At 59.6% G+C, this 40,371-nt stretch carries 36 protein-coding genes and 1 tRNA gene (1 of these 37 running past the window's edge); 10 read left to right on the top strand and 27 right to left on the bottom strand.

The features are described 5' to 3' along the window. Positions 1 to 449: the start of a LysR family transcriptional regulator gene (locus ACTJLA_RS20680; RefSeq protein WP_313041812.1), read on the bottom strand. The gene continues 451 nt to the left of window position 1, outside the view; only the first 449 of its 900 coding nucleotides appear in the window; the start codon lies at positions 447 to 449; the stop codon falls past the left edge of the window. A 209-nt stretch (positions 450 to 658) separates the two neighbouring features. On the opposite strand from ACTJLA_RS20680, the gene ACTJLA_RS20685 reads away from it, so the two are divergent. The 4 genes from ACTJLA_RS20685 to ACTJLA_RS20700 all read left to right on the top strand — a co-directional run bounded on the left by ACTJLA_RS20685 (position 659) and on the right by ACTJLA_RS20700 (position 3,065). Continuing rightward, entirely contained in the window at positions 659 to 1,921 is a 1,263-nt protein-coding gene (locus tag ACTJLA_RS20685; RefSeq protein ID WP_054896784.1) for an aspartate aminotransferase family protein, read from the top strand. 225 nt (positions 1,922 to 2,146) lie between these two features. Further along, positions 2,147 to 2,512 (top strand): type II toxin-antitoxin system RelE/ParE family toxin, encoded by a 366-nt coding sequence (locus ACTJLA_RS20690; RefSeq protein WP_014720198.1) that lies wholly within the window; start codon positions 2,147 to 2,149, stop codon positions 2,510 to 2,512. Further along, the gene (locus ACTJLA_RS20695; RefSeq protein WP_014720197.1) at positions 2,496 to 2,813 is read left to right on the top strand and encodes a helix-turn-helix domain-containing protein; all 318 of its coding nucleotides are present in this window, start codon (positions 2,496 to 2,498) and stop codon (positions 2,811 to 2,813) included. The genes ACTJLA_RS20690 and ACTJLA_RS20695 overlap by 17 nt, the downstream gene beginning before the upstream one ends. A 93-nt stretch (positions 2,814 to 2,906) precedes the next feature. Then, positions 2,907 to 3,065, top strand: coding sequence for a YqaE/Pmp3 family membrane protein (locus ACTJLA_RS20700; protein WP_003194776.1), 159 nt, complete (start codon positions 2,907 to 2,909; stop codon positions 3,063 to 3,065). Positions 3,066 to 3,070: 5 nt separating this feature from the next. Here ACTJLA_RS20700 and pqqE read toward each other — a convergent pair whose 3' ends face one another. The 14 genes from pqqE to rpsU form a co-directional block, all read right to left on the bottom strand. Beyond that, positions 3,071 to 4,201, bottom strand: a complete 1,131-nt coding sequence (gene pqqE / locus ACTJLA_RS20705) for a pyrroloquinoline quinone biosynthesis protein PqqE (protein ID WP_052200001.1) — start codon at positions 4,199 to 4,201, stop codon at positions 3,071 to 3,073. Continuing rightward, positions 4,194 to 4,469 (bottom strand): pyrroloquinoline quinone biosynthesis peptide chaperone PqqD, encoded by a 276-nt coding sequence (pqqD, locus tag ACTJLA_RS20710; RefSeq protein WP_034128838.1) that lies wholly within the window; start codon positions 4,467 to 4,469, stop codon positions 4,194 to 4,196. The genes pqqE and pqqD overlap by 8 nt, the downstream gene beginning before the upstream one ends. Next, positions 4,466 to 5,218, bottom strand: coding sequence for a pyrroloquinoline-quinone synthase PqqC (gene pqqC, locus ACTJLA_RS20715; protein ID WP_003194770.1), 753 nt, complete (start codon positions 5,216 to 5,218; stop codon positions 4,466 to 4,468). The genes pqqD and pqqC overlap by 4 nt, the downstream gene beginning before the upstream one ends. A gap of 11 nt (positions 5,219 to 5,229) precedes the next feature. Then, on the bottom strand, positions 5,230 to 6,141 hold the full coding sequence (pqqB, locus tag ACTJLA_RS20720) for a pyrroloquinoline quinone biosynthesis protein PqqB (RefSeq protein ID WP_034128837.1): 912 nt from the start codon (positions 6,139 to 6,141) through the stop codon (positions 5,230 to 5,232). A gap of 71 nt (positions 6,142 to 6,212) precedes the next feature. After that, positions 6,213 to 6,287: a pyrroloquinoline quinone precursor peptide PqqA gene (pqqA, locus tag ACTJLA_RS20725; RefSeq protein WP_003194766.1), complete on the bottom strand. Its 75-nt coding sequence runs from the start codon at positions 6,285 to 6,287 to the stop codon at positions 6,213 to 6,215. Between the two features lie 158 nt (positions 6,288 to 6,445). Then, positions 6,446 to 8,821: a pyrroloquinoline quinone biosynthesis protein PqqF gene (pqqF, locus tag ACTJLA_RS20730; protein ID WP_440842032.1), complete on the bottom strand. Its 2,376-nt coding sequence runs from the start codon at positions 8,819 to 8,821 to the stop codon at positions 6,446 to 6,448. A gap of 48 nt (positions 8,822 to 8,869) precedes the next feature. Beyond that, on the bottom strand, positions 8,870 to 9,664 hold the full coding sequence (locus ACTJLA_RS20735) for a carbon-nitrogen hydrolase family protein (protein ID WP_034128836.1): 795 nt from the start codon (positions 9,662 to 9,664) through the stop codon (positions 8,870 to 8,872). 10 nt (positions 9,665 to 9,674) lie between these two features. Then, entirely contained in the window at positions 9,675 to 11,378 is a 1,704-nt protein-coding gene (locus ACTJLA_RS20740; RefSeq protein ID WP_057976576.1) for a flavin monoamine oxidase family protein, read from the bottom strand. Positions 11,379 to 11,525: 147 nt separating this feature from the next. After that, positions 11,526 to 11,972 carry an Lrp/AsnC family transcriptional regulator gene (locus ACTJLA_RS20745; protein WP_440842035.1) on the bottom strand — a complete coding sequence of 149 codons (447 nt, stop codon included), beginning with the start codon at positions 11,970 to 11,972 and terminating at the stop codon, positions 11,526 to 11,528. A 110-nt stretch (positions 11,973 to 12,082) separates the two neighbouring features. After that, positions 12,083 to 12,159: transfer RNA gene (locus ACTJLA_RS20750), tRNA-Ile, on the bottom strand. A gap of 15 nt (positions 12,160 to 12,174) precedes the next feature. Beyond that, a complete protein-coding gene (locus tag ACTJLA_RS20755; protein WP_314550615.1) occupies positions 12,175 to 15,918 on the bottom strand; it encodes an EAL domain-containing protein in 3,744 nt (1,247 codons plus the stop codon). 134 nt (positions 15,919 to 16,052) lie between these two features. Then, complete coding sequence (gene rpoD, locus ACTJLA_RS20760) at positions 16,053 to 17,900, bottom strand: RNA polymerase sigma factor RpoD (protein ID WP_034128833.1); 1,848 nt, start codon at positions 17,898 to 17,900, stop codon at positions 16,053 to 16,055. A gap of 67 nt (positions 17,901 to 17,967) precedes the next feature. Next, on the bottom strand, positions 17,968 to 19,938 hold the full coding sequence (gene dnaG, locus ACTJLA_RS20765; protein ID WP_314550619.1) for a DNA primase: 1,971 nt from the start codon (positions 19,936 to 19,938) through the stop codon (positions 17,968 to 17,970). A 442-nt stretch (positions 19,939 to 20,380) separates the two neighbouring features. Continuing rightward, positions 20,381 to 20,596 carry a 30S ribosomal protein S21 gene (gene rpsU, locus ACTJLA_RS20770; protein WP_002551877.1) on the bottom strand — a complete coding sequence of 72 codons (216 nt, stop codon included), beginning with the start codon at positions 20,594 to 20,596 and terminating at the stop codon, positions 20,381 to 20,383. A 203-nt stretch (positions 20,597 to 20,799) separates the two neighbouring features. Here rpsU and tsaD point away from each other — a divergent pair, with 203 nt between their 5' ends. Continuing rightward, on the top strand, positions 20,800 to 21,825 hold the full coding sequence (gene tsaD / locus ACTJLA_RS20775) for a tRNA (adenosine(37)-N6)-threonylcarbamoyltransferase complex transferase subunit TsaD (RefSeq protein WP_003194748.1): 1,026 nt from the start codon (positions 20,800 to 20,802) through the stop codon (positions 21,823 to 21,825). Positions 21,826 to 21,856: 31 nt separating this feature from the next. Here tsaD and plsY read toward each other — a convergent pair whose 3' ends face one another. Continuing rightward, on the bottom strand, positions 21,857 to 22,426 hold the full coding sequence (gene plsY, locus ACTJLA_RS20780) for a glycerol-3-phosphate 1-O-acyltransferase PlsY (protein WP_089041432.1): 570 nt from the start codon (positions 22,424 to 22,426) through the stop codon (positions 21,857 to 21,859). Between the two features lie 74 nt (positions 22,427 to 22,500). On the opposite strand from plsY, the gene folB reads away from it, so the two are divergent. Together folB and folK are read left to right on the top strand one after the other, a co-directional pair. Further along, positions 22,501 to 22,854 (top strand): dihydroneopterin aldolase, encoded by a 354-nt coding sequence (gene folB / locus ACTJLA_RS20785; protein ID WP_054896792.1) that lies wholly within the window; start codon positions 22,501 to 22,503, stop codon positions 22,852 to 22,854. Continuing rightward, complete coding sequence (gene folK / locus ACTJLA_RS20790) at positions 22,845 to 23,363, top strand: 2-amino-4-hydroxy-6-hydroxymethyldihydropteridine diphosphokinase (protein ID WP_054896793.1); 519 nt, start codon at positions 22,845 to 22,847, stop codon at positions 23,361 to 23,363. Before folB ends, folK begins: the two co-directional genes overlap by 10 nt. Positions 23,364 to 23,491: 128 nt before the next feature. On the opposite strand, the gene ACTJLA_RS20795 is transcribed toward folK, so the two are convergent. The 11 genes from ACTJLA_RS20795 to ACTJLA_RS20845 all read right to left on the bottom strand — a co-directional run bounded on the left by ACTJLA_RS20795 (position 23,492) and on the right by ACTJLA_RS20845 (position 37,691). Further along, positions 23,492 to 24,721, bottom strand: a complete 1,230-nt coding sequence (locus tag ACTJLA_RS20795; RefSeq protein ID WP_060763999.1) for a multifunctional CCA addition/repair protein — start codon at positions 24,719 to 24,721, stop codon at positions 23,492 to 23,494. Positions 24,722 to 24,784: 63 nt separating this feature from the next. Further along, positions 24,785 to 26,350 (bottom strand): SpoVR family protein, encoded by a 1,566-nt coding sequence (locus ACTJLA_RS20800; RefSeq protein WP_440842038.1) that lies wholly within the window; start codon positions 26,348 to 26,350, stop codon positions 24,785 to 24,787. Beyond that, positions 26,347 to 27,618, bottom strand: a complete 1,272-nt coding sequence (locus ACTJLA_RS20805; protein ID WP_034116083.1) for a YeaH/YhbH family protein — start codon at positions 27,616 to 27,618, stop codon at positions 26,347 to 26,349. The genes ACTJLA_RS20800 and ACTJLA_RS20805 overlap by 4 nt, the downstream gene beginning before the upstream one ends. Positions 27,619 to 27,731: 113 nt before the next feature. Then, positions 27,732 to 29,654, bottom strand: a complete 1,923-nt coding sequence (locus tag ACTJLA_RS20810) for a PrkA family serine protein kinase (protein WP_003194732.1) — start codon at positions 29,652 to 29,654, stop codon at positions 27,732 to 27,734. A gap of 285 nt (positions 29,655 to 29,939) precedes the next feature. Continuing rightward, positions 29,940 to 30,269, bottom strand: a complete 330-nt coding sequence (gene glpE / locus ACTJLA_RS20815; protein WP_034128825.1) for a thiosulfate sulfurtransferase GlpE — start codon at positions 30,267 to 30,269, stop codon at positions 29,940 to 29,942. Positions 30,270 to 30,278: 9 nt separating this feature from the next. Further along, positions 30,279 to 31,130, bottom strand: coding sequence for a symmetrical bis(5'-nucleosyl)-tetraphosphatase (locus ACTJLA_RS20820; protein WP_034128824.1), 852 nt, complete (start codon positions 31,128 to 31,130; stop codon positions 30,279 to 30,281). Continuing rightward, entirely contained in the window at positions 31,130 to 31,510 is a 381-nt protein-coding gene (apaG, locus tag ACTJLA_RS20825) for a Co2+/Mg2+ efflux protein ApaG (protein WP_003194726.1), read from the bottom strand. Before apaG ends, ACTJLA_RS20820 begins: the two co-directional genes overlap by 1 nt. 230 nt (positions 31,511 to 31,740) lie before the next feature. Then, complete coding sequence (rsmA, locus tag ACTJLA_RS20830) at positions 31,741 to 32,553, bottom strand: 16S rRNA (adenine(1518)-N(6)/adenine(1519)-N(6))-dimethyltransferase RsmA (RefSeq protein ID WP_072445547.1); 813 nt, start codon at positions 32,551 to 32,553, stop codon at positions 31,741 to 31,743. Next, positions 32,550 to 33,539 (bottom strand): 4-hydroxythreonine-4-phosphate dehydrogenase PdxA, encoded by a 990-nt coding sequence (gene pdxA / locus ACTJLA_RS20835; protein WP_054896797.1) that lies wholly within the window; start codon positions 33,537 to 33,539, stop codon positions 32,550 to 32,552. The genes rsmA and pdxA overlap by 4 nt, the downstream gene beginning before the upstream one ends. Next, positions 33,536 to 34,870, bottom strand: a complete 1,335-nt coding sequence (locus ACTJLA_RS20840; protein WP_140915329.1) for a peptidylprolyl isomerase — start codon at positions 34,868 to 34,870, stop codon at positions 33,536 to 33,538. The genes pdxA and ACTJLA_RS20840 overlap by 4 nt, the downstream gene beginning before the upstream one ends. Next, positions 34,851 to 37,691 carry an LPS-assembly protein LptD gene (locus ACTJLA_RS20845; protein ID WP_060772767.1) on the bottom strand — a complete coding sequence of 947 codons (2,841 nt, stop codon included), beginning with the start codon at positions 37,689 to 37,691 and terminating at the stop codon, positions 34,851 to 34,853. The genes ACTJLA_RS20840 and ACTJLA_RS20845 overlap by 20 nt, the downstream gene beginning before the upstream one ends. A 130-nt stretch (positions 37,692 to 37,821) precedes the next feature. Here ACTJLA_RS20845 and ACTJLA_RS20850 point away from each other — a divergent pair, with 130 nt between their 5' ends. The 3 genes from ACTJLA_RS20850 to ACTJLA_RS20860 are packed head-to-tail and all read left to right on the top strand — an operon-like array spanning position 37,822 to position 40,287. Then, positions 37,822 to 38,847 carry an aminoglycoside phosphotransferase family protein gene (locus ACTJLA_RS20850; RefSeq protein WP_054920693.1) on the top strand — a complete coding sequence of 342 codons (1,026 nt, stop codon included), beginning with the start codon at positions 37,822 to 37,824 and terminating at the stop codon, positions 38,845 to 38,847. Continuing rightward, complete coding sequence (gene murU, locus ACTJLA_RS20855) at positions 38,844 to 39,518, top strand: N-acetylmuramate alpha-1-phosphate uridylyltransferase MurU (RefSeq protein ID WP_054920691.1); 675 nt, start codon at positions 38,844 to 38,846, stop codon at positions 39,516 to 39,518. Before ACTJLA_RS20850 ends, murU begins: the two co-directional genes overlap by 4 nt. Position 39,519: 1 nt before the next feature. After that, positions 39,520 to 40,287, top strand: a complete 768-nt coding sequence (locus tag ACTJLA_RS20860; protein ID WP_054920689.1) for a TerB family tellurite resistance protein — start codon at positions 39,520 to 39,522, stop codon at positions 40,285 to 40,287. The last annotated feature ends 84 nt before the right edge of the window (positions 40,288 to 40,371 follow it).

Consider the following 40,371-nt stretch of genomic DNA (forward strand, 5'->3'; position numbering starts at 1 on the left):
GGTGGCAGGTAGCTGATGCCAATATCGAGTGAGCCATTGAGCAACCGCCGTTCAATCTCAAGCCCCGTCAGCTCGTAAATCTGCACCACCAAATGGGGCTGGGCCTTGCGCACGCGCTCAAGCATCTGCGGCACCAGGCTGGTGTGCACGGTTTGTAGCACGCCGATGGCCAGGGTGCGCATGGCCTGGCCCTTGAAATTGCGCAGTGCCTCGGCGGCTTGCTGCATACCATCAATGAGCGGCAACGCGTGGTTGTATAAAGTGTGCGCCGCCAGCGTTGGCAGCAGACGCTTGCTGCTGCGTTCGAACAGACTCACATCAAGGTTCTGTTCCAGTTGGCGAATCTGTTGCGAAAGCGCTGGCTGGGAGATCGACAGACGCTCCGCGGCGCGGCCTACGTGGCCTTCCTCATACACCGCGACGAAATAACGCAGTTGCTTGAAATCCATAAGGTTTGCTTATCGAAAAAGCTGGAAAATCGAAATGGCCGCTGGCCCCCGAGGCGCCTAGTCTAGCGCCTATTCGCAGGGCTTACAGGGCCGGATCGGACAATGAACAGCGTTTTTGTTGATAGCGTTTACATAGGCAAGGCAAAAAATCTGAAGGCCTCATTGGCAGGTGGCATCGACCAAGGTCAGGTTGCCAGCGGGGGTGAAGTGTGAACTTGTTCCGTCGCTGCGCGCCGAGTCTGGATGACCTGGTTGTGCATGCCCCGCGTGCAGATGTTTCCAGCCAGTGCCTGATGCCCACTGTGGCGCGCCCGCCCCAGGTGTTTGTACAGGGGCAGGGTTCCTGGCTGTCGGACGCTGACGACCGCGCTTATCTGGATTTCAGTCAAGGCGGCGGGGCCAACAGCCTGGGTCACAGTCCCCAGGCCGTACGCGACGCCATTGCCCAACAGATGCACACCGTGATCAACCCTGGCCTGGGTTTGCACAACCGCGCGCAACTGGATCTTGTCGATCGTCTGTGCCACCACACCTGCAGCGACCAGGCCTATTTGCTCAATAGCGGTGCCGAAGCCTGTGAAGCGGCCATCAAGTTGGCACGCAAGTGGGGCCAACTGCATCGCGGTGGCGCTTACCACATCATCACCGTAAACAATGGCTGTCATGGGCGGAGCCTGGGGGCGATGTCGGCGTCGGCTGTGGCCTGCGAAAACCGATTCGAACCGCAGTTGCCAGGTTTCAGCCAAGTGCCGTTTAACGATCTGCCGGCCCTGCATGCAGCGGTCGATGCGCAGACCGTCGCCATCATGCTGGAGCCGATACAAAGCGGCGGCGGTGTCCTCCCTGCGACAGAACATTACCTCAAGGGCGTCGAACGCCTGTGTCGTGAGCTGGGGATCCTGCTGATCTTCGACGAAGTGCAAACCGGTATCGGCCGCTGCGGCAGCTTGCTCGCCGAACAGCAATACGGCGTGCGCGCCGACATCATTGCCCTGGGCAAAGGCCTGGGCGGCGGCGTGCCCCTGGCGGCGCTGCTGGCGCGTGGCACTGCCTGTTGCTTCGAACCGGGCGAGCTGGACGGTACACATCATGGCAATGCACTGATGGCATCTGCGGGTATCGCAGTACTCGACGCTCTATTGGAGAACGGCTTTCTCGAGCACCTACGTGAATCTGGCTTGTACTTGGCAGAAGGCCTTGCCCGCCTGGCCTACCGTTACGGCCATGGCCCCTTGCGCGGCAACGGGCTGCTTTGGGGCCTGACACTGTCGGACGATTGCGCCGCTGCAGTGGTCAAGGCCGCGCTGCACGAAGGCTTGATTCTCACTGCCGCGCAACCTGACTGCCTGCGCTTTACCCCTGCGCTGAACATCAGCAAAACCCATATCGACGAAATGCTTCTTCGGCTTGCCCGCGCTTTTTCTCGGGTGCGTACCGCTCAAGTGCAATGCCGCAAGGGCATCGCCGTTTGACCCCAGTTTCCTGAACCGTCTCGCGGCATACGCGGCGCCTCCAGCCTGATTTTTTTGGCTGGGGGCGTTTTTTTGTCTGGGTAATTTCTGGTGTGAAAACGTTGATTGAGCCTCCCTGGGAACAGTGGTTTCTTAGCGGACGTCGGCAAGGACCGCCGATGGGGCACAGCGTGCTCGACTTTTAATCTATACCACTGGGTGGTATGTTTTTGTGAAGGGACCTCCATGAAGCTCAGGTTGTTTAAAACACGGCGATTTGCCGAAGCGGCCAACAAAGCCTGGATCTGCGATTCGGAGTTGAGGGAGGCGTTTGGCGAAATGCTGAGGGGGCAGGCAGATAATCTGGGCGGTGGTGTCTGGAAAAAACGCCTCAACCAAAATCGACATCGTTCAATCATATTGGCCAAGGGTAGGCACTATTGGGTTTATCAGTTGCTGTTCGCGAAGAAGGATCAAGGCAACATTACGCAGAGCGAACTTGTTTGGTTTCGATCACTGGCCAAAACTTATGAAAGGTTAAACGAAGCACAGATTCAGCAAATGCTGGATCTCAAGGAGTTTGTGGAGATACATCATGACCAAGAAGTATAAAAGCGAGGCGTTTGAGTCCATTCACCAGTCAGCCAAGGCACTTCATGCTGTCGGCGCCATCAGCAAAACCACTCTGCGAGAATATGATGAGGCGTGCTTATCCATGCCAGATCAAATCCCTGCCGAACAGATCAAGCAACTACGTGAAAGCAGCCATGTCAGCCAACCTGTGTTCGCCCGCTACCTGAACACCAGCGCGTCCACGGTCAAAAAATGGGAGTCGGGAGAGAAGCGGCCCAGTGGCATGGCGCTCAAGTTATTGAGTATCGTGCAAAAACATGGCCTGCAGATTCTGGCCTGAGATGGCCCAATGCCAGAATCCACTGAACCCTCACGAACCGCCAAGGTCGATTAGCTACACGGCTCACACGAGCCGATTTTCTGGAGCTGACCCATGGACATCATTCGTATCATCATCGCCATTCTGCTGCCGCCATTGGGTGTGTTCCTGCAAGTAGGTTTCGGCGGTGCATTCTGGCTGAATATCCTGCTGACCCTGTGCGGTTACTTCCCTGGCATCATCCACGCGGTGTACATCATCGCCAAGCGTTGAGGCCCTCAGCCTTTTGCAATGAGCCTTGAGTTGCGCTCATTGCGAAAGGCAAGTTGCTCGATGGTCTGGGTGGCATGTTCGGCCTCTTCCCGCGCTTGCAGGATGATGCCGTGCTGCTCGGATTTGCTGCATACAGGGTCGGCATTGCTGGCGTCACCAGTGAGCATGAATGCCTGGCAACGGCAGCCGCCGAAGTCCTTTTCTTTTTCGTCGCATGAACGGCATGGCTCAGGCATCCAGTCGTAGCCACGAAAGCGATTGAAGCCAAACGAGTCGTACCAGATGTGCTGCATGCTGTGGTCGCGCACATTGGGAAACTGCACGGGCATTTGCCTCGCGCCATGACAGGGCAGGGCGGTGCCGTCGGGTGTGACTGTCAGGAAGATGCTGCCCCAGCCATTCATGCAGGCTTTGGGTCGCTCCTCGTAATAATCCGGTGTCACGAAGATCAGCTTGCAAGGGTGGCCTTCGGCTTCCAGCTTGGCACGGTATTCATTGGTGATGCGTTCGGCGCGCACCAACTGCTCGCGGGTGGGCAGCAAGCCCACGCGGTTGAGCTGTGCCCAGCCGTAGAACTGGCAGGTGGCGAGTTCGACGAAATCCGCTTCCAGCGCAATGCACAGCTCGATGATGCGGTCGATCTTGTCGATATTGTGGCGATGGGTGACGAAGTTCAGCACCATCGGGTAGCCGTGGGCTTTCACCGCTCGGGCCATTTCCAGTTTTTGCGCGAAGGCTTTTTTGGAGCCGGCCAGCAGGTTGTTCACCTGTTCGTCACTGGCCTGGAAGCTGATCTGGATATGGTCCAGGCCGGCTTTCTTGAAGTCGCTGATTTTTTGTTCGGTGAGGCCGATGCCAGAGGTGATCAGGTTGGTGTAGAAACCCAGCTTGCGAGCCTCGCCGATCAGCTCGGCCAAGTCCTGGCGCACCAGCGGCTCGCCGCCGGAAAAACCCAACTGCGCAGCACCCATTTCACGGGCTTCGCGAAATACCTTGATCCATTGTTCGGTGCTCAGCTCTTTGCCCTGCTCGGCGAAATCCAGCGGGTTGGAGCAATACGGGCACTGCAGCGGGCAGCGATAGGTCAGCTCGGCCAGCAGCCACAGAGGCAGGCCTATGGCTGGCTTTTCAGGCAAGGGTGATCCAGTGCTCAGCACGGGCGACCTCCATGAATTGCTCGATGTCGTCACTCAGCTCTGGCACACCGGGGAACTGCTTATCCAGCTCGGCAATGATTGCCGCAACGTCGCGCTCGCCGTCGATCAGGCCACCGATCAATGCGGCGCTATCGTTGAGCTTGATCATGCCTTCGGGGTAGAGCAACACGTGGCCTTTCTGAGCAGGCTCGTACTGGTAGCGATAGCCTTGGCGCCAGGTCGGTTTTTTGCTGCGATCAAAGCTCATAGGGTGATCCCTTTATGCCATACCCGCTGTTCGGTCACGCTGTGATACGGCGGGCGTTTGAGTTCGTAGGCCATGCTCATGGCGTCCAGCATGCTCCAGAGGATGTCCAGTTTGAACTGGAGAATTTCCAGCATGCGCTCCTGCCCCTCGCGGGTGGTGTAGTGCTGCAGGGTGATCGCCAAGCCGTGTTCCACATCGCGACGGGCTTGGCCCAGGCGTGTGCGGAAGTATTCGTAACCGGCCGGGTCGATCCACGGGTAATGCTGGGGCCAACTGTCGAGGCGCGACTGGTGGATTTGCGGCGCGAACAGCTCGGTGAGCGAGCTGCTGGCGGCTTCCTGCCAGCTGGCGCGGCGGGCGAAGTTGACATAGGCGTCCACGGCGAAGCGTACGCCGGGCAGCACCAACTCCTGGGAGCGCAGTTGATCGGGGTCCAGGCCCACGGCCTGGCCCAGGCGCAGCCAGGCTTCGATACCGCCGTCTTCACCGGGCGCGCCGTCATGGTCGAGCAGGCGCTGGATCCATTCGCGACGGATTTCACGGTCTGGGCAGTTGGCCAGGATCGCCGCGTCTTTCAGCGGGATATTCACTTGATAGTAGAAGCGATTGGCGACCCAGCCCTGGATCTGCTCACGGCTGGCGCGGCCTTCGTACATCGCCACATGGTAGGGGTGATGGATATGGTAGAAGGCGCCCTTGGCGCGCAGGGCGGCTTCGAACTCAGCCTTGCTCAACGGTGTGTCGGTCATTTCGATCGCTCCTACAATTCAATGCTCATGCCGTCGTAAGCCACTTCGACATTGCGCCGCACCAGCTCCGCTCGCTCGGGGGAGTCTTCATCGAGGATCGGGTTGGTGTTGTTGATGTGGATAAGCACTTTGCGCTGTTTGGGCAGTTGCTCGAGCACTTCAAGCATGCCGCCGGGGCCGTTCTGTGCCAGGTGGCCCATCTCACGCCCGGTGCGGGTGCCGACGCCACGGCGCTGCATTTCATCGTCGTCCCACATCGTGCCGTCCACCAGCAGGCAGTCACTGCCGGCCATGATGTCCAGCAGCGGTGCGTCGACCTTGCCCAGGCCCGGGGCGTAGAACAATTTGCCGCCGGTGCGCAGGTCTTCGACGATCAGGCCAATGTTGTCACCGGGGTGCGGGTCGAAACGGTGCGGCGAATAGGGCGGTGCGGCGCTGCGCAACGGCAGCGGGGTGAAGCGCAGGTTGGGGCAGGCCGGGATGGTGAAGCTGGCGTCCAACTCGATGCGGTTCCAGGCCAGGCCACCGTTCCAGTGGGTCAGCATGGTGAACAACGGGAAACCGGTGCTCAGGTCTTCGTGGACCATGTCGGTGCACCACACCTGGTGCGGGCAGCCTTCGCGCAGGCTCAGCAGGCCAGTGGTATGGTCGATCTGGCTGTCCATCAGGATGATTGCGCTGATGCCGGTATCGCGCAGGGCGCGGCCCGGTTGCATGGGCGCAAAGCCCTGGAGTTGTGCGCGGATATCCGGCGAGGCATTGCAGAGCACCCAATTCACGCCATTGTCGGAGATCGCGATGGATGACTGGGTACGCGCCTGGGCCCGCAGGCTGCCATCGCGAAAACCTGCGCAGTTCACGCAGTTGCAGTTCCACTGCGGGAAGCCACCGCCGGCGGCGGAACCTAGAATCTGGACAAACATGATCGCTCCATCAAGCACAGCTCAAAACAAAAACGCCCCGGGCGAACCGAGGCGTTGTGTCACTCAGCCAATTAACGGCTGGCGAAGTACATGGTGACTTCGAAACCAATACGCAGATCAGTGTAAGCAGGTTTGGACCAGGTCATATTCTTACTCCTATCAAGGGATGGGACGTTCACTACCAAGTAATACATATAGTCCACCTCCCATTGGAGATGTTCAGATATTGCTGCGCAATGTTACGCAATTTTATTCAAGTTAGCGCTGTCTCGGTGGAGAAAGCCTGTTGCAGGGTTGGCAATGATCACGGCGCTGCTTGCCAGTCGTCGCTGATGCGCGGCCCGTTGGCCACGCATTGCCAGCCGCCTGCGGCGTCATTGAGTCGTTGCGCGGCGCGCTGCACATCCTCGCGCGTGCACGCTTGGATCAACTGTTGAAGCTGATCCAGATAACCCGACGAATGGCCTGCCAGGTGCGCATGCCAGAGCAAGTCGGCAGCTTCGTTGATAGGCAGCGTCTGGGCCGCGAACTGCTGTGCGAGGGCCTGGTTACCCAAGTCGGGACTGCGCTCGATCAACGACGGCAGTTGCCCCAGGAAGGCCTGCAACTGTTGGACGATGCCGTCTAGGGAGAGGGTGGGCGACTGCACCCCAAACAACAGGCCGGTTTGGCCGTTGATCTGTCGAATGCCGCTGAACACGGCATAGCCGATTTGCAGTTCGACTCTCAAGCGCAGGTAGAACGGCCCCTGGAGCACGTGCCCGAGCAACCGCCAGTTGGCTTCATCGGCGAGGGATTGAGTTGGCGTTGGGCAGAATAACAGTAGCGCTGCTTCGCTGGATTCGGTGCTGACTGCGTGCCAGCGCTTTTGTCCGTCAAGGACGTGAGGTGTATAAGGCACGCTTGCCGGTTGCCCAGGCAGCCGGGCCGCTGCGGCTTTGATCGCGGCTTCACAGGCGGTGGGCAGGCCAGCGCCCAGCGCCTGCCAGTGCGCGGTAGCCCATGATGCTGTTGTCTCCTGAGGCTGGGGCTGAACACCCGCGCAGCAAGCGGGCAACGCCTTGAGCAGTTCCCGGATGGCGATCATCGGCACGGGAGCGGTCGGTGGCAAAGGCTCATCCGAGTCACTCAGACACCGCGCCAACGCTTCAAGCACCGCCGGCATGGGCTCGTGAAGGCCGTGCATCTTCACTTGCCAGTCAGTGGCGATCGTTTCGCAAGACAACTCGACGCCCGCCTGGCGTGCCTGTTCGCGCAACGGCCGCAACAGGCTTTCCAGCCCGGTGGGTACCGCCGAGTCAAACCGCCAGTGCAGGTATAGCGCGCCTTCCCCAGTGTCATCCGCCAACGCCTGGCTGAAGGTCAACGCTGACAGCTCCCGTCGGCCCCGTGAGCGATCCTGGGCAAAGGTACGCAAGCCACGGTGGGCGCTGGTTTGGCCGCGAATCAGGCCAGCGCGTTCTTCCTTTGCGGGCGCACGAAGCAAGGGGTTATTGGGCGGCAGTTGCCAAGGGTGCCGGGAGGCAGGCAGGTGCAGCGAGTCGAGCATGGCCTTGAGGACTGCGGCGCCTTGTTCCGACAGGTCTTGGGCATCGTTGCGCGCCAACGCCAGGGCGCCTTGGACCTGTTGCTGGCGAGCATTGAGCAAGGCGAACTCTTCGCGTAATGCTGTCCAGTCGCTGTGTGCGAAGAAACTCAGCCAGTCGTGCAGCAACTCTTCGATCGACGTGACCGGTTCGCGCGCGCTGCCGAGAGTAAAGTCGATATCCAGCACGGCTTGATCCGCGAATTGGTACAGCACGGACGCCTGCAGCGCGGTGGCCAGTCGTCGTGCTTGCAGCTCGGCGAGCAACCCACCGGCGGCCGAGGCGTTGAGCCAGGTGCAGAGAAATGCCAGCGCTTCCCGTGGCGCGTTACAGGTAATGACCTGATGCAGGTGTTGGCCGGCGACGTGCTGATAACGGCGTGCCGGGCCATGCATCAAGGCCGGTGGAGCGGCCTGCGGGTGCAATGGGCCGGGCGTCAGTTGGTCACTGAACTGCTGGGCCAAGGCCTGCAGGTCGGCCAGCGATTGTGGACCAGCGAGGCTCAAGGTCATCTGCCCGCTTTGATAAAAGCGTGTATGGAACCCTCGCAAGGCATGCTGAAAGTCGTCGCTTTCCACCGGCAGGCTGTCGCGGTTGCCGGCATGAAAACCGCGCAGGGGATGATCCGCCGCCAAGCCTTGCAGCAGCGCCACTTGCTGTTGGGCCTTGGCATCCTGGGACCAGGCGATGAACTCCGCCTCCAGCACTTCGCGTTCACGTTGTTGATCGTCGAGGGCCAGGCGCGGGTGAGCCAGCATATCCGCCAAACGCGCCAGCCCGTCTGCAAAAACCGGCACCGGCAGTTCAAAGAAGAACTCGGTGGTGCGCTCACGGGTGCTGGCGTTGACCTGCCCACCGTGGCGCTGCACGTAGGCCATCAGCCCTTCGCCGGCTGGAAAACGCTCGGTACCGAGAAACAACAAGTGCTCAAGAAAATGCGCCAGCCCAGGCCAGGCCAATGGCACGTCATGGCTGCCGGCAGCCACGTGTAAAACGGCGGCGCAGCGTTTCAAGCGTGGCGCATGGCGCAGGCAAACCCGCAGGCCATTGGCGAGGGTCAGGTGAAGGGGATGAGGGTGAACCGGCGCAGGCATAGGCACTTCCGAGGCGTGGGAAGTGCCTATGCTAGCAAACCCAATGGGTCAGGGCTTGTGCAGTGCGCCGTAGAGTTCGGCGCGACGGTCTTGCAGGTAGTGGTTGGCGGCGCGGGCGTCGACAATAGATTGGCGATCCAGGGTGCCGACGATCAAGGCTTCATCCAGGCCGGCCTGGGCAATTCGCTGGCCGTCCGGCGCGGCAATGCTGCTTTGCCCGCAGTAGTGAATCTCGCCTTCGTGCCCGCAGTAGTTGGCATAGGCCACAAAACACTGGTTTTCAAAGGCTCGCGCCCGCACGGTGACGTCGGCAACAAAGTCGAACGGCACCATATTGGCGGTGGGCACCAGAATCAGTTCGGCACCGGCGAGGGCCAGGCGCCGGGTGTTTTCCGGAAACTCCAGGTCGTAGCAAATCAGCATGCCCACCTTCCAACCGTTCAATTCCACCACCGGGAAATCATCGGGGCCGGCGCTGAACATCGAGTGGTCAAGATCGCCAAACAAGTGGGTCTTGCGGTAATTGCACAGGCGCGTGCCCTGGGCGTCGATCAACTGCACGGCGTTGTAGACCTGGCCGTCTTCGGCCCGTTCCGGGTAGCCATACAGGATCGCCAGCCCGGCACTTTGCGCCAGTTCGGCAATCGCCTGCGCCGATGGCCCATCCTGTGCCTCGGCCAGTGCGCCAACGGCTTCGGCGCCAATGTTATAGCCGGTGAGGAACATCTCTGGCAGCACCAGCACATCGGCGCCGTGTGCCTCATGGGCCAGTTGATGCAGGCGCTGCAGGTTGGCGGCCACATCCAGCGGCAGCGGCGGGCATTGGTACAGGGCGACACGCATGCTCAACTCCTTATTCTGCCAGGGCGATTGGCCCTATTTCATCGAACACATCGCCTGGGCCTGGGTTCTCCGGGTGGGTGCTGCCACCGAAGTGGTTCATGATGCCCCATACCGCGTTGAGCGAGGTTTGTACCGCGCCTTCGACCCAGGCAGGCGTCCACGATACATCATCACCCGCGATGAATATCCCGCGTTGTTCGGCGGGCATATCCTTCTGCATGAAGTGCGCATACATCCGTTGGTTGTAACGATAGTGACCGGGCAAGGCACCTTTGAAGGCCCCGAGGAAATGCGGGTCGGCCTCCCAGGACACGGTGATCGGGTCGCCGATGATGCGCGCCTTGATGTCGACCTTGGGGTAGATTTTCTTCAGTGCATCGAGGGCCAGTTTCACCCGCTTGTCGATAGGCTGGGGCAGCATCTTCAGTGCGTCGCTCATCCACGAGTAGGACAGGCAGATCACCCCCGGCTTGTCGTCACCGTTATCGAACAGGTAGGTGCCACGGGTAAGGCGGTCGGTGAGGGTCATGCTCATCAGGTCGCGCCCGGTTTGCGGGTCTTTGTCTTTCCAGAATGGGCGATCAACCATCACGAAGGTTTTCGAGGACTGCATGTAGCGAGTGCGATCCAGGGCCATCCACATTTTTTGTGAGAACAGGGTTTCGTCGCATTCGATCTGGGTGGTCAGCAGCCAGCTTTGACAGGTGGTCAGCACCGCCGCGTATTCACGGGTGTCGCCATAGTTGTCAGTAACAGCAAAGCGGCCCTCGGCGGCGTGGGCAATGCGCTTCACGCCTGCCCGTGGTGCGCCTCTATGCAACGAGCTCAGGCTGGTGCCGGCCGGCCAGTGGGCGCAGCGTTCCGGCACATGGCGCCAGATGCCCATGGGCACTTGTGCCACGCCACCGACGATCAAGTGTTGATGATCATCGCAGTTGGTCATCACCACACGGAAGATTTCCAGCATGGAGTTGGGGAAGTCCGAGTCCCAGCCGCCGGTGCCGAAACCGACCTGGCCAAACACCTCGCGGTGGTGGAAGGACAATTTGGCGAAGGCTTTGGAGGTGGCGACGAAGTCGTAGAAGGTACGGTCATCCCACAGCGGCACGAGCTTGTTCCACAGTTCCTTGAGCCGTGGCACGTCGCGGTCGCGGATTGCCTGCTGGATATCGCCGAACTGCGAACCGGCTTCCAGGGCGTCGGCCCAGGCATCGGCGACTTCCTGGAACAGTGCCGGTAAATCGGAAAGTTTTTGCGCGTAGTGAGTCTGGCCTTCCAGATCGATCACAGTGCTGCCAGACGCCGGCGTCAGCGGGTTGGGAAAGGGCTTGGTTTCCAGTCCCAGTTTGTCCACGTAATGGTAGAACGCCGTGGACGACACCGGGAACCGCATGCCGCCCAGCTCGGCGATGATGCCTTCGGCGCCTTCAAAGGCCTGCGAGCGCAAGCGGCCACCCATCTTCGAGGCTTCATACACCACGGGCTTGAGCCCGAGTTTCATCAGCTCGTAGGCCGCCACCAGGCCCGCGATCCCGGCACCGACGATCGCCACTTCGGCGCCATGGTTAGCCGCAGGAATACTGCCCAGCCCGGCGGGGTGTTCGATCCAGTCATCAAAGGCAAACGGGAAATCCGGGCCGAAGATGGTGATGGGTTTCTTGCCATCGCCCGGGTGGCGATTGGGCTTGCTGAGAGTGCTGGACGGAATGCTCATGGCTGACCTTACTGACGGCTCGGCGGGAGGAGGGCCCGTTGAGTATAGGAAAAGATGGCAGCCAGTTTAGGGAACGTTGCGCGCGTTAATAAGGCGCAATATGTCGTCGGATTGCGCTAGTTTTAGTCAATGTGACGAGTTAAGTGGTCAGATTGGTTGTCCGCGATCCAATTTGTTACTGAGGATGATCGAGGTGGTGGTTTTCTCCACGCCGTCGACACTGCCGATCTGGTCCAGCAATTGGTCCAGTTGCTCCGGCGAATCGGTGCGCAGCCAAGCCACGTAATCGAACTCCCCACTCACCGCGCACAGCTGCTGCACTTGCGCCATGGCGCTCAGCCTGCGCAACACCTCTTTGCCCGAACGGGGTTGCACGGTAATGCCCACGTAAGCCTGCAACCCACCATCCGCAACGCGCTGGCCCAGGCGCACGCCGTAACCGGTGATGACCTGGGTTTTCTCCAGGCGGGCCAGACGCGACGTGACGGTGGTGCGGGCGATGCCCAACTGCCTGGCGAGCATGGCCACGCTTTCACGGGCATTGAGCTGCAGGGCGGCGATCAGTTGGCGGTCGATTTCGTCTAGGACGGACAAGGGGGGGGCTCCAGTGCGGGGGCAATGGGCAAGCATGGTACAGGCTTGGCCTGGCTGAAAGAACCGTGATGCCAGATACGCAAAAGCCGCGCAGTGCGCGGCTTTGAGTATGGTGGGCCCAGTAGGACTCGAACCTACGACCAAGGGATTATGAGTCCCCTGCTCTAACCAACTGAGCTATAGGCCCTCAGTAGGTCGCGGATTATAGCGATGGTTTGTTCACTGTGCCATCCGAAAAATCCTTGTGCCGTGTACGAAGGAAGCTGGCGGCAAAAAGCTCCGGCGGCAGGGGCAGGCTGACGATGTAGCCTTGCATCTGTTCACACCCCTCGCTTGCGAGGAATGCTTGTTGTGCCGGGGTTTCCACGCCTTCGGCGATGATGGTGAATTGCATGCTGTGGCCAAGGGCGATGATGGCGCGCACGATGGCTGCATCGTGAGGGTCGTCGGGCAAGCCGCGGACGAAGGATTGATCGATCTTGAGGAAGTCCAGGGGCAGGCGTTTGAGGTAGCTGAGGGACGAGTAGCCGGTGCCGAAATCATCGATTGCCAGCTGTACGCCCAGGCGCTTGAGTTGGTGCAACACCGCCAGTGCTTCTTCGGCTTGGCTCATGATGAAGTTTTCGGTGATCTCCAGCTGCAGGCAGCCGGGTTCGAGGTGGTAATCGCGCAGCAGTTGTTCGATGCGTGACAGCAGGTTGGGGTGACGCAGTTGCGCGCCTGCAAGGTTGACCGACAGGGGGCCGAAATCCTCGAAAGCCGCTTGCCAGGCGTGCAACTGCCGGCAGGCCTGTTCCAGTACCCAGTCGCCGATTTGCAGGATCATGCCGTTCTCTTCGGCCAGGGCAATAAAGTGCTCGGGCGGGACCTCGCCCAAGGTCGGGTGGTGCCAACGGATCAAGGCTTCGGCGCCGATCAGTTGTTGGGTGACCAGGCTGCGTTTGGGTTGGTAATACAGGCTCAATTCTTCACGTTCGATGGCGCGGCGCAGTTCGTGCTCCAGCGCTACGCGTTCATTGGCCTGGGCGGTCAGGTCGCGGGTGTAGCGCTCGACCCGGTTGCGCCCCTTGGCTTTGGAGCGATACATCGCGGCGTCGGCATTTTTGACCAGGGTGGCGACGTCGGTACCGTCTTGCGGATACAGACTGGTGCCGATACTCGCGCTGATGAAGAACTCATGCTCGCCGGCCTGGAATGGCGGGGTAAAACAGTCGAGCAGTTTGTTCGCCAAGTGCTGGGCGTCGCTGGCCTGTTGCAAGCCGGGCAGCAGGATGATGAATTCGTCGCCGCCCAAGCGAGCAACGGTGTCCACGTCCCGCAACTGCTCCTTGAGGCGTACGGCGATGTCTTTGAGCAGCAGGTCGCCAACCGGGTGGCCGAGGCTGTCGTTGATGTGCTTGAAGCGGTCGAGGTCGAGAAACAGCACCGCGCCCTGTTTACCACTTTCCTGCTGGCCGTTGAGGGCGGCCTGCAGCCGGTTTTCAAACAGGGTGCGGTTGGGCAGGCCAGTCAATGGGTCGTGGTGGGCCTGATAATCCAGGCGGGCCTGGGCCAGCTTGAGGCTGGAGATGTCGGCAAACACAGCAACGAAGTGCGTGACCAATTGCTCGCGGTTACGCACAGCGCTGATGGTCAGCCAGCTCGGATACACCTCGCCATTCTTGCGGCGGTTGGAGATCTCTCCTTGCCAGTGGCCATAGGTCGTCAACTGGTGCCACATCGCCGCATAGAACGCGCTGTCGTGCAGGCCGGAGGCGAGCAGGCGCGGAGTATGGCCAAGGGCTTCAACCTCGCTGTAGCCGGTTATCTCCGTGAAGGCGCGGTTGACGGCGCTGATGTTCTGCCGTGTGTCGGTGATCAAGACGCCTTCGGCGGTGCTTTCGAACACCGTGGCGGCCTGCTGCAGTTTTTCCTGCATCAACTGGCGTTCGGTGATGTCCCGGGCGATGGTCAGCATGCAATCTTCGTCGCCAATCGGCAGTGGGCGGCTGGACACTTCGCACAGGCGAATCTGGCCATCGGCACGACGGATATGACAGATGAAATCGCGGACAAAACCGTCGCGCTGCATCAATTCCAGCATGTGCTTGCGTTCGTTGAGGTCGACCCAGATGCCCAGGTCCAAGGCTGATTGGTCGAGTGAAGAGGCGCTGGTGAAGCCGGTCAGGTGGCTGAAACCCTCGTTTACTTCGATCAGCAGGCCGTCGCTCTGGCGGCTCAGCAGCAAGCCATCTGGGGAAGCATGGAAGGCTTTGGCAAACTTTTCTTCGGAGGTTTGCAGTCGCTGTTGGGTTTCCTTGAGCTGAGTGATGTCCCGCACGACCACCACCAAGGCTTCGGTGGTGTCGAGTTGGAACGGCTCGGCTGAGATCAGCCCGGTAAAGGCCTGGCCATTGCTGCGCAGAAAAGGCATTTCCAGGTTGCGGATGCTGGTGGTCTGTACCCGTTGCAGCAAATCCGGGCCGCCCCCTTGAATGCCCCATATATTCAGGTCGGTGGCGGTTTTGCCTACCACCTCGTCGGCGCGCAGCCCAATCTGGTCCTCGAATGCCTTGTTGACCTCCAGCAGGCAGCCATCAGACATCCGGGCAATCACCAGGATGTCCGGGCACTGCTGAAACACCGAGGCAAATTTCTGCTCGGACAGTTGCAGGGCTTCTTCGGTGCGCTTGGCTTCGCTGATGTCGATCATCAGGCCGCGTAGCACTGGCTCGTGGCCGTGTTCGATCAGGCTGACGATGTCACGTACCCACAGGCAGCGGCCATCAGCGGTGATGACCCGGTAATCAATGCTGTGATCACGGTTAGCACGAGTTTCCCGATAGCAATAGGCCTCGGCGCGGGTCAGGTCAGCGGGGTGGATGATGTTGCGCCAGAAGCCTGGAATCAGCCAGTGGGCGCGGGGATAGCCGAGCAGGTCTTCGGCATGGGGCGACACATAGCTGTAGGTGAAATCGCTGATGCTTGCTTCCCAGGCGATGGCGGACAAGCTCTCCACCAAGCCGCGATAGTGGTACTCGCTGCTTCGCAGTTCTTGCTCAAGGGCGACCCGACGGGAAATTTCCGAGCTGAGCCGGCGATTGATCCGAATGACGATCGCCAGCACCGTACTCAACAGCAGCACCGCTGGCAGGCCGTACGTGAGCAGGTCAGCCCAGAAGGTGCGGTGATCGGTGAAGCTGCCGACCCAGTGTTGCTGGATCGCATCCGTTTCGGCTGAACTGAGATCGGCGAGGACTTTGTCCAGGATGCCCACCAGGATTTTTTCATCCCGCGGGACACCCATCGCCAGTTGGTAGCGGTAAGGCGTTTCGCCGCTGACGTACAGGCCGTCGAGCTTGAGTTGGCGCAGGCTCCAGACGCTGGAGGCGAGGTCGCCGACCACGGCATCCACTTCATCGGTGGCCAGGGCTTGCAGCGTCGAACTGACGTTGGGCAGGGCGACCAGATTCAGATCCGGATGGTGGGTGCGGAGCAATTCATGGGGCGCGTAGTTCTCCACCACGGCAATTTTCAGCCCGTACAAATCCTTGAGGCTGCGTGGTTTTGCGCCGCCTTCATGGGCCAGGATGACGATGGGAAAGTCGAGATAGGGGCGTGTGAAGGCCAGGAAGTTTTGGCGTTCGGGGGTGGACATGATGCCCGGCAGCAGGTCGAGCTGATTATTGCGGGCTTGTTCAAGCACTGCGGTCCAGTTAACCGGTTCGATCAGTTTGATTCGCACACCCAGGCGGTCCTGGAGCAGGCGTACGTAATCGGCTGCCAAGCCCTGATATCGGCCATTTTCATCGCGATATTCAAAAGGTGGCCAAGACGCATCCACGCCTAGGCGCAGCTCCTGATGGTCCGCCAACCAGCTACGCTCATCATCCGTAAGAGTCAACGCGCCAGCCGTTGCGGTCCAGGTCAGCAGCGACAGCAGTATCACGGTCGGCAATCTGGGCATAACGGTCTCGTTATGGCACGGGGAATGTCTCGAGTGTAGACGGGCATTGCGAGGGTGGGGTGGTGCGGGGCAGTTAATCTGTCAAAGCAATCGGTAGAAAGCAAAACCCCCGGCCTGGGCCGGGGGTTCTGGTATCACTCGTCGAGGAAGGAGCGCAGATGCTCGCTTCGCGTCGGGTGGCGCAACTTGCGCAGCGCCTTGGCTTCGATCTGACGGATCCGCTCACGGGTCACGTCAAACTGCTTACCGACTTCCTCAAGGGTGTGGTCGGTATTCATGTCGATGCCGAAACGCATGCGCAGTACCTTGGCTTCACGGGCAGTGAGGCCGGACAGTACGTCGCGAGTCGCTTCTTTCAAGCTCTCAACAGTGGCGACATCGATTGGCGACTGCATGGTCGAGTCTTCGATGAAGTCGCCCAGATGGGAGTCTTCGTCATCACCAATCGGCGTTTCCATGGAGATCGGCTCTTTAGCGATCTTCAATACCTTGCGGATTTTATCCTCAGGCATTTCCATGCGTTCGCCCAGCTCTTCCGGAGTCGGTTCGCGACCCATTTCCTGCAACATCTGCCGGGAAATTCGGTTGAGCTTGTTGATGGTCTCGATCATGTGCACCGGAATACGGATGGTGCGGGCCTGGTCGGCGATCGAGCGAGTGATCGCCTGACGGATCCACCAGGTGGCATAAGTCGAGAACTTGTAGCCGCGACGGTATTCGAACTTGTCCACCGCCTTCATCAAGCCGATGTTGCCTTCCTGGATCAGATCAAGGAACTGCAGGCCACGGTTGGTGTACTTCTTGGCGATGGAGATCACCAGACGCAAGTTCGCTTCAACCATCTCTTTCTTCGCGCGGCGGGCCTTGGCCTCACCGATCGACATGCGACGGTTGATGTCTTTGATTTCTGCAATCGTCAGGCCGGTTTCGGTCTCAAGCGCGGTCAGCTTCTGCTGGCAACGGATGATATCGGGCTGCAGACGACCGATGGCTTCGGCGTATTTCGCCTTGCCTTTGGCCAGTGCGTCGCTCCAGCTTTCGTCAACTTCGTTGCCCGGGAACTGGCGCAGGAAGTCGGTACGCGGCATGCGCGCATCACGCACACAGAGCTGCATGATCGCACGCTCTTGGGCACGCAGACGCTCAAGAGCACTGCGAACACGCTCAACCAGTCCTTCGAATTGCTTGGGCACCAGCTTGATCGGCATGAACAGCTCAGCCAGGGCCACCAGCTCGGCAATCGCCTGCTTGTTGCCACGACCGTGCTTCTTCAGGGCCTTGCGGGTGATTTCCATTTGATCGGAAACCGCACCGAAGCGTTGGGCCGCGATGACCGGGTCTGGACCGCTTTCGGCTTCTTCTTCGTCGTCGCTGCTTTCAGCTTCGTCGTCGTCGGAGTCGTCGTCCGCTTTTGCGGCTTTCGCATCAACAGGCGGCGGTACTTCGGCGGCAGGCGGCGCAATACCGTCGTCCGGGTCGATATAACCGCTCAGGACGTCGGACAGGCGGCCACCTTCGGTGGTGACGCGGGTGTACTCGGAGAGAATGTGGTCAACCGTGCCAGGGAAGTGCGCAATTGCGCCCATCACTTCACGGATGCCCTCTTCGATACGCTTGGCGATTTCGATTTCGCCTTCGCGTGTCAGCAACTCGACAGTACCCATTTCACGCATATACATGCGCACCGGGTCCGTCGTGCGGCCGATATCGGTCTCTACTGCAGCCAGCGCGGCAGCAGCTTCCTCAGCGGCGGCCTCGTCGGTATCAGCGTCGGCCAGCATAAGGGAATCCTTATCTGGCGCGACTTCGAATACGTTGATCCCCATGTCGTTAATCATGCGGATGATGTCTTCCACCTGCTCTGGATCTGAAATATCCTCAGGCAGGTGGTCGTTGACCTCCGCGTAAGTCAGGTAACCCTGCTCACGACCAAGAAGTATCAACTCTTTGATACGAGACTGCTGTTGCGCTTTTCCGGACATAACACCCTATCCACTGAAGGTCTTGGCGGGCAAAAAACAAGCCGAGGATTATACCCGAGCTATGACCTCACACGCCAGCTGAGGTCGGGTTAGATGCGGAAACATTCTGTTTTAAGAGGTCACGCATCTGTTTTGCTATCTGAATTTGCTCTTCAGCCGATAATCCCGGCTGCTTCGCTCTCTTGATAAGTTCATCGAGGGTCTGAGTGTGTTGACCCGCGGATAACCTATTAATGGTGTCTAAAAACTGTTGTTCAAGGTTGTCGCCGTCAATTAGCCACTCCTTTTCTGCCAGTGCCCGCAATAAGCGGCCTTGTTCCGTGCCATGCCAGCGAGCCATCAGCTGAATTGAGTTTAGCTTAGGGTTTTTCTGCACGGCTTCGATCAGTGCAATAAGCACCTGAGCGTAGGTATTGCTCTCATTGGCAAAGTGGTCGGCACTTTCAACCTTGCCGGCCAGTTGCGGGTGGTGAATGAGTGTGCGCAGCGCGATGAGTGTCGGGGCTTCCACCGCTACGGGCGTGCGTGGCGCGTAGGCTTCATCGCGATCGCCGCGCTTGCCGTTTTTGCTCCACGGCTTTTTATCCCACTTCTTGCCGCCTGCGCCGGGCTTCTTCGGCGTCCATTCCTGCTGGGGCGCGAAGGCTTCTTGAGGTTGGTGGAAGTCGGCATAGTCCGGCATGGCGTCGTAATCCATGCCGGGGTCGTAGGCTGGCGGTGCATCCTGCGGGGCGCTGTGCACCAGCTGGCTTACGGCTTCACCGCTTAAACCAGTGATCTCCAGCAGGCGCTGGCGCATCAGCGTGCGCAAATTGGCGCCCGGGACTTTGTCGATCAGCGGCGCCGCGAGGGTGGCCATATGGGCCTTGCCTTCGAGGGAGCGCGGGTCAGCTTCTTCGGTCAGCTGCTGGAAAAAATAATCCGCCAGCGGCTGTGCATGTTGATTGATGCGTGCGCGGAACGCGTCGGTACCTTCGGAGCGCACCAAGGTGTCCGGGTCTTCGCCTTCGGGCAGGAACAGGAAGCGTGCACGACGCCCATCCTGCAGGCTCGAGAGCGTGGCTTCGAGCGCGCGCCAGGCGGCGTTGCGGCCGGCCTGGTCGCCGTCGAAGCAAAACAGCACGCTGGGCACGACGCGGAACAGGCGCTTCAGATGTTCTTCGCTGGTGGCGGTGCCGAGGGTCGCGACCGCGTTGCGCAGGCCTTGTTGGGCCAGGGCAATCACATCCATATAGCCTTCAACCACGATAATCTCGTCGAGGTTGCGGTTGTTCTTGCGCGCTTCGAACAGGCCGTAGAGTTCCTGGCCCTTGTGGAACACCGGGGTCTCCGGAGAGTTCAGGTACTTGGGCTTGTCGTCCCCGAGTACACGGCCGCCGAAGGCGATGATGCGGCCACGGCTGTCGCGGATCGGGAACATCACCCTGTCGCGGAAGCGGTCATAGCGCTTGCCGGTCTCGGCGTTTTCCACCAGCAGGCCGGCATCGATCATGGCCTTTTGCTGGAGGGTGTCGCTGCTCAGGTGTTTATACAGATTGTCCCAGCCCGGCGGAGCGAAGCCGAGGCCGAAGTCCCGAGCGATTTCGCCGGTGAGGCCGCGCCCTTTAAGGTAATCGACAGCGGCCTTGCGCTGCGGATGGCTCTTGAGTGCCTGGCGGTAAAAGTCGGCAGCAGCGGTGAGCAGCGGATACAGCGGCGAATCGGTGGGTTGCCGCGGTTTGTGCGGCCGGCCACTTTCTTCGCGGGGCACTTCCATGCCGGCGGCTTTCGCCAGGTCCTCGACAGCCTGGGGGAAGTCCAGGTTGTCGTGGTCCATCAGGAAGCCCAGGGCATTCCCGCCCGCCCCGCAACCGAAGCAGTAATAGAACTGCTTGTCGGGGCTGACGCTGAAGGATGGGGTTTTTTCTTTATGAAAAGGGCAGCAGGCGGTGTAGTTTTTGCCCGCTTTTTTCAGCTGTACGCGTGAGCTGACAACATCGACGATGTCGGTGCGGTTCAGAAGGTCGTCAATAAAGCTCTGGGGAATCAGCCCGGCCATGGCGTTCTCGTCATCACTGCGTGTAAATGAGGGCCCGTGACGTGTTCAAGCGCACGTAAGGAGTGCTCGATCATCATCGTCTGCATGGGTCATCAGGGAGTGTATCTGCCGAATATTTACTGAGGATAGTTTCTGATCAGTCTTCGGCATGGAAATGTTGCCCGGGCGTCCGGTCTAGGCCAATGGCGGCCTCGGAAACGCATCGTTGGGCACAGCCGATACAGTTGATCGTCTGTTTGAAGAATAGGTGTGCTCGTCAGTAGCCTTGTTAGGCTCGTCAGAAGAGACGTGCACCGCTGGCAAAAGAGCCAGCCCTGACGTGTGAAGCAGTGTCTCGGTCGCATGTGCGGCGTCGACGGTGAAGCATCAAGCGATATCCGCAAATGCCAACAGCCCGGCTGAGGGCCGGGCTTGGCAGAAGCTTGCTACGAACGTCTGTGTATTAGTACAGACGAACGGCGCGGCGCTGTTCGCGCTGAACTTTCTTAGCGTGACGCTTAACAGCGGCTGCTGCTTTGCGCTTACGCTCAGAAGTTGGCTTCTCATAAAATTCGCGGCTACGAACTTCAGCCAGAACACCGGCTTTTTCGCAGGAGCGCTTGAAACGACGCAGAGCTACGTCGAAGGGTTCGTTCTCTTTTACTTTGACGGCTGGCATCCAGAGCTACCTTCTTTCATTACCGGGAATCAACGTTCTCGTCGCAAAAAATTCGCGGCTGAGGTCGTCGGTTTTTAAGGGTTGCGGATGTTAACCCCTCATTGCCCGGAATGCAAAGCCTCTGATCGAAAACCGCTAGTCGGGAGGGGGAGTGGCGACTATTATGCGCGCCTTCGAATTCAGCCTCTACAAGGCGCAAACCCATGCTAGTACTGGGACTTGAAACCTCCTGCGACGAAACCGGAGTCGCACTATACGACAGTGAACGCGGGCTTTTGGCCGATGCACTGTTCAGTCAGATCGACCTGCATCGCGCCTATGGCGGCGTGGTGCCGGAGCTTGCCAGCCGCGATCACGTCAAGCGCATGCTGCCGCTGATCCGCCAGGTGCTGGATGAAGCCGGCTGTGTGGCAACCGAGATCGATGCCATTGCTTACACCGCCGGCCCCGGATTGGTCGGAGCCCTGCTGGTTGGGGCCTCTTGCGCCCAGGCGTTGGCGTTTGCCTGGGGCATTCCTGCCCTTGGTGTGCACCATATGGAAGGCCATTTGTTGGCGCCCATGCTGGAAAAAACACCGCCGGAGTTCCCGTTCGTCGCTTTGTTGGTTTCGGGGGGGCATACGCAGCTGGTTCAGGTGGACGGGATCGGCCAATACACACTGTTGGGCGAGTCGCTGGACGATGCCGCCGGTGAAGCGTTCGACAAAACCGCGAAGATGATGGGACTTAATTATCCGGGTGGTCCGGAAATCGCCCGCCTTGCCGAGAACGGCGTTGCCGGTCGCTACACCTTCCCGCGGCCGATGTGTGATCGTCCTGGCTTGATGTTCAGTTTCAGCGGCTTGAAAACCTCTGCCTTGAACACCTGGCAGCAGAGCGTCAGCGCCGGGGACGACGGCCAGCAAGCCCGTTGCGACATCGCGCTGGCGTTCCAGCAGGCTGTGGTGGAGACTTTGACCATCAAGTGCAAGCGCGCCCTGAAACAGGCGGGCATGAAGCGGCTGGTGATCGCAGGCGGCGTCAGCGCCAACAAGGCGTTGCGCAGTTCCCTGGAAAAAATGCTCGGCGACATGAATGGCAATGTGTTCTACGCACGCCCTGAGTTCTGCACTGACAACGGCGCAATGATCGCCTATGCCGGTTGCCAGCGCTTGCAGGCCGGACAGCACGAAAGCCTGGCGATCAGCGTGCAGGCGCGCTGGCCGATGGAACAATTGCCGCCGTTGTAAGGTTCAAGGGCGCCGAGTCCAGGCGGGATATTTAAAAATGCCGTTCGCGCCCGGCAAACAGGTCGCGTAGATTGCCGCGGTGGCGCCAGACGATCAGCAGTGTCAGCACGCTCATCGGTAACAGCGCTTGCGGTTCCTGCCAGGCCAGCAACGGCAGGGTCAGCGGCGTAGCAATCAGCGCGGCCAGCGAGCTGGTACGGGTCAGGTAGAACGTCAGCAGCCAGGCGAGCATGGCCAGTAACGCCGCAGGAGGGTAAATACCCAGCAGAATGCCGGCCGCCGTGGCTACGCCCTTGCCGCCGCGAAAACGGAAGTACAACGGGAACAGGTGGCCCAGGACGGCACATAGGCCCACCCAGGCTTGCTGCTGCAAGCCAAGGCCGACGAGGCTGGCGATCAGCACGGGCAGCAGGCCCTTGCAAACGTCGCCCAGCAAGGTCAGGACGGCGAGTTTCTTGCCGGCCAAGCGCAACATATTGGTGGCGCCGGCATTGCCTGAGCCACTCATTCGCGGATCGGGATTTCCCGTCAAGCGGCTGAGCAAAATGGCGAAGGACAGCGAGCCGAGCAGGTAGGCGAAAATCGCCAGTGACCAAAACATGCTAACTATTCCGGGCGAGGACGCCCTGATTCTAACGGGGCATCGCGCCCTTGTCGTGCTGCGGAGAAAAGTGCTTGGACAGAGTGTTTATCGAAGGCCTGGAAGTCGACACCGTGATCGGGGCTTACGACTGGGAGCGCGGAATCCGGCAATGCCTGCGCCTGGACCTGAGCTTCGCCTGGGATAATCGCCCAGCTGCGGCCGGTGATGACCTGACCCTGGCACTGGATTACGCCAGGGTGTCTGCGCGTATCCAGGCCTTTGCCGAGCAGTCCCAGTACCAACTGGTGGAAACCTTTGCCGAGCGTCTGGCCGAAGTGCTGATGAGTGAATTCCAGATTCCCTGGCTGCACCTCAAGTTGACCAAGCCCGGCGCGGTGCCGGCTGCCAAGGGCGTGGGCGTGGAGATCGAGCGCGGATGTCATTGACTCAGGTTTACCTCGGGCTTGGCAGCAATATCGACCGCGAGGCTCGTCTATGTGCCGGCTTGGATGCGTTGGCCGGTTTCTTGACGGATATGCGCTGTTCGGCGGTGTTCGAAAGCCAGCCGGTGGGGATCAAAAGTGGGCCGTTTTTCAATCTGGTGGTGTCGGCTTATACCGACCTGCCGTTGATGGAGTTGGATCGTCGTTTGAAATCCATCGAGGCTGACAATGGCCGCTACGCGCCAGACCGCAAAGGCCTGCCGCTGGATATCGATGTGTTGTTGTATGGCGATCTGGTGGGCAATTTCGATGGCTTGATCTTGCCGCGAGCCGAAATCCTGAAAAACGCCTTTGTGTTGTGGCCGCTGTCGATGATGGCGCCGGACCGTATGCACCCTGAGGCTGGCAGGACAATGGCCGAATTATGGCGAGACGCGCAGATTGATCAGGTATTGGCACCGGTTGCGTTCGAATGGCAGGGTCAGCCACTCACGCCACGAGCTGTTTTGTAGGAGCCGAGCTTGTTGTGGCGAGGGAGCTTGCTCCCGCTGGGCTGCGCAGCAGCCCNTTGGGAGCGCTTCGCACTGGAGCGCCAGCCCGGTCCCGCGGGAGCAAGCTCCCTCGCCACAACGGCCATCGCCTAAGGAGAGGGGTTTTCCTTGTAGGCTTTCAATGCGCTTAACCGTTCGCGCTTGAGCGCATCGCCCAGTTCGGGACCTTTGAAACCCTTTTCTAGCAGCGGCGCGACCGGCACTTCGCGTGCAGCCTTTGCCGCTCCGCGCAAATAATCGGCCTGTGGATAACTGCGCTGTTCAAAACCCTTGCGGCCACGGGCGTCCATTTCGCAGGCCACCACGAACTCTTCAAAGCGTTGTGGCCGACGGTACACGTCGAAGCTTTGCAGCAACTCCAGCAATGTCGAGGCCTTGAGCTCAAGCGCACGATGGCCGTGGGTATGATATTGCCCCACCAGCAAGGCCAACTCCTGGCAATCCCTCGGCACCTTGAAACGCTCGTTCACCGCTTTGATCAGCTTCAAGCCGCGATGTTCGTGGGCAATGTGCTGCGGCAACTTATCCACAGGTGTCAGGCCCTTGCCCAGGTCGTGCAGCAGGCAGGCCCAGCGCACGCTCAGCGGTTGCTTGTGCAGGGCAGCTTGTTCCAGCACGCTCAAGGTGTGCACGCCGGTGTCAATTTCCGGGTGGTGAGCTGCGGGCTGCGGCACGCCGAACAGCGCATCCACCTCCGGCATCAAGGTTTTCAGCGCGTCGCAGTCACGCAGTACTTGGATAAATACCTGGGGTTGATCTTCCATCAGCGCCCGTGAGATTTCCTTCCAACTGCGCTCGGGGGTAAGGGCCTCCAACTCGCCGGACTCACTGAGTTGGCGCATTAACTCCAGAGTCTCAGGGGCGACTGTGAAGCCAAGAGGCGCATAGCGTGCGGCGAAACGCGCAACGCGCAATACACGGAGTGGATCTTCGGCGAACGCGGGGGAAACATGCCGTAAAATACGCGCTTCAAGGTCGCGTTGGCCCTGATAAGGATCGGTCAGGTTACCCTCGTCGTCCTCCGCCATGGCATTGATGGTCAGGTCACGCCGAATCAGGTCTTCTTCCAGCGTAACGTCGGGGCTCGCATGGAATATAAAGCCGCCGTAACCCCGCCCATTCTTGCGTTCGGTGCGAGCAAGGGCGTATTCGTCACCGTTCTTCGGGTCGAGAAATACCGGGAAATCGGCGCCCACCGGTTTATAACCCTTGGCGAGCATCTCTTCGGCCGTCGCGCCAACGACGACGCGGTCTATATCGGTGACCTTGATGCCCAGTAGGCGATCACGCACGGCGCCGCCGACTTTGTAGATTTTCATGAAAAAGCCTCCATTAGCGGCACAGGATAACGCCTGAGCTTGGCCAATGGAGGCTTTGCTGTTTCAGAGATGAACGACGGCCATGTCGAGGCGGCCGTAGTCGTTGTCGTTACGATCGCTGCGCGGTGGCACATGATGGGTTTTCATCACTTGGTCGCCCTGCAGGGTTTCCAGATGAATATCAAAGCCCCAGAGCCGATGCAGATGCTTGAGCACTTCCTCAGTGGATTCGCCCAAGGGTTTGCGGTCGTGCTGCTGGTGACGCAAGGTCAGCGAACGGTCGCCACGCACATCGATGCTGTAGATCTGCACGTTAGGTTCGCGGTTACCGAGGTTGTATTGCGCGGCCAGGGTTTCGCGAATGATGCGGTAGCCGGGTTCGTCGTGGATGGCGGGTACGACCAGATCGTCCTTGAGGTCGTCGTCCAGGATACTGAACAGCTTGAGGTCGCGGATCACCTGGGGCGACAGGTACTGCAGGATGAAACTCTCATCCTTGAAGCTGCTCATGGCGAACTTGATGGTCGAGAGCCAGTCGCTGCCGGCGATTTCCGGGAACCAGCGGCGATCTTCCTCGGTGGGGTACTCGCACATGCGGCGGATATCGCGGTACATGGCAAAACCCAGTGCATAGGGGTTGATGCCGTTGTAATACGGGCTGTCGAAGCCTGGCTGGAAGACCACGCTGGTATGGGACGTGAGGAACTCCATCATAAAGCCGTCAGTGACCAGGCCCTCGTCGTACAGGTCGTTCATCAGGGTGTAATGCCAGAAGGTTGCCCAGCCCTCGTTCATCACCTGGGTTTGGCGCTGTGGATAAAAATATTGCGCGATCTTGCGTACGATCCGCACGATTTCACGCTGCCAGGGCTCCAGCAGCGGTGCGTGTTTTTCCAGGAAATACAGGATGTTTTCCTGAGGTTCGGCGGGGAAGCGTGCATTGTCTTTGTCGCTGTTCTTGTCGGCGCGCTTGGGGATGGTGCGCCACAGGTCGTTGATCTGTTTCTGCAGGTGCTCCTCGCGTTCCTTCTGGCGCAGGCGCTCCTCTTCTGCGGAAATCGGATAGGGGCGTTTATAGCGGTCAACGCCGTAATTCATCAGCGCATGGCAGGAGTCCAACAGGTCTTCTACCGCATCGATACCGTGGCGCTCCTCGCACTGCATGATGTATTGCTTGGCGAACACTAGGTAATCAATGATCGAACTGGCATCGGTCCAGGTTCGAAACAGGTAGTTGCCCTTGAAGAAACTGTTATGCCCATAGCAGGCATGGGCTACTACCAGCGCCTGCATGCAGATGGTGTTTTCTTCCATCAGGTACGCGATGCACGGGTCGGAGTTGATCACGATCTCGTAGGCCAGGCCCATCTGGCCGCGTGTGTAGGACTTCTCGGTACTGAGGAAGTGTTTCCCGTAGGACCAATGGTGATAGCCCAAGGGCATGCCCACCGAGGCATAGGCATCCATCATCTGTTCAGCGGTGATGACTTCTATCTGGTTGGGATAAGTGTCCAGGGCATAACCCGCCGCGATACGGCTGATTTCCCGGTCATAGGCCTGGATCAGTTCGAAGGTCCACTCGGAGCCAGTGGAAATGGGTTGGCGCTTGTTCTCTTTTTTGGCGGTCATGTCACTAACCTGCGCTGGAAGAGTTCACGGAAGACCGGGTAGATATCGCCGGCCGAGACCAGTTGCTGCTGGGCGAACGTGTCGGCAAAGGCTTCGCCGATGCGCTCGTATTCGAACCACAGGGCCTGGTGCTCACGGGGGGTGATTTCGACGTAAGTGTAGTACTGCACGAACGGCATGATCTGGTTGATTAAAATGTCCCGGCAGATTGGGGAGTCGTCGTTCCAGTTATCGCCGTCGGAAGCTTGGGCGGCGTAGATGTTCCAATCGTTGGCGGGGTAGCGCTCGGCCATGATCTCCTGCATCAGCTTCAGTGCGCTGGAAACAATGGTCCCGCCGGTTTCCCGCGAGTAGAAAAACTCCTCTTCGTCCACCTCTCGCGCGCTGGTGTGATGGCGGATGAACACTACGTCAATCTTGTCGTAGTTCCGTTTCAGGAACAGGTACAGCAGGATAAAGAAGCGCTTGGCGATGTCCTTGGTGGCCTGGGTCATGGAGCCGGAAACGTCCATCAGGCAGAACATCACAGCCTTGGAGCTGGGGTTGGGTTGCTTGACCAGCAGGTTGTATTTCAAGTCAAAGGTATCGAGGAACGGCACGCGGTGGATGCGCGCGCTGAGTTTTTCGATTTCCGCCTCTATTTCCTGGATATCGCCGAAGTTGTCCGGTTCTTCGCGCTTCAAGCGTGCCAACTCTTCCTTGGCCTGCTTGAGTTTGGCGCGGCTGCTGCCGGACAGGGCGATACGCCGTGCATGGGCTGAGCGCAGGGTGCGGATGATGTTGATGCGCGACGGGTTGCCCTCGTTGCTGATCCCTGCGCGTACGGTCTTGAAGGTATCGGTGCCGGTCAGGTTGCGTTTGACCAGGTTGGGCAGTTCGAGGTCTTCGAACATGAATTCGAGGAATTCTTCCTGAGTGATCTGGAATACGAATTCATCCATGCCTTCGCCAGAGTTGCCGGCTTTACCCGGGCCTTTGCCGCCGCCACCGCCTTGTGGGCGCTGGATATGTTCGCCGGTGGTGAATTCCTTGTTGCCGGGGTGCACCACGGTCTGTTTGCCGCCGCGGCCATGGTGAAGCACCGGTTCGTCGATGTCCCGTCCGGGAATGCTGATTTGTTCGCCATGCTCCATATCGGTGATGGAGCGGCGGCTGACGGCCTCTTCTACCGCCTTTTTGATGTGGTCACGGTAACGCCGCAGGAAACGCTGACGGTTTACCGTGCTCTTGTTCTTGCCATTGAGGCGTCGGTCGATCACATAGCTCATGGGGAGCCCTCCGGGCAGCTTCACGTTACAAGCTTCAAGCCGCGGGCTGGAAGCTTAGAGACAAGCGGTCAACTGCCAGGCCGGATGCCTGGCAGTGCGCGCTTGCCGCTGCCTTACTGCGATTTGCGAACCCGCAGGTACCACTCGGAGAGCAGTCGTACCTGTTTGTCGGTGTAGCCTCGCTCGACCATGCGTGTGACGAAGTCGTTGTGTTTTTGCTGATCCTCCTTGCTGGCCTTGGCGTTGAAGCTGATGACGGGCAGCAGGTCCTCGGTGTTGGAAAACATTTTCTTCTCAATGACCACCCGCAGCTTCTCGTAGCTGAGCCAAGTGGGGTTCTTGCCGTTGTTGTTGGCACGGGCGCGCAGTACGAAGTTGACGATTTCGTTGCGGAAATCCTTCGGATTGCTGATGCCGGCGGGTTTCTCGATTTTTTCCAGCTCTTCGTTGAGGGCCACGCGATTGAGGATTTCGCCGGTTTCCGGGTCGCGGTATTCCTGATCCTGGATCCAGAAATCGGCGTACAGGACATAGCGGTCGAAGATGTTCTGGCCGTATTCGCTGTAGGACTCCAGATAGGCGGTCTGGATTTCCTTGCCGATGAACTCGATGTAGCGCGGCGCCAGGTATTCCTTGAGGAAGCGCAGGTAGCGCTCACGGGTTTCGGCCTGGAACTGCTCTTGTTCAATCTGCTGTTCCAGCACGTAGAGCAAGTGCACCGGGTTGGCGGCAATCTCGTGGGGGTCGAAGTTGAAAACCTTGGACAGGATCTTGAACGCAAAGCGCGTCGACAGACCGTTCATGCCTTCGTCTACACCCGCCGTGTCACGGTATTCCTGGATCGACTTGGCCTTGGGATCGGTGTCCTTGAGGTTTTCGCCGTCGTAGACGCGCATCTTCGAATAGATATTGGAGTTCTCCGGCTCCTTGAGGCGCGACAGCACGGTGAACTGGGCAAGCATCTTCAGAGTGTCCGGCGCGCAATGGGCCTTGGCCAGGGAGCTGTTGAACAGCAGTTTGTCGTAGATCTTGATTTCGTCGCTGACCCGCAGGCAGTACGGCACCTTGACGATATAGATCCGGTCGATGAAGGCTTCGTTGTTCTTGTTGTTGCGGAAGGTATGCCATTCCGATTCGTTGGAGTGAGCCAGCAGGATCCCGGTAAACGGAATCGCCCCAAGGCCTTCGGTACTGTTGTAGTTACCTTCCTGGGTAGCGGTGAGCAGTGGGTGCAGCACCTTGATCGGTGCCTTGAACATCTCCACGAATTCCATCAGGCCCTGGTTGGCCCGGCACAGTGCGCCCGAATAGCTGTAGGCATCGGCGTCGTTCTGCGGGAATTCTTCCAGCTTGCGGATATCGACTTTGCCCACCAGCGCAGAAATGTCCTGGTTGTTTTCATCGCCCGGTTCGGTCTTGGCCACGCCGATCTGGTTGAGGATCGACGGGTAGAGTTTCACCACGCGGAACTGGCTGATATCACCGCCGAACTCGGCCAGGCGCTTGGTGGCCCAGGGCGACATGATGGTGTTGAGGTAGCGCCGCGGGATACCGAAGTCTTCCTCGAGGATCGCGCCATCTTCCGTGGCGTTGAACAGGCCCAAGGGGGACTCGAAGACGGGCGAGCCCTTGATCGCATAGAAGGGCACCTTTTCGATCAATTGCTTGAGTTTTTCCGCCAGGGACGACTTGCCGCCGCCGACCGGGCCCAGCAGATAGAGGATCTGCTTCTTCTCTTCCAGGCCTTGGGCGGCATGGCGGAAGTAGGAAACGATCTGGTCGATGCATTCTTCCATTCCATGGAAGTCTTCAAAAGCCGGATAGCGGCGGATCACCTTGTTGGAAAATATCCGCGACAGGCGCGAATTATTGGCGGTTTCCACCAGTTCTGGCTCGCCAATCGCCAGTAGCAGGCGTTCGGCGGCAGAGGCGTAGGTGCTGCGGTCCTGCTTGCACAGCTCGAGATACTCCTGAAGCGTGAGTTCTTCCTGCTGTGTGGACGCGAAGCGTTGTTGGAAGTGGCTAAAGATACTCATGACGTCGTCACCTCGCTCGATACGTGGAGCCGACGCCGGATCAATCAGTCGATGCTGGCAGTCATTGGCGCACGCCAATGGCTGTTTTCCCCCCAGAACACCCTGAAACGTTACCGATGACCCGTACGCCGGTGTACCGGCTCTCCCCTGATTCGGATGGCCTGCGCTTAAGGATAGTTCGGAATCCGGGAGGTCAAGGCGCGATGCGCAATTAGTTTGGCTGCGCCGTTCGTCAGAAACGGCGCAAGCCCAAGCGTCACGCGGGGTAGCGGGGTGTGAAAAAAATTATTGCGAATCACCTGAAGAAATTTCCGCAGGATAGGTCGTACGCCACAGCTCAAACCCGCCGTCCAGGCTATAGACGTCAGAGAAACCCTGGCTGATCAAGTACGCGGCTGCGCTCTGGCTGGAATTGCCGTGGTAGCAGGCGACGATCAACGGCGCATCGAGGTCGGCGGCGCGTATGAAGTCGGCGATGTTAACGTTGTCCAGATGCTGCGCGCCGCTGATGTGGGCGGCGGCGTAAGTAGGCTGGTCGCGGATGTCGACGACTACAGCACCTTGCTCGCGCAGGGCCTGGGCTTGTTCGGGGGGGATACGTTTGAATTCGGTCATGGCGGGCTCCTATGGCTTGGTGGCGGCCGGCTGGGTAATGGAAAGGGGGGATTCGCACTGGCAGTCGTGGCGCTCGCCCGTGTCGATGTTCATCAGGGTCATGGCGCCGCCCCACACGCAACCGGTGTCGAGGGCGAACACGCCGGGCTCATCGCACTTGCCTTCCAGTGCGGCCCAATGACCAAAGATGATCTTCGTGTCACGGGTCTTGCGTTCCTTGTAGGCGAACCAGGGCTTATAGCCGGGGAGGGCGCTGTCGGCACCTTCCTTGCTCTTGAGGTCCAGTTTGCCTTCGGCCGTGCAGAAGCGCATGCGTGTGAAATAGTTGGTGATCACTCGCAGGCGGGCGACGCCGGTGAGCTCGTTGTCCCACTTCACCGGGTCGTTGCCATACATGCCGTCGAGGTAAGCGGTGTACAGGTTGTCATCGGCCAATGCACTTTCAACTTCGGCGGCGCACTTGAGAGCTTTTTTCAGCGTCCACTGCGGCGGGATACCGGCATGCACCAAGGCCATGTTGCGGTCCTCGTCGTAGTGCATGAGTTTTTGCCGGCGCAGCCAGTCGAGCAGTTGAGCGCGGTCCGGGGCTTCGAGGATTTCCCGCAGGGTGTCACCTTTTTTGAGGCGCTCGATGTTGTTGCCGGCCGCAAGTAAGTGCAGATCATGGTTGCCCAGCACGCATACCAAAGAATCACGCAGGCTATAGAGGTAGCGCAGGGTTTCCAGGGACTGGGGGCCGCGGTTGACCAGGTCGCCCACCAACCACAAGCGATCATTTGCGGGGTCGAAGGCTACGCGATCCAGCAGGCGCTTGAGAGGGTCCAGGCAGCCTTGCAGGTCGCCGACAGCATACGTCGCCATCAGTGCAGGGCTCCTGGCACGGCCAGGCGGAAGGGCTTGATGATTGCATCGAACAGTTGGCCGTCAGTGGCCTTCATTTGATACGAGCCTTGCATGGTGCCGACCTTGGAGGTCATCACCGTGCCGCTGCTATAAGTGTGGCTGGCGCCGCTGTCGATCAACGGTTGCTGGCCGACAACGCCTGCCCCGCGCACTTCCTCGACCTGGCCGTCGCCATCGGTGATGACCCAGTGGCGCGACAGCAGCTTGGCCGGCACCAGCCCGTTGTTCTTCACTGTAATGGTGTAGGCAAAGGCGAAGCGGTTATGTTCGGGTTGCGATTGGTCCGCCAGGAAGCGGGTGACGACGCTGACGTCTATCTGATAGCGAGGATCGGACATGCAAGAGGCCTTAAAAGCGAAGGACAGCAGATGCGAGTCAGTCTAGGCCAAGAGGTGGGCGCTAGGCCAGACATGTGTCGGGCAGCCGGCAAGCGTTATCGGTATAACGCGGAGCAAATGTGTGCGGGCTTGCTCGCGAAGGCGGTGCATCAGTTACACATTTGGTGACTGATACTGCGCATTCGCGAGCAAGCCCGCTCCCACATTGGATTGCATCGAGTTCTTACGGCCTATTCCACTTCGGATGCAGGCTGTATGGCAAGCTGGTCAGCCAGGCGCACGAACGCGGCCAGGTCCAGTTGCTCGGGGCGCAGGCTTCCATCAACGCCGGCAGCTTCGATCTCGGCATTGCTCAGCAGGGCCTTGAGGGTGTTACGCAAGGTCTTGCGGCGCTGGTTGAACGCCTCCCGCACGACGCGTTCCAGCAGTTTGTGGTCCTTGGCCGGGTGCGGCAGCACGGCATGCGGCACCAGGCGTACGATGGCCGAATCGACCTTCGGCGGCGGGTTGAACGCGCCTGGACCGACGTTGAACAGGTGCTCCACGCGGCAGTGATACTGGACCATGATCGACAAACGACCCCAATCACCACCGCCAGGGCCTGCGGCCAGGCGCTCCACCACTTCCTTTTGCAGCATGAAGTGCATGTCTCGGATGATTCCGGCGTTGTTCAGCAGGTGGAAAATCAGCGGCGTGGAAATGTTGTACGGCAGGTTACCCACCACCCGCAGGCTGTTGGGCGCAGCGCCAAGGCTGTTGAAGTCGAACTTCAGCGCGTCGCCCTGGTGCAGGTTGAAGTTGGCTTTGCCGGCGAACTGCTGGTTGAGGATCGGGATCAGGTCCTTGTCCAGTTCCACGACGTCCAGTTGCCCGCCGCTGGCCAGCAGGCCCTGGGTCAGCGCGCCCTGGCCCGGGCCGATTTCCAGCAGGCGGTCTTCTGGCTTGGCGTGGATTGAGCGCAGGATGCGATCGATCACGCCAGCGTCGTGCAGGAAGTTCTGCCCGAAACGCTTGCGCGCCCGGTGTTGGTAATGCTCAGTCATATACGGGTCTCGGCCATCTGATAGGCGGTTTCCAGGGCCACGTGCAGGCTGCCGGTATCGATCTTGCCGCTGCCTGCGAGGTCCAGGGCCGTGCCATGGTCGACGGAGGTGCGGATGATCGGCAGGCCCAGTGTCACGTTGACTGCGGCGCCGAAGCCTTTGTATTTCAGCACGGGCAGCCCCTGGTCGTGGTACATCGCCAGCACTGCATCGCAGTGCTCCAGATATTTGGGGGTGAACAGAGTGTCTGCAGGCAATGGGCCGCGTAGGTCCATGCCTTCTTGGCGCAGGCGCTCTAGTGTTGGTTCAATGATGTCGATTTCTTCATGGCCCAAGTGGCCGCCTTCACCGGCGTGGGGGTTGAGCCCGCAGACCAGGATGCGCGGTTGGGCAATGCCGAATTTGTGTTGCAGGTCGCTGTGCAGGATGCGCGTGACACGCTCCACACGCTCGGCAGTGATGGCATCGGCGATTTCACGCAGCGGCAAGTGGGTAGTCACCAGCGCCACACGCAGGCCACGGGTGGCGAGCATCATCACCACTTGAGCGGTATGGGTCAGTTCCGCGAGGAATTCGGTATGGCCGGAAAAGGCGATGCCGGATTCGTTGATCACGCCTTTGTGCACCGGTGCGGTGATCATGCCGGCAAAGTCGCCGTCGATGCAGCCTTGGCCCGCACGGGTCAACGTCTGCAGCACGAATGCTGCGTTGGCCGTGTTCAACTGCCCGGCCACCACCTTGGCCTGCAGCGGGGTGTCCCACACATACAGGCTGCCAGCGGGGGCCGCCAGGTCGGGCCAGTTGCCCGGCGCCACCTCCAGCAGGTTGACGGCCACACCCAGCTGCGCGGCCCGCTCAAGGAGCAGGTCGCGGCTGGTAATGGCAATCAGGGGGTGTGGCTGGGGTTGCGAGGCGAGCAGCAGGCACAGGTCTGGACCAATGCCGGCCGGCTCGCCGGGTGTCACTGCGAAACGCTGGGGTTTCACTGGGTTGCCTGGTCGGTGCCTGTTTGCTCGGCGCCTGGCAGCTTGTTCTCTACATACGCTTCGTCACGGATCTGACGCAGCCAGGTTTGCAGCTCTTCGTCGTATTTGCGGTTACGCAGTACGGTCAGGGCTTGCTGCTCGCGGGCCTGGGTGGTGTTATCCGTGGCGCGACGGCCAAGGACTTCCAAGACATGCCAACCGTATTGGGTCTTGAACGGCTTGGACAATACGCCTTGTGGCGTGTCGGCCATGACCTGCTGGAATTCGGGCACCAGTGCCCTCGGGTCGATCCAGTTCAGGTCGCCGCCGTTAAGGGCAGAGCCTGGGTCTTCCGAGAAGCTTTTAGCCAGGGTGGCGAAGTCTTCACCGCTTTCAATGCGGTCATAGATCTTCTGGGCTAGTTCCTTGGTTTGTGTTTCGGTGCGGATTTCGCTCGGTTTGACCAGGATGTGACGAACATGAACTTCGTCTTTCAACGAGGTTTCGCCGCCGCGACGTTCCAGTAGCTTGAGGATGATGAAACCACCCGGGGTTCGGGCTGGCTGGGTAATGCCGCCGACTTCCATGGCGCTCAATTCGCGATCAAACGGAGGTGGCAATTGAGCCGCTTTACGCCAGCCCATGTCACCGCCTTCGAGGGCGTTATCGCTGCCGGACTGAGCAATGGCCATCTGGGCAAAATCTGCACCCGCTTTCAGGCGCTCGTAGATCGCCTGGGTTTTAGCGGCGGCGGCATTGAGCTGCTCAGAGTTGGCCCCGTCCGGGGTTGGAATCAGGATATTGGCCAAGTGCAACTCTTCGGAGAGCTGCATCTTGCCCAGGTCCGAAGCCAGGAAGTTCTTCACTTCCTGCTCGGACACCTGAACCCGTTCGGCCACACGGCGCTGGCGCACACGGCTGATGATCATTTCGCGCTTGATCTGGTCACGGGCGTCCTCATAGGACAGGCCATCGTGGGCCAGGGCTGCGCGGAACTGATCAATGCTCATGTTGTTGCGTTGAGCAATGGTGCCAACAGCCTGGTTCAGTTCCTCGTCCGAAATACGGATGCCGGAACGTTCGCCAATCTGCAGTTGCAGGTTTTCGACGATCAGGCGTTCCAGTACCTGAGATTCCAGGACGCTGGTCGGTGGCACCCCACCGCCACGTTTGGCGATGGTCTGCTGAACTTCCTTGACCCGCTGGTCCAGCTGGCTCTGCATGATCACGTCGTTGTCGACGATGGCCGCTACTTTATCCAGCTGTTGAACTGCGGCGTGTGCCGAAACAGTACCCAGGAACAGCGCGCCCAGCACTAGCGGGCGCAAACACTCAGAAAGCTTTGTCTTCACGTTCACGATAACCTTCAATGCCTTTGTCGAGGAAGCTCTCTACCTTGGCGCCGGTCAGGCCGCCGAGTCCTTTGAGGACGATCTGGAAGAAGAGCCCGTGGTCACCCTTTTCGTTGAGCGGGGCGATCTGGCTGTACTCGTCGTTGGAAACCCAGTAGCGGTTGATGACGCGCAGTTTCCAGCAGCAGTTGTCGTACTCGAAACCACCGAAGGCTTCCAGGGTGCGGTTGCGTGCATAGTCATACTGCCAGCGAGTGATCAAATTCCACTGCGGAATGATCGGCCACATCATCGAGAAGTCGTGTTGCTGGATTTTGTAGTAATCCTTCACGTAGTTCTCTTGACCTGGCGTGCCGTAGTCCCCACCGAACTGCCATTTGCCGGTCAGTTGGTTGTAGACCACTTGGTCATTGCGGTAGCGATAGCCGAGGTTGACGACCTTGTTCGGGTTGTCTTCTGGCTGATAGTGGAACATCGCACTACCGGAGCGTGGGGCATGGCTTTCGGTGTCCCAGTTGTAGTCGGCCGTGGCGCGCCAATCGCGGTTGAAGCGGAAAGCGTATTCCAAAGCGATAGGCGAAACGTCGGAGCGTGCATCGTCGCGGTCAGCAGCCAATACACCCGGCAGTTGAACTTCGCGATCCTTGAAATACAGCGCCTGACCGACGGAAACTCGCTGGCGTTCAAAGCCGTTTTCTTCGATCCAACGGCTGGTTACGCCAAGGGATAGCTTGTTCTCATCACCGATTCTATCCGAACCGCTGAAACGATTATCGCGGAACAGGGAGGAGTAGCTGAACGAGTACTCACCCGTGTCGAAGACCGGAATATCGCTTTGATCTTTATTCGGCACATAAAGATAGTAGGCGCGAGGCTCAAGCGTCTGGTTGTAATCCTTGCCGAACCAATTGGTCGTGCGGTCAAAGTAGAGGCCGCTGTCGATGCTGGCAATCGGGACTGCACGGTCTTGTGAGCTTTTGAATACGCCGCCGGCGTAAGGAGCGGCCCCAGGCTGAGCTGCGGCCAGTTGCGCGGCGATAATGTCATTCTTGCCTTTGCTATCCAGGTCAAGGTCATATTTGGTGTAGACGTATTTGAGCTTCGGCGTAATAAAGCCATAGCTCCAGTTCATTGGGTACTCTACAGCGGGTGCTACGTTTAGGCGTGTACCGTTCGCACGGGTCAGGCCGCTTACGTAGTTATCCAGGCGCCGTTCACCGATAGTGCCATCGGAGTTGAACGGCCCGCCGTCTTCATTGACCACATTTCCGTTTCTGAGGTCCCGATCGAATCTTACGGCTTCTGTCTCGTAGGAGAAGTTGAGCCCCCCCGGATGATACGGCAGCTGACCATTAAAGGTGATCTGCGGCAAGCGGTCATACGGAGTAATCTGGGAAATCGTTGCCAGTTGATAGGACTGCAGGTTCACCCGAGCTTGATAGCTATCACCGCGGTAGGTAACCGAGCCTTGCTGGTTCAGGAAGTCCTGGCTCTCTACGCCTTCCTGGTACGACTTCAAATCCTGGAAGTAGAACGGATCACTGATCTTGGTGTAATCGACCTGGGTCGTCAGACGCGAATCCAGCCCACCTTTATGCTGCCAATTGAGCATATAGCGGGTCTTTTCGTAATCAGTCTGCTTCTTCCGCTCGTCGCTATCATCATTGAGATACGCCCCACCAAACTGCCCTTCACTCGACTTGGTCAGATAGCGGAATTCGCCCTCCATCAACAAGCCGCGCTTGGTCATGTACTGCGGGTACAACGTGGCATCGTAGTTCGGTGCCAGGTTGAAGTAGTACGGCGTTACCAATGTAAAGCCAGTCTCACTGCCGGTGCTGAAGCTCGGCGGCAGGAAGCCGGATTGACGACGGTCATCGATCGGGAAGTAGATGTACGGGGTGTACAGGATCGGGATGTTCTTGACCCGCAACGTCGCGTTGGTCGCCGTACCGAAACCGGTGGCCGGGTTCAACGTAATGTTGTTGCCCTTGAGCTGCCAGGCGTTGCTGTCCGGCTCGCAGGTGGTGTACGTACCGTCCTTGAGACGGATGATCGCGTTTTCTGCACGCTTGGCGTACAGCGCGTTACCGCGGATGCGTGACTTGTGCATCACGTATTCGGCGTTGTCGATCTGGGCGGCACCGGTGTCGAGCTGGACCTGGGCATGGTCACCCACGATCAGGGCGCCGTTATCGCGCAGGCGCACCTTGCCATTCAGTTCGCCACGGTTCTCCGCCTGGTACAGGCTGGCTTCGTCCGACTCCAGCTGCATGCTGCCCTGGCGCATGACCACGTCACCGGCCAGGGTAGCGACCTGCTGCTCCTGCTCGTAACGAGAAGCCTTGGCGCCGATGAAGGTCGGCGCATCGCTCTTGTTCGTCTTGTCGTTCATGCCAGGACGAGTCGGCTCGATGTAGGCGCCGCCGCAGTAAGGGCCGGTTTCGGCCAGCTGTGCTGCGGTCAGCTTCTCGCGAGGTACCCAGTCAAGGTGGCTGTAGTCGGCACTGCGCGAACGCAGGCCACGGCCCTTGGCTTCGGTGACCAGCATGGTCTTGGGTTCGGCGTCGACGCTGCCGCCAGCTTTGCCTTGCGGCGTGCTGTTGGCCGAGCTGACGGCAGCACCGTCATGCACCGGGCGCGGTGGCAATGGGGCGGCGGCGGTCTTCGGCGCGCAATCCCAGGCACCCGAAGCAGAGACTGAGCAGTCATACTGTTCCGCGGCGACCACGAATGAGGTGGCGAAAGGTTGCAAGGCCAGCAGACTGCCGGTTACCAGCAACGGAAATTTTCTACGAAACGCGGGGGATTTCAATGCCATCTTATTAGTCCGGGCTTCCTGCGTGCCATCTGCCCGCGGTTTGGGCCGCACGCCTCTCGATGGTCTGAAAAAGATGCGTGATAATAAAGCATGCCCCGCTTGACGGCTAGCGCCGTCGGAGACCCTTGTAATGCCCGAGCAAGATCTACGTTTACAACAGCTGGAAGTCTGGCTGGATGAGCAGTTGCCGATCCTCTTCAACGCTCAGGACTGGGGCCCCGTGCCCCCGGCCACATTGACCGCGGCCAGCAGCGACGCGAGTTTCAGGCGTTATTTTCGATGGGAGGGCGGTGCCCATACGTTCGTCGTCATGGACGCGCCACCCCCCCAGGAAAACTGCAAACCTTTCGTCGATATTGCGCATTTGCTCGCGAAATCGGGAATAAATGTGCCAAAAATTTATGCAGAAGATTTGCCCCGTGGCTTTCTTTTGCTCAATGACCTGGGCAGAAAAACCTATCTGGACGTGATTGACGGTGAAAATGCCGATCAATTATTTGCCGATGCCATCGACGCGCTGCTGGCTTTTCAGCAATTGCCGATGGATGCGCCGTTGCCCAGCTATGACGTGGCCTTATTGCGTCGCGAGCTGGAACTGTTCCCGGAATGGTACGTGCGCCGTCACCTGGGCATCGACCTCGACCCTGAGCAACAAGCCCTCTGGCAACGTGCCAGCCAGCAGTTGATCGACAGCGCGCTGGCCCAGCCCAAGGTGCTGGTGCACCGCGACTACATGCCGCGCAACCTAATGGTCAGTGAGCCAAGCCCAGGCGTGCTGGATTTTCAGGACGCGGTCTACGGCCCGGTGACCTATGACATTACCTGCCTGTTCAAGGACGCCTTCCTCAGTTGGCCCCAGGCCCGCGTTCGTGAATGGCAGCGCGGCTATTGGCAGCGCGCCGGGCAGCTGGGGATTCCCGTACAGGACGACTTTGAAGAGTTCCTGCGTGCCAGCGACCTGATGGGCGTGCAGCGTCACCTCAAGGTTATCGGCATTTTTTCGCGTATCTGCCACCGCGACGGCAAGCCACGCTACCTGGCCGACGTGCCGCGTTTCTTCGCTTATATAGAAGCGGTGCTGGCCGACAGACCTGAGTTGAGTGACCTGGGCGAATTGCTCGCCAGCCTGCGCGAACCTGCCGAGGCCAGCGTATGAAGGCGATGATCCTTGCGGCAGGCAAGGGCGAGCGCATGCGCCCGCTCACCCTGCATACGCCCAAGCCGCTGGTGCAAGCCGGCGGCAAGCGGCTGATCGAGTATCACCTTGAAGCCTTGGCGAAGGCCGGTTTTACCGAGATCGTGATCAACCACGCCTGGCTCGGCGAGCAGATCGAAAGCTACCTGGGCGACGGTGCCCAGTTCGGTCTGCGCATCCGCTACTCCCCGGAGGGTGAACCGCTGGAAACGGGGGGCGGCATATTCCAGGCATTGCCGCTGCTGGGCGACGAACCGTTTCTGGTGGTCAATGGCGATATCTGGACTGACTACGATTTCACCCAGCTCAAGCAGCCGATCCGGGGCCTGGCGCACTTGGTGATGGTCGACAACCCTGCGCACCACCCGTCGGGCGGGGATTTTTACCTGGATCACGGTGTGCTTCATGATGCCGCGCCCGGTGCCGATAACCTGACCTTCAGTGGCATTTCAGTGCTCGACCCCAAGTTGTTCGCGGGTTGCAGCGCCGGTGCCTTCAAGTTGGCCCCGGTGTTGCGCGAGGCCATCGCCAAAGGTCTGGTAACGGGGGAGCACATGGCAGGACGCTGGGTGGATGTGGGGACGCTGGAGCGACTGGCGCAGGTCGAAACCTTGCTGACAAAGGGACGCTAGGATGTTGTGGCCAGGGACGCTGATCGGCGCCGGGGCTGGCTTTGCCATTGCCAGTATTCCGGGGGCTTTGTTGGGGGCATTGCTGGGGCAGGCCTTGGATCGTCGCTTGCAATTGCACAGTTGGGCGCAGTTACGTGAGCGCCTGGGTGGGCGTCCGGCCTTGCGCAACGACGAGCTGTTGTTCGTGCTGCTGGGACGCCTGGCCAAGAGTAATGGCCGGGTTGTCGATGGGCATATCCAGCAAGCGCGCCAGGAAATGCGCGCACTGGACATGAGTGAGCCGGCCCAGCGCCGCGCGATCAGCGCCTTCAACCGTGGCAAGTCCGGCAGTGACCGTGTACGCAGTTACCTGCGGGTGCTCAAGACGCAGCCCCATGCGGCGGAAGGCGTGCTGCGCGCCTGTTGGCGCATGGCGTGGGCGGACGGTCGGGCGGATGCTGCCGAGCGCGACCTGATCGACCAGTGGGGCAAGTGGCTGGGCTGGACGCCGCAGCAGCTGCAGGCATTGGCGACCGATTACGCGCCGGAGCGCAAGCCAGTGGCCAATCGTGGGGGGGCCTATCAGGAGGCGTTGCGTATCCTGGGGGTGACGGCAACCACTGAGCCTTCGGTGATCAAGCGCGCCTACCGCCGCCTGCTCAGCCGTCACCATCCGGACAAGATCGCCGGCACGGGAGCCAGCCCCGCGCAAGTGCGGGAAGCGACTGAACGAACCCGTGAATTGCATAACGCCTATGCGTTGATTCGTGAGCGGCGCGATTTTCGCTGAGGCTATCGCCACTCAACTCTATGTGGCAGTGGCAAGCCCTGATTGGAGGAGCGAGCTTGCTCGCGAAAAACTCCCAGGGGCCGC

The organism is Pseudomonas sp. 22072, from assembly GCF_052046095.1.
GTDB lineage: Bacteria > Pseudomonadota > Gammaproteobacteria > Pseudomonadales > Pseudomonadaceae > Aquipseudomonas > Aquipseudomonas paracarnis.

Coding starts and splice junctions, on each gene's coding strand:
- ACTJLA_RS20690 (WP_014720198.1), top strand. CDS start 2,147: ATGAAGCTCAGGTTGTTTAAAACACGGCGATTTGCCGAAGCGGCCAAC.
- ACTJLA_RS20695 (WP_014720197.1), top strand. CDS start 2,496: ATGACCAAGAAGTATAAAAGCGAGGCGTTTGAGTCCATTCACCAGTCA.
- ACTJLA_RS20700 (WP_003194776.1), top strand. CDS start 2,907: ATGGACATCATTCGTATCATCATCGCCATTCTGCTGCCGCCATTGGGT.
- pqqD (WP_034128838.1), bottom strand. CDS start 4,469: ATGAGCTTTGATCGCAGCAAAAAACCGACCTGGCGCCAAGGCTATCGC.
- pqqC (WP_003194770.1), bottom strand. CDS start 5,218: ATGACCGACACACCGTTGAGCAAGGCTGAGTTCGAAGCCGCCCTGCGC.
- pqqB (WP_034128837.1), bottom strand. CDS start 6,141: ATGTTTGTCCAGATTCTAGGTTCCGCCGCCGGCGGTGGCTTCCCGCAG.
- pqqF (WP_440842032.1), bottom strand. CDS start 8,821: ATGCCTGCGCCGGTTCACCCTCATCCCCTTCACCTGACCCTCGCCAAT.
- ACTJLA_RS20735 (WP_034128836.1), bottom strand. CDS start 9,664: ATGCGTGTCGCCCTGTACCAATGCCCGCCGCTGCCGCTGGATGTGGCC.
- ACTJLA_RS20740 (WP_057976576.1), bottom strand. CDS start 11,378: ATGAGCATTCCGTCCAGCACTCTCAGCAAGCCCAATCGCCACCCGGGC.
- ACTJLA_RS20755 (WP_314550615.1), bottom strand. CDS start 15,918: ATGCCCAGATTGCCGACCGTGATACTGCTGTCGCTGCTGACCTGGACC.
- rpoD (WP_034128833.1), bottom strand. CDS start 17,900: ATGTCCGGAAAAGCGCAACAGCAGTCTCGTATCAAAGAGTTGATACTT.
- dnaG (WP_314550619.1), bottom strand. CDS start 19,938: ATGGCCGGGCTGATTCCCCAGAGCTTTATTGACGACCTTCTGAACCGC.
- rpsU (WP_002551877.1), bottom strand. CDS start 20,596: ATGCCAGCCGTCAAAGTAAAAGAGAACGAACCCTTCGACGTAGCTCTG.
- tsaD (WP_003194748.1), top strand. CDS start 20,800: ATGCTAGTACTGGGACTTGAAACCTCCTGCGACGAAACCGGAGTCGCA.
- plsY (WP_089041432.1), bottom strand. CDS start 22,426: ATGTTTTGGTCACTGGCGATTTTCGCCTACCTGCTCGGCTCGCTGTCC.
- folK (WP_054896793.1), top strand. CDS start 22,845: ATGTCATTGACTCAGGTTTACCTCGGGCTTGGCAGCAATATCGACCGC.
- ACTJLA_RS20795 (WP_060763999.1), bottom strand. CDS start 24,721: ATGAAAATCTACAAAGTCGGCGGCGCCGTGCGTGATCGCCTACTGGGC.
- ACTJLA_RS20800 (WP_440842038.1), bottom strand. CDS start 26,350: ATGACCGCCAAAAAAGAGAACAAGCGCCAACCCATTTCCACTGGCTCC.
- ACTJLA_RS20805 (WP_034116083.1), bottom strand. CDS start 27,618: ATGAGCTATGTGATCGACCGACGCCTCAATGGCAAGAACAAGAGCACG.
- ACTJLA_RS20810 (WP_003194732.1), bottom strand. CDS start 29,654: ATGAGTATCTTTAGCCACTTCCAACAACGCTTCGCGTCCACACAGCAG.
- glpE (WP_034128825.1), bottom strand. CDS start 30,269: ATGACCGAATTCAAACGTATCCCCCCCGAACAAGCCCAGGCCCTGCGC.
- ACTJLA_RS20820 (WP_034128824.1), bottom strand. CDS start 31,130: ATGGCGACGTATGCTGTCGGCGACCTGCAAGGCTGCCTGGACCCTCTC.
- apaG (WP_003194726.1), bottom strand. CDS start 31,510: ATGTCCGATCCTCGCTATCAGATAGACGTCAGCGTCGTCACCCGCTTC.
- rsmA (WP_072445547.1), bottom strand. CDS start 32,553: ATGACTGAGCATTACCAACACCGGGCGCGCAAGCGTTTCGGGCAGAAC.
- ACTJLA_RS20845 (WP_060772767.1), bottom strand. CDS start 37,691: ATGGCATTGAAATCCCCCGCGTTTCGTAGAAAATTTCCGTTGCTGGTA.
- ACTJLA_RS20850 (WP_054920693.1), top strand. CDS start 37,822: ATGCCCGAGCAAGATCTACGTTTACAACAGCTGGAAGTCTGGCTGGAT.
- murU (WP_054920691.1), top strand. CDS start 38,844: ATGAAGGCGATGATCCTTGCGGCAGGCAAGGGCGAGCGCATGCGCCCG.
- ACTJLA_RS20860 (WP_054920689.1), top strand. CDS start 39,520: ATGTTGTGGCCAGGGACGCTGATCGGCGCCGGGGCTGGCTTTGCCATT.